Here is a 57,671-nt window from a genome sequence, read left to right as displayed (position 1 = left end):
CGCCGCGCCGGGCCGAGAGCCCCCGCCGCTCGCCGAGGAGCAGCTCATGAGCGCCCTCGCGTTGTCCGTGCTGCTGTCGTTCGTCTCCGCCGTGGCCTACGCGGGCGGGGCGATCGTGCAGGAGCGGGTCGCGGTGTCCTCCCCCGACGAGTCCTACGCGCCGCTGCGCAGGCCGGGTTGGTGGGCGGCCGTCGCGCTGAACGGCCTCGGTGGACTGCTGCACGTGATCGCGTTGGCCTACGGCCCGCTGAGCCTGGTGCAGCCGCTGGGCGCGCTGACGATCGTGTTCGCGCTGCCGATGGCCGCGCTCTTCGTGGGCCGCAGGGCCGGGGCGACGGCATGGCGGGGCGCGCTCATGTCCACGGTCGGTCTCGCGGGCCTGCTGGCGCTGGTCGGCGCGTCGGATGCGCAGTCCCTGGACGGCACCCAGCGTGTGGTGGTGGCCCTGGCCACGGGCGGCGCGGTGGTGACGCTGATGGTCGCGGCGCGTACCGCGCACCGGCACCCGGCGGTGCGCGGCATCCTCCTCGCGGTCGCGGCGGGTGCCGCGTTCGGCATGGCGTCGGTCTTCACGAAGACGGTCGCGGTCGACTGGACCGGCGGTGTATCCCTCGCCGACGTGCCGTCACTTGCGGTGATAGGCGTCCTCGCGACGGCCGGCATGCTGCTGTCGCAGGCCTCCTACCGGGGCGCCGGCCTCGCGGCGCCGCTCGCCACGCTGACCGTGGTGAACCCGGTGGTGGCGGCCGCGGTCGGCATCACGATGTTCGGCGAGACCTTCCGCCACGGCACGACGGGTACCGTGCTGGCGCTGGGCTGCGGTGTCGTCGCCGCCGGTGGCCTGATCCTGCTGACCACGGAGCGCATCGCGAACACGCGGTCCGAGCCGGTGGACGCCACGGCACCAGCCGGAACCGACGTGGCGCGGGTCGGTGTTCCGGCCGGTCCGGACCCCGTCGAGGAGCTGCTGGCCACGGCGCTGCCCGAGCAGCCCGGCGCCCCGGTGCACGACGAGGTGCGGGAGGTCCTCATACCGGCCCCCACGCGGGTGCCCCAGGAGGAGGCCTACGACGGACAGGGCCGGTCGTCCGACGACCCGCCGCACTCGTACGGCCCCTTCTACGGCGGCCCGTACGTGCCGATGCCGCTCCTCGACCGGCGGCCCCGCACCCGGGTCACCTCCTGAGCCGTCCCCCGGCTGTCCGTCGGCCGGGGGGCGGAGGGTCAGACCCGGACCCCGCCGGCCCTCAGATAGGCGACCGGATCGACATCGCTGCCGAAGCCGGGCCCCGTCCGCACCTCGAAGTGCAGGTGCGGACCCGTGCTGTTGCCGGTGGACCCGGAGCGGCCGATCCGCTGGCCTGCGCTCACGTTCTGTCCGGACTTCACGGAGATGGCCGACAGATGGGCGTACTGGGTGTAGCGGCCGTCACTGTGCCGGATGACCACCTGGTAGCCGAACGAGCCGCCCCAGCCCGAGCTGACGACCTCACCCGCGGCCACCGACTTCACGGTGGTACCGGTGGGCACGGGGAAGTCGAGGCCCGTGTGGTAGCCCTTCGACCAGGAGGAGCCCGCGGCGCGGTAGGGGGTGCCCGACGAGGCGTCCACGGGGGCGGCGAAGGAGACGGACGCCTTCTTCTCGGGCTTCTCGCGCTTCTCCGCCTTCTTGTCCTCGGTCTTCTCGGGCCTCTTGTCCTGCGTCTTCTCCGGGGCCTTCTCCGGCCTCTTGTCCTCGGTGGCCTTGCTGTGGCCGGAAGAGGCCCTCTGGTGCGAGGAGTTGCCTGCGGGCGCGTCGGCACGCAGGTTCAGCCGCTGGCCCGGAACGATCAGGTCCGGGTCGGTGCCGATGGTCTTGCGGTTGCCCGCGTACAGCTTCTGCCAGCCGCCGCGGACCTCGCGGGAGTCGGCGATCTCCGAGAGCGTGTCGCCGCGTACGACGGTGTACATCTCCGTGCTGCCCGCCCGGGACTGGGGCGTGGTCTGCGGGGTGACGTCGCGGATCGTGCGCTTCTGCTGCTTGGCGGTCGAGGTCGAGGCGCTCGCGGGGTTGATGTCCGGCGTGTCGCCGCCCCTGGTGAGGCCCGCGCGCGTCGAGCACACCGGCCAGGCTCCGGGCCCCTGGCCCCCCAGGACCTTCTCGGCGATGGCGATCTGCTGGTCCTTGGTGGCCAGGTCCGCGCGGGCCGCGTAGGCCGTGCCGCCGTACGCCTCCCAGGTCGACTGGCTGAACTGAAGCCCACCGTAGTAGCCGTTGCCGGTGTTGATGCTCCAGTTGTTGGTGGACTCGCAGGCCGCGACCTTGTTCCAGGTGCTCACGTCGGCGGCGTCCGCGACGCCGGTGCCGATGAGGGGGATCGCCATGCCCGCGCCACCGGCTGTGACGGTGAGCGAGGCCCGGTTGATCCTGTTCGGCTGATACCGGCGGTGCCGACCGCGTACGGCCATCGAGATGCCCCCTCACATATGCCAGAGGCCGCAAAAGTAAGGGCTGGGAACAGGCCATGACAAGACGGCAATCAGCCGCCATGTCGCGCCAACTGGCGGGTAAGTGACACGGGTTCGGAGGGCCGTTGAGGAAGGTGGGGCCTTCCCTGCGTAATCATGCGCGTCAGGCCGCGCAGTGCGATCGGCGCCACAGCACGTCAGGATGGCAAAAGGGACGGTCCGGCAGGCGATACTGACGGGCACGAACGGCACACCGATATCAGGACCTACCAGCACCACCGATACCAGGATCCATTAGGAGCCAACGGAATGAGCACAACAGCCCAGATCGGCGTCACGGGTCTCGCGGTCATGGGGAGCAACCTCGCCCGCAACTTCGCGCGCAACGGTTACACGGTCGCCGTGCACAACCGCACCGCGTCGCGCACCCAGGCGCTGGTGAAGGAACACGGGCACGAGGGCGACTTCATCGCGGCCGAGACCGCCAAGGACTTCGTGGCGGCGCTGGAGCGTCCGCGACGCCTGGTCGTGATGGTGAAGGCGGGCGGCCCGACCGACGCGGTGATCGAGGAGTTCGCCCCGCTCCTGGAACCCGGCGACATGATCATCGACGGGGGCAACGCCCACTTCGCCGACACCCGCCGCCGCGAGGCCGCGCTGCGCGAACAGGGCATCCACTTCGTGGGCGCGGGCATCTCCGGCGGCGAGGAGGGCGCGCTGAACGGGCCGAGCATCATGCCGGGCGGCCCGGCCGAGTCGTACGACTCGCTCGGTCCGATGCTGGAGAAGATCTCCGCGAAGGCGGCGGACGGGGCGCCCTGTGTGACGCACGTGGGCCCGGACGGCGCCGGTCACTTCGTGAAGATGGTGCACAACGGCATCGAGTACGCGGACATGCAGCTGATCGGCGAGGCGTACCAGCTGCTGCGCGACGTGGCGGGCTACACCCCCGCGCAGATCGCTGAGATCTTCCGCACCTGGAACACCGGCCGTCTGGACTCGTACCTGATCGAGATCACGGCCGAGGTACTGGCCCACGTGGACGCGGCGACGGGCAAGCCGTTCGTGGACGTCGTCCAGGACCAGGCCGAGCAGAAGGGCACGGGCCGCTGGACCGTGCAGATCGCGCTGGACCTGGGCGTGCCGGTGTCCGGGATCGCGGAGGCGGTGTTCGCGCGCTCGCTCTCGGGCCACACCACGCTGCGCGAGGCCTCCCGCGGACTCGCCGGTCCGAAGCCGGCGGCGCTGAGCGCGGCCGAGGCGGCCGCCTTCGCGGACCGGGTGGAGCAGGCGCTGTACGCGTCGAAGATCGTGTCGTACACGCAGGGCTTCCACGAGATCACCGCGGCCACCGAGGAGTACGACTGGAACATCGACCTCGGCAAGGTCGCCTCCATCTGGCGCGGCGGCTGCATCATCCGCGCGGCCTTCCTGGACCGTATCCGTGCCGCGTACGACACCCGGCCGGATCTGCCGAGTCTGCTGTCGGACCAGACGTTCGCACAGGAGATCGCGGCCGCGCAGGACGACTGGCGTGAGGTGCTCGTCGCGGCGACCCGGCAGGGCGTGCCGACGCCGGGCTTCGCGGCGGCGCTCGCGTACTACGACGCGCTGCGCGCTGAGCGGCTGCCCGCCGCGCTGACCCAGGGGCAGCGGGACTTCTTCGGGGCGCACACGTATCGCAGGACGGACCGGGCGGGGTCGTTCCACACGCTGTGGAGCGGCGACCGGTCAGAGGTCGAGGCGTAGGCGCTCCGCTGAGGTCGCCGTTCGAAGAGCGCGGGTCGTAAGGGCGCGGGTCATGAGGACGATGACAGTGCCCCGTGCCCGTTCGAGGGCTTGAGATGGCCCGGCGTGGTGTGTGCCTCGCCGGGCCATCAGGCTGTTCAGGGGATGATCGTTCGGCTGGGTCGTCGCGATCCCCGCATGCGGTCGGGCAAGCGGTTCAGGAAAGCGGTGGACCCGGTTCGGGCTCCGGTACCGGCTCCGGGCCCGGGGGCTTCGGGATGGGCGACGGGGAAGGCTCCGGGGAGGGGCGCGGTTCCGGGTTGGGGTCGGGCGGGCTGGGCTTGGGCCCCGGTTCCGGGAACGGCTCTGGATGGTCGGGCCCCGGTCCGGGAGTCGGCCCAGGCCTCGCCGGGTCGGGGTACGGGTGCGTCATGGCGTCCTCCAGCCATGCGATGCGTCGGCTCTGGACTCACCTCTCGGGTACCCGACTGGTGGACGGACAGTCACCGCGCCGGCCCGCCGGTACGGCGGTCCGGGCGGGGCTCCCTTCGTACGGCGCGGGCGCGGCACGCTCGGTTCAGACGGTGACGGCCTGCGGGCTGCGCTCCTGGTCGGAGCCCGGAACCGGTTCGGACGGGTCCGCACCCAGGGCCACGATGCGATTGCCGCGGTCCACGTGCACGACCCGGGGCTTCAGGGTCCGTGCCTCGGCATCGGAGACCTGCGCGTAGCTGATGATGATCACCAGGTCTCCGGGGTGGACGAGGTGGGCCGCGGCCCCGTTGATACCGACGACTCCCGAGCCGCGCTCACCCTCGATGACATACGTCTCCAGGCGGGCGCCGTTGGTGATGTCGACGATGTGCACGAGCTCGCCCGGGAGGAGATCGGCGGCGTCGAGGAGATCGGCGTCGATCGTCACGGATCCCACGTAGTGCAGGTCGGCCTGTGTGACGGTGGCTCGGTGGATCTTGGACTTGAACATGGTACGCAACATCGGTGCACTCCCACAGGTAGGCTCCCTGCCTGCGTTTTTGCAGGTCAAGGGCTGTTTCCACACCGTACAGCGAGTCGCATGTCCGGGCAGCCTTCCCTAGGTTTTTCAGGACTCATGCTGACCAAATGCCAACTTCTCTGACGGTGTGTCAGGCATGGGGAAGGCTGCTCGGGGTCATCCTCGCTCCCCCCGGGCTGCCCCTCACGAACGCCCGCGATCAGCGTACGCAACGACCACCGAAGGCTCTCGTGACGATCGCCACAGCATGCCTCGACTGCCCGACCGTCAGGCCGAACAAGATCCGTGGTCTGATCCGGCGGCGCGCCGGCCAGCCGAGCATCGCCGGTTAGCCAAACCGGCGAGCCCTCTGGTCATTGTTTCGCTCTGTTCGCCGCGTAAAGCCTCAGGAGAGAACATGGCTGACCGGGACACAGGGTTGGCGAACGAGCGCACCGCTCTCGCGTGGCAGCGTACGGCGCCCTCGCCCACCTGGGGCGAGCCTGGGCACGGCGATGCAGCTCAGCCTATGGGTCTTACGGTCCTGGAGGTCACGGAGGGGGTCTTGCTCCCCCTGACCTGCCGACCCGAGAAGGAAGGAAACGCCCCGGTCAGGGCGCGAGCCGTCCACCGAAACCGGCATTCTGCTCCAATCAGATTAAAGTAGCGAGTTATGGGATTCTTTCGCTCTTCAGCGGACCGAGGAGCCAGCGGTCCCAGCCGCAGCGTCTTCACCGTCGCGCGGTGCCTGCCCTTCGTGGTCTTGGCGGCTGTGGTCACGATCGAGTTCTCACCGGCGCACGTGGTCTACACCGGCGCTCTGCTGTCCCCGACGCCGGCGCTGGCCGCGGTGACCATGGGACCGCGCGGCACGGCCACCGTGGCCGCGCTCGCCTTCCTGGTGAGTTCGGCCACCGCGACCAAGAACCAAGCCTGGGGCACTCAGCAGGTCTACACCAATCTGGCGGCGCTGCTGGTGGTGACGACGGCGAGCATGGTGAGCAGCGCCGTGCGGGTCCGCAGGACACGTGAGCTGACGCAGGTGCGGCGGATCGCCGAGGTGTCCCAGAACGTGGTATTGCGGCCGCTGCCCACCCGGATGGGCATGGTGAAGGCCGCCAGCTTCTACCTGGCGGCGGAGCGGGGAGCACAGATCGGCGGCGACCTTTACGAGGCCACGACCACCCGGTTCGGGGTGCGCCTGATCGTCGGGGACGTCCGGGGCAAGGGGCTGGCGGCCGTGCGGTCGGCCGCCGCGGTGCTGGGCGCCTTCCGCGAGGCCGTGCACTACGAGCACGACCTGGCGGAGGTCATGCACCGCTGCGCGGCCGCACTGCAGCGGGAGTCCGCGCTGATGGACCCGACCGACCCGCGGAACTGGGAGGAGCCGGACGAGCAGTTCGTCACCGTGCTGCTGGCGCAGGTGCCGGACGACAAGACGATCCAGCTGATCAACCGCGGCCATCCACCGCCGCTGATCGTCCGCCACGGCGCCGTACGGACCCTTTCCCCCGCCCGTCCGCTGCCCCCGCTCGGCCTGGAGGAGTTCCTCACCGGCCCGCCCATCTCCACGGAGACCTTTCCGTTCGCCACGGGTGAGCGGCTGCTGCTGCACACCGACGGCGTGCTGGAGGCGCGCAATCGCTCCCATGAGTTCTTCCCGCTGCTGGAGACCCTGGAGATACTGGACGGAGCCACCCCGGCGGAGTATCTGGACCGGCTGCGCCTGGCGCTGATCCGGCACACCGACGGACATCTGGCCGACGACGCGGCGATGATCCTGATCGAGCGGGTCGCCGCGGCCCCCGACGTCATGCAGCCCGGGACGCCTTAGAGGGCGTTTGAAGTAGGCAGATTGCCCTTGATGCCCTTAGGGCCTTTCTGATGGATCTCCGTGGAGCGGTCAGACTGTCGGTCCTCTTCCCCGAGCCCTCGGCATGCCTTCGGCTCTTCGGTGAAGGGACAGCCTTGGAAGCAGCCGCCCCGACGTCGCCGCCGACTCGGAGAAGAGCCTGGGAGTGACACCCTGACACGTGGAGATCACAAACGGTCCGCCTGGGGTGGGCCGAGCGACGAGCCCCGGAGACCCTCGTTCGACCACGCTGCCGCACGCCGACTGCGCGAGGCACTCGGTATGACCCATTCCGATGTCGGGTACGGCATGTGGGCCGCGTACGGCGTACAGGTGGCGGCTGCGACCCTCGCCGCCCGGGAGAACGGTGACGATTTACCCACCGAGCTCCAACTGCAGGCGCTCGCGGGAGCGTTGTGGTGTGCGCCGGGAGATCTGCTGGATGCACCGGCCACGCTCCGCGAGTACCGCGCCGCCCGCGGGATGGCACCCATGGACCTCGCCTTGCGGATCGGCATGTCCCCCGAAGCGTACGAGCAGATGGAGCTCTCCGGGCGGTGGACGGGAACCGAGCGCCAGACGGCGGAACTCGTCAAAGCGCTGGCGCTACCGCTGCCCACGTACGTCGAGGTGACCGGCCGCAGCGAAAAGCTGACCGAACTGCTGCGGCTGGCCGTCGAAACGCGCTGGCAGATGTACGTGCGCCCGGTCACCGGGCTCGTGCCGATGCCGCGCCCGCACATCGAGCGGCTGCTCAAGCAGTTGCAGGCGGACTACCATGCGCGGCTGCCCGCACCCCACAGCGGGGCGTCGACGGGAGGTTCGATCGGACCTGACGCGAAGGCGTTCCTGAATGACATCGTGGACCACTTCTGGCGCAGGGCGGACAGATCCTGCTAGTGCCGCGTCAGCCAAGGTTTGCCCGTCAAGGAGCGGCGTCCGGTGCGTGCTCTCGGCGTGCCGGCCGGAAGCCCTCGTACTGGATGTACTTGGGCTTTCGGCCGGTGCGGCGAGAGTGCGTGCCGGCCGTCGCGACGGGGCGAACCTTGGCTGACGCGGCACTAGAAGCAAGGCACCCGCGGTGAGGTCCGTCAGGGTTTCCTCTGCGACGGCGCTCGCGACCACGGCCGCCCGTGCCAACGGCGTGGTTCCGACGCCGCCGAACCGTCAGCAGCCGCATCAAGGAGTACCGCAGGCTCCGTCGGCCACATTAGGCGAGGATGCTACAAATGAGGACATGAGCAGATATGCTCACATCACTTGGCGCGGCCGCCGTGCGCGGTCCTGCGTGTCTGAAGCTCCCTCTCGCTCGTCCTGGACACGGCTGGGGCTGCTCTTGCGGGTGCCCAGCGTCGCCGGGCAGGTTTTCATTCTGCAACTTCTGCTGGTGTTGGTACTGGTCGTCGGCGCAACGACGGCCCTCGTGCTCCAGGCCCGGAGCCAAGCCGCCACGGAGGCCGGCGGTCGGTCCCTGGCCGTGGCAGAGACGTTCGCGCACTCGCCTGGCCTGCCCCAGGCCATGAGCAGCGACAACCCGACCGCGCTGCTGCAGCCCCGCGCGGAAGCCGCGAGGAAAGGCTCAGGCGTCGACAGCATCGTGGTGTTCGACACGCATGGCATCCGCCTCACCCACCCCGATACGGCACTGATCGGCAAGCGGATCGTCGGCCCCGCCCCGCTGGTGCGGGAGGAACTCGCCGGCAGGACCATCACCCGCACCTTCCGCGCAAGCCAGGGAACCTCCGTGGTTTCGGCGGTTCCCGTCACACGAGCCGACGGCACCCTGATCGGCGGGGTGTCGGTCGGTATCAAGGTCACGAGCGTGAACAGTGCGGTGAACCACCGACTACTTCTGCTGCTCGGTCCCGCCACCGGGGCGCTGGCCTTGTCCGCGTGCGGGACCGCGCTGGTCAGTCGGCGGCTGCGGCGGCAGACCCACGGCCTGGGCCCTGCGGAGATGACACGGATGTACGAACACCACGACGCGGTGTTGCACTCGGTTCGTGAAGGCGTACTCATCGTCGATGGAGACGGGCGGCTACTGCTGGCCAACGACGAGGCGCGCCGGCTCCTGGATCTGCCGCAGAACGCGGAGCAGCGCCGGATCACCGACCTCGGCCTGCCCCGGGGCGCCGCCGAACTGCTTGCTCCGGGGCGCACGGCCACCGACGAGCTCCATGTGGCCGGGGACCGGCTGCTGGCCGTCAACGCGCGACCTGTCGAGCCCGGCGAAGGCCCGGCGGGCAGCGTAGTCACCCTGCGCGACTCCACGGAGTTGCGCGCGCTCGCCGGCCGGGCCAGGGTGGCGCGCGAGCGCCTGCAACTGCTCTACGACGCAGGCATACGGATCGGCACCACGCTGGATGTGGTGCGCACCGCCGAGGAACTGGCCGAGATTGCGGTCCCCCGACTCGCCGACTTCGTCACCGTGGAGCTACTGGACCCGGTCCTGCACGGCGAGGAACCGGACGGCGCGAGTCCAGAAATGCGCCGCACCGCCATGCGCGGCGTCCGGGACGACCCGCCCCTCTATCCGGTGGGAGAACTGATCCGATACATCCCCACCAGCCCCGTGGCCGTCAGCGCGGCAGACGGGCACGCCGTCCTCGTGGCCGACCTGACCGCCTCCGAGGGCTGGCGCGCCCAGGATCCGGAACGTGCCCAGAAAATCCTGGACTACGGCATCCACTCCCTGATTTCGGTGCCGCTGCAGGCCCGCGGCGTCCTTCTGGGGATGGCCGACTTCTGGCGCCTGGACCATGCACCCTTCGAGCACGACGACCTGTCCTTTGCCGAAGAACTGGCCGCCCGGGCGGCGTTGGCGATCGACAACGCCCGCCGCTATACCCGCGAGCACACCATGGCTGCGACGCTGCAGCGCCGCCTGCTGCCCCGCGGCCTGCCTGAACAGTCCGCCCTGGATGTGGCCTACCGCTATCTGCCGGCGCAGGCCGGGGTGGGCGGCGACTGGTTCGACGTCATCCCGCTGCCCGGCGCCCGGGTGGCACTCGTGGTCGGTGATGTCGTCGGACACGGCCTGCACGCTGCGGCGACCATGGGCCAGCTGCGCACCGCGGTGCACAACTTCTCCGCCCTCGACCTGTCCCCCGACGAGCTGCTGAGCCACCTGGACGAGCTGGTCACCCACATCGACAACGACCAGGCGAGCGAGGGCAACGATGGCGGCATCACCGGTGCCACTTGCCTGTACGCCATCTACGACCCGGTGGCCGGGCGGGCCGTTCTGGCCCGATCCGGGCACCCGGGCCCCGCCCTCATCCACCCCGACGGCACCGTCGCCTTCCCCGAGGTGCCCGTCTCCCCGCCGCTGGGCCTGGGCGGCGGATTGCCGTTCGAGACCGCCGAGCTGGAGCTGCCCGCTGACTCCCGGCTGGTCCTCTACACCGATGGTCTCGTCGAGGGCCGCGACCACGACCTCGACGCCGGCCTGGACCTGCTGCGCGGCGCCCTGACAGGCCCCCCGGGACGGGCCCCGGAGGAGATCTGCACCACCATGCTGGAGACGCTGCAACCCGAGCACCCCCGCGACGACATCGCCCTGCTGGTGGCCCGCACCCGGCTGCTGAACCCGGACCAGGTGGCAGACTGGGACGTGCCCTCCGACCGGGCGGCCGTCTCCCGCGTCCGTGCCGAGGTCACCCGCCGACTGGAAGCCTGGGGCCTGGACAAGGTCACCTTCACCACCGAACTGATCGTCAGCGAGCTGGTCACCAACGCCATCCGGTACGGCACCCCGCACATCCGGCTCCGCCTGCTGTACGACCGCAACAGCCTGATCTGCGAGGTCGCCGACGGCTCCAGCACCTCCCCGCACCTGCGCCGGGCGGCCGCCACGGACGAGGGCGGTCGCGGGCTGTTCCTGGTCGCCCAGTTCGCCCAGCGCTGGGGTACCCGATACAGCGCCCGCGGCAAAGTCATCTGGAGCGAACAAACCCTCACCAACACCGCAGCCGAACCCGGCGCCGGCCTCGGGGACAACCCGTTGGACCTATGGGCCGACACAGAACTGTGACGGCGATCCGGCCGAGGAGTTCGCCGCACACCTCCCGCAGTCCCGTGGACGAGACGGGCTGGGATTCCGTTGGCCATTCGATGTTCCGCACGGACCTCCGGCGCGCCGTCAGGGCCTGTTGGAAAGTGCTGGTCACAGCCACTCATTGAGGACTGCGACCAGCACGGTCGCCTCGCAGTGGTATGGGGACTCCTGCCAGATGTGGGCCACCACCCTGCTCCTGCCCTCACCCTCCACGGGTCCTGACCGACGGCCTCTCCGTCATAGACACCGTCACGGGCCCCGGGGACCGGCTCACGTGCCGGCAAGCCACACGAGGACGTCCGCTACGGCTTCGCGCCCGACCCGTCGACCAGTACCGGAACGGGCCGGGCGTCGGAGAGACGGGTGCGCAGCCGGGCGGCGTCCTGGGCGGGAGGCAGGCCGTAGGCGCGGCGGTATTCGCGGTTGAACTGGGTGGCACTGACGTATCCGACGGCCTGGGCCACCTGGGCCGCCGTGATGTCCCCCGCGAACAGCCGACGTCGCGCTTCCTGCAGCCGCAGGTGTTTCTGGAACTTCAGCGGGCTCATGCCCGTGGCCGCCTTGAAGTGCCGGTGCAGCGTGGCCGGGCTCATGCGGGCCACCTCGGCGATCTCGTCGATGCCGAGCGGTTCGGTGTAGTGGTCGCGGATCCAGCGGGCCGCGGTACGGATCCGGGAGGCGGCGGAGTCGGCCAGGGACCAGTGCCGCAGGACGGGACCCAGCGGGCTGCGCAGCAGCCGGTAGAGGATCTCGCCCTCGATGCGCCCGGCGAGGGGTCCTATGTCCTCCGGCGTGTCGAGGAGGAGGATCCACCGGGTGACCGCATCGACGAGCTCCGGCGCCATCGGTGCGGTGACCGCTGCCGTGACGGCCGGTGGTGATGGCGGGCCTGCTTCCGCCAGCTCCATCTGCACGGCGGCGAGTGCCTGGCTGTCGAGCCGCATCACCGCGGCGCGGTAGGGAACCTTCTCGAAGGCCGCGGTCACCGGCACATCGAGGGTGATCATCGCCATCTCGCCGCAGGGCGTGATCCAGCTGTGCTCGCCCGCCGCGGTGCGCTTGGCGCCGTCGGCGATGAAGCAGATCATCGGCTCGTACATGACCTCCATCGGTTCGAGGAGTTCGTCGAGCGCGACCAGTGACAGCCTGGGTACGGCGGTCTCCGACCACATCCCCTGGCAGTGCCGCTCAATGGCCCGGGCGAGACGGTTCAGCATGAGGCGCGCCCTTCGCTTGAGTTTCGCTTGAGAGGATCAGGCAATCCTATGCGACCGGTGCCCCATGACGGCCCCGCGCCGTGTTCCTAGCGTGGAAGGCATGACACAGCACGACATCAAACTCCCCCACCGCAGGCTCGGCACCCAGGGCCTGGAGGTCGGCGCCGTCGGCCTGGGCACGATGGGCATGACGATGGCCTACGGCGCCTCGGACGAACAGTCCGGCATCACCACCATCCACCGCGCCTACGAACTCGGCGTCACCCTCTTCGACACCGCCGAGCTGTACGGCATGGGCACCGGCAGCAACGAACAGCTCCTCGGCCGGGCGGTGAAGGACTTCCGCGACGACATCGTCCTCGCCACCAAGTTCGGTTTCGACCTGAGCGACCCGAAGAGGATCGGCGCCGCCCTCGACAGCCGTCCGGAACACATCCGGGAGGTGGCCGAGAACAGCCTGCGCCACCTCGGCACCGACCACATCGACGTGCTCTACCAGCACCGCGTCGACCCCGACGTGCCCATCGAGGACGTAGCCGGAACGGTCGGTGAGCTGATCGCCGAAGGCAAGGTGCGCTACTTCGGGCTGAGCGAGGCCGGCCCCGAGGTCATCCGGCGTGCCCACGCCGTGCACCCGGTGTCCGTGCTGCAGACGGAGTACTCCGTGTTCGAACGGGCCGTGGAGGCCGAGGTGCTGCCGGTGGTGCGCGAGCTGGGCATCGGCTTCGTGCCCTACTCGCCGCTGGGCCGCGGCTTCCTCACCGGTGCGGTGAAGCCGGCGGCGGAGTATCCCGCGGACGACATGCGCAGCTTCGACGACCGCTGGCAGCCCGGCAACTACGAGAAGAACCTGGCCGCCGTCCGTGAGTTGACGGCTCTCGCGGAGGCCAAGGGCATCGCGGTCACCCAGCTGGCCCTGGCCTGGCTGCTGGCCCAGGGCGACGACATCGTGCCCATCCCCGGCACCCGCAGCCCTCGCCGTCTGGAGGAGAACGCCGCCGCCGCGCACGTCACCCTCTCCGCCGAGGACCTCACCCGCATCCAGGAGATCCTCCCGGACGGCGCGGCGGGCGCCCGCTACCCCGAGTACGCGATGCCGACCTGGTAGTCGCCCCGGCCACACGTTGAAGCGGTGTGCACCCGCCCGGGTGTGCACCCGCCCGGGTCCGGTAGACCTTGCGGGCAAGCCCCGCCGGAGGCGTGGCGTCGTCGCGTAGCGACCGCCCCAACAGTCCTCCTCGGATTCATCAACACCCGGGTACGTGAGCCGGCCGGCACCGACCATCTCGACTGGATCCCCGCCGCCCATGTCGGCACGCACATCGCCGAGCTGGTCATCACATCTCCATCAACGACGGCGGCGCGGCACGGTCATCGACCTGGCGGCTCTCAACTCGATCGAGCGGCTCGATCCGGACGGCAACCTGGTCCGCATCGGACCGGGCAAGCCGCTGGGGCGACGTGGCCGCGGCGCTGTATCCCTGGGAGCTGTCCATCAGCTCGGGCGATTCGGGAAACGTGGGAGTCGGCGGCCTGGCGGCGACCGCCGGTATCGGTCTGATGGGCCGCGCTCACGGCCTGACGATCGACCATCTCGTCACGGCCGGGACCGTCACCGCCGACGGCGTGTTCCACACCGTGGACGCGGAACGCGATCCCGGCCTGTTCTGGGCCGTGCGCCGCGCCGGCGCCAACGTCGGCATCGTCACCTCGATCGATGGACTTCTCCGCCGCGCCGGCACCGGTTGTCGCGCACACCGCCATTCAGTTCCGTGTCGACCGGATCGCGCCGTTTCTGCGCGCCTGGGGCGAGACCGTCGAGTCCGCTCCCCGCGAGATCAGCGCGTGCCTGTATCTGTCGGGCGGAGGGTTCGCCCTCGCCACCGTGGTCTTCGCCGCCGACGACACGGACGCGGCCGAGCGGGCGCTCGTCCCCTCCTGCGGGTCGGCCCCGTCCTCGGCCGGCGGGCCACGTCGGTGCCCTACGCGGCCGTGGTGACGCGGACCGCTCACCGAGGCATTCCCTCAACGACGCTGAGCCGCCTGCGCGAGATCAAGCGGGAAGTGGACCCGGACAACGTCTTCGACCAGAACTTCCCTGTCGCATGAACAGCAGGCACCGTCGCATGAACAGCGGGCACCGTCTCGCGCACCCGCCGTCCCTGCAGAACGGGCCGAGGCTCAGGTGACGGTGACGGCCCCGGTGATGACGGCGAAGGCGATGTAGGCGAGGGAGACGGGGATGCCCCAGCGCAGGGCGTGTTTCTGGAAGTCGCCCAGCTCGGCCTTGACGAGTCCGAGGAGGACCCACAGGGGCGCGCTGGTGGGGCCCATCATGTGGAGGATCTGGCCGATGGCGCCGGCTCGGGCGATCTGGTTGGCGTCGATGCCGTAGTGGGCGGCGGATTCGGCGAGCACCGGGATGACGCCGAACCAGTAGCCGTCGTTGGACATGAAGAAGCCGAGCGGCAGGGCAAGAATGGCCGTGAACAGCGGGATGAGGTTGCCCATGGAGTCGGGGACGACGGCGAGGGCGGCGTCGGCCATGGCCTTGATCATGCCGGAGTCGGTCATGATGCCGGTGAACACACCTGCCGCCAGGACGAGGATCATCACGGGGACGGCGTTGGCGGCCTGGCGCTTGATGAGGTCCTGCTGGTCGCCGATGCTGCGGATGTTGACGAGCAGGGCGATCACGAACGCGACCATGAACAGCACCAGAAGGTCGGCGACCTCCAGGATGAGCAGCACCATCAGCAGCAGGGTGAGGGCGGCGTTGAACCACATGCGCCAGTCCGGCTTCACCGGTTCGAAGGCTTCGCCCGAGGCGATCTCAAGCTTGTAGGCGGCGAGCGCCTCGGGGTCGATCTTGTGACGTTCGCGCAGGCCGAGCCAGTAGGCCACGGCGATGATGGCCAGGCTGGTGAGGGCCATGGGGCCGATCATGTGGACGAAGTAGTCGGTCGCGTTCAGGTGCAGGACGCTGATGCCGCGAGTGGCGGCGCCGCCCCAGGGTGTGGTGCCGGAGATGGTGCCCAGCGACATCGCGGCGATCGTGGCGACGATGAGGGGATTCATGCCCAGGCGCCGGTAGATGGGCAGGAACGCCGAGCAGATGATCATGTAGCTGGTGGTGCCGTCACCGTCGAGGGCGACGAGCAGAGCCAGGACCGCGGTGCCGACGGTGATGCGGACCGGGTCGCCCTTGGAGGCGCGGACGATGGCCTGACAGACGGGCTCGAAGAGTTTGACCTCCATCATCAGGCCGAAGTAGAGGACGGCGAACAGCAGCAGCGCGGCGGTGGGCGCGACGGTGTCCAGACCGTTCATGATCATGTCGCCGAGTTTGGCGCCCTTGCCGGCGATGAGGGCGGCGGCGATCGGGGTGAGCATGATGGCGGTGAAGGCGGAGAGGTGGTTCCGCATCACGAGCAGCATGAAGCTGCCCAGAGTGGCGAAGCCGAGGACGGCGAGCATCGTTGCTCCTTGAGGCAGGGCTGAAGGGCCGCTGGCAGGCAGCGGTGAGGTTCTGCGCGGGTCAGCGCATGCGGGGGCGATGACAGGGCCCGGCGCGGTGGACGGTGAAGAGGTGCGCCTGGCAGGGCAGGGGCTTCCCGTGCGGCTCGCACGATGCCAGGAGACTCGTCACCGACGTCGGCCAACCGGTTTACCGGATTGCCGGTAGGTAACTAGAATCCAGCCAACACGTCAATACCGAAGTGAGGAATTCGATGGCCGAACTCGCCAAGATCGCGGTCGAGCCACGGGAGCCGCTGGCCTCCGAGGTCTCCCGCCGCCTGATCGACTATCTGATGTCCGGCGAGGTGCAGCCCGGCGACCGCATCCCCTCCGAGCGGCAGCTGACCGAGATGCTCGGAGTGAACCGGCCCACCGTGCGCGAGGCGATCAAGTCGCTGGGCTTCCTCGGCCTGCTGGAGATCCGCCAGTCCAGCGGGACGTACTTCCGCGGCGCCGACTCCGACGTGCTCTACCGCCTGTTCGAACTGGGCCTGGTGTTCGGCGGCCGGGTCGCCCGGGACATGGTGCAGGCCCGCGCGGAGCTTGAGGTCACCATCGCCGGACTGGCCGCACAGGCCCGCGACGAGGCGGGTATCGAACTGCTGCGCGCCCGGCTGACCGCCATGCGGGAGTGCCCGGACGAGGACTTCCCCGAGGCGGACACGGCCTTCCACGCGGCACTGGGAGAGCTGGCCGGCAACACGGTCCTGCGGGACATGCTCAAGGGCATGCGGGCGACGATCCAGCGCGGCTGGGTACAGCGCACAGGCGCTGTCCGGTCTCGTGAGGTGGCCTACGCCGACCACGTGCCCATCTTCGAAGCGGTCGAGAAGGGGGACGCGGAGGCCGCCCGCGCGGCGATGACCCGGCACATGGACGGTGCGTCCCGGCGACTGATGGAGGCCCTCGAACAGCGCCAGGCGTAGCCGGCGCGACGGGCGCAGCCGACCCCCGGGCCGCCCGGCACGCACCGGCGACCCTCACACACCCCATGAGGTAAACCGGTTGACCGGTTGATGTGATGCTTCTACAGTGGCGGCGCGGCAACGCAACGAAAGGTTGCCGCAACCCCTCCCGTGCTTGCTCCGTGTCTTTGGCGTTCTTGGCGCGCTCGACGTTCTTGGCGCTCTGGCGCTCTGGCGTTCTTGGCGCTCCCGCGCCGACCGGAGCCGGCCCGACGCAGGGACCCCTCCCGGTCCCCGCCTATCGGAAGAGGAAAGAAGCCCGGTGATCGAAGCCCACCCCCTGGTCGCCATGATCCATGCCGTGCCGACCGGAGCCCGCGTCGCCCAGGAGGCGTTCGCGCGAGAGTTCCCGCAGGCCACGGTGTGGAACGTGCTGGACGACCGTCTCCTGGACGACGCCCGCGATGCCGGCGGTCTCACCGACGTACTGCGTCGGCGCATGCTCCGCCTGATCGGTCACGTGATGGACGGCGGTGCCCACGGCCTGCTGCTGACCTGCTCTTCCTACGGGGATGTGGTGGACACGGCCCGCACTCTGTGGGGCGTGCCCGTCCTGAAGTCCGACGAAGCCCTGTTCAGGGCCGCCCTGGCCGGCCCGTTCGAGCGCATTGCCGTCGTCGCCTCCACCGGGCCCGCCGTTCCGGCGGCCGTGGCCCAGCTCGAAGCACTCGTCCCGGCGGTCAGACCCGACCGGCCGGTCGACATCGTGACCGCACTGAGCGAGGCCGCGGCCGACGCGGGTACACCGGAAGCGACCGCCCGCCACCTGGCCGACGCCCTGACAACCGTCGGTGCCGCCGACGCCGACGCGGTGCTGCTGGCGCAGTACTCCCTGGCCCCGGCGCGAGACGCGCTGGCCGAACTGCTGGACGTCCCCGTGCTGGACGGTGCCGGTGCTGCCGCCCGTGAACTGCGCGGGCTGCTCCTCCCCGACGCGGGGCAGACGGTCCCCGTACCGGCGGTCGCGCCATGACCGCGCCGGTGCCCTGGCCGCTGGCCTACACCGTCTCCAGTGGCGACTGCCGCACGCCCATGCCGCTCGGCTTCGACGCACCGTTCGCCGAAGCCGTCCGTGGACTGGCCGAACTCGGCTACGACGGTGTCGAAGTCCAGGTCCGTGAGACCACCGCGCGCGACGCCGACGCCATGCTCCGGACCGCCGAGAGCAGCGGGATGGAGATCCTCGGGGTCGGTACCGGTCCGGTCGCCGCGCAGGACCATCTGACGCTGACCGACCCGTCACCGGACGTACGGCGCCACGCATTCGACCGGCTTCGGGGCGCGGCACGCCTCGCCGGGGCTCTGGGTGTTCCGCTCACCCTCGGCCAGAGCCGCGGCACCTTCCTGCCGGGGCTGGAGGATGTGCAGCGAGCCTGGGCCGAACGCGCCGTGCGGCAGCTGGCGGAGGAAGTGGTCTCCGTCGGCAGCCGCCTGTTGATCGAGCCGCAGTCACGCGGCAACACATCCCTGTGGCACACCCCCGGCCAAGCCCTCGCCGTCATGACCGCGCTCGGCGTACCGGCCGGACTGGTGCTGGACACCCACCACCTGGAAGCCGAAGGCGTCGATTCCGTCCAGGCCGTCACGGACCACACCCTGCTGACCGGCTGTCTCCAGCTCGCGGCGCCCGGCACCAGGGGCCCACTGGTCGTCGGCGACCACCGGCTGCCCGATCTGCTGCAGGCCCTGCGCAGGGGCGGCTTCACCGGGTGGCTGACGCTGGAACACACCCAGGACGGCGACAGCTTCAGGGCAGCCGCCCGGTCCTGGACCGCCCTGGCCGATGCCGCCGCCACCCTGGCACAGCGCTCGTCGGCCCCCTGACCACCCCACACGCGGACCACCCCACACGCGACCGACTGTTCTCCAGAACCGATTGTTCTCCAGAGAGGAACCCGCACCATGAGCACCACCACGTACCGCCTCGGCGTCCTGGAGGGCGACGGCATCGGCCCCGAGATCGTCCCTTCCTCCGTCGAGATCGCCACCGCCGCTGCCCGGGCCGCCGGTGTCTCCGTCGACTGGGTGTCCCTGCCGCTGGGCGCCACCGCGATCGACTCGCACGGCACCCCGGTTCCCGAGGAGACCAAGGAGGCCCTGGCCGGCCTTGACGGCTGGTACCTCGGCCCACACGACTCCGTCAGCTACCCCGAGCCGCACAAGTCCGCCCTCAACCCCTCGGGCACCCTGCGCAAGCACTTCAAGCTGTTCGCCAACATCCGCCCCGCCAAGAGCTTTCCCGGGGCGAAGGCCGTCTGCGACAGCGCCGACCTGGTCATCGTGCGCGAGAACACCGAGGGCTTCTACGCCGACCGCAACACCTTCGCCGGTACGGGCGAGTTCATGCCCACCCCCAATACGGCGATCATGATGGGCATCATCACCCGCGAGGCCACCGAACGCGTGGCCCGCGTCGCCTTCGACCTGGCTCGCTCGCGCCGCAAGAAGCTCACCATCGTCCACAAGGCCAACGTCCTCAAGCTCACCACCGGCCTGTTCCGCACCGTGTGCCAGGAAGTCGCCCAGGACTACCCGGACGTCACGCTGGACGACTTCCACATCGACGCCATGACCGTCCACCTGGTGCGCCGCGCCCAGGACTTCGACGTCATCGTCACCGAGAACATGTTCGGCGACATCCTCTCCGACCTCGCGGGCGAGATCTCCGGCTCGCTGGGCACCGCGCCCTCGATCAACGCCTCCGCCACCACCGCGATGGCCCAGGCGTCCCACGGTTCCGCCCCCGACATCGCCGGGCAGAACATCGCCAACCCGGTCGCCATGATCCTCTCCGGCGCGATGCTGTTCGAGTGGCTCGGGGCCAAGCACGGCGACGAGGCGCTGGCCGCCACCGCGAAGATCATCGAGACGGGTGTGGCCGACGCCATCGCCGGCGGCACCTCCACCCGCGACCTCGGAGGCAGCGCCTCCACCACCGAGTTCACCGCCGCCGTCATCGAGGCCATCACCGCCGCCGGCCAGAACTGACCCACCGGCTCCGGGGCGGGCCCTCCCCCGCGGCACTCCGAGCTTCGCCCAAGTACGGCACCCCCGTGAGCCGGGGGACCCCGCCCCCGCCCGCCCCGGACCCCGTCCTCCACCCGCACGCCCGAGGAGAGACCACGACCATGACCCTGCGCATCGGCTGCATAGCCGACGACTTCACCGGCGGCACCGATGTCGCCGCCGCCTTCCGGCGCGCCGGCCTGCGCACCGCCCTGGTCTTCGGCACCCCGGACGCCGACACCGCGCTGCCCGCCGAGTGCGACGCCGCCGTCGTCGCCCTCAAGTCCCGCTCCACCCCGGCCGACGAGGCCGTCGCCGACTCCGTCACCGCCCAGCGCTGGCTGTGGGCGAAGGGCGCGGCACAGATCTACTTCAAGTACTGCTCCACCTTCGACTCCACTCCCCAGGGCAACATCGGCCCGGTCACCGACGCCCTCGTGCACGCCGCCGGAGGGGCCGCCACCCTGCACTGCCCGGCCTCCCCGCCCAACGGCCGCACCGTGTACCAGGGCCACCTGTTCGTCCATGACCAACTGCTGTCGGACTCACCCCTGCGTCACCATCCCCTCAACCCCATGACGGACTCCGCCCTGGTGCGCCTGCTGTCCGCGCAGACCCCTCACCGGGTCGCCCTGATCGACTGGCCGACCGTGCGCCGCGGCGTCCATGCCGTCCGCGACGCCTTCACCGCGCACCAGCAGGCCGGTGCCCGGCACATCATCGCTGACGCCCTCACCGACGACGATCTGGCCGTCCTGGGCGCCGCCGCCCTCGAACTCCCCGTCGTGGCGGGGGCCGCCGGGCTGGCAGAAGGGCTCGGCCACGCCTACCCCACCGCGGGCCCCGCCGCCGACGTCCCCTTGCCGCGGCAGGGCCGCGCCGCTGTGCTGGCGGGCAGTTGCTCCGCCCGCACCCTGGAACAGATCGCCCACTTCTACGCCGCCGGCCTGCCCTCCCTCCACCTCGACGTGCTGGCCGCGGCAGCCGGCCGCGACGTCACCGGCGAGGCCCTCACCTGGTACGACGCCCAGGACCCCGGCCTGCCCGTCCTGATCCACGCCTCCGCCGCACCGGAAGAACTCGCCGCCGTCCAGGCCCAGCTGGGCGTCGCCGAAGCCGCCGCCCGGGTCGAGGAACTCCTCGGCACCCTCGCCTCCCACCTCGTCGAACGCGGAGTACGACGCCTTCTGGTCGCGGGCGGGGAAACCTCCGGCGCCGTCACCACCGCCCTGGGCATCCGCGCGGTACTGGTCGGCGACGAAGCCGATCCCGGAGTGCCGTGGACCCACGCCACACCCGCGGCGGGCGATCTGGCCCTCATGCTCAAGTCCGGCAACTTCGGCGCCCCTGACCTGTTCACCCGCGCCCTCAGCACCACTGGCACGGACATGGGCAAGGACACCGACAAGGAGCAGGCGTGACCGCCTACAACACCGCCTACAACGACGAGAAGGCCGCCCGCGCGCTGCTCGTGCGCACCGCCCGCTCCCTGTTCACCCGCGGCCTGACCCACGGTTCCACCGGCAACCTGTCCGTCCGTCTCGCGGACGGGAGCCTTCTGCTCACTCCCACCGGGTCCAGCCTCGGCACCGTCGAAGAAGCCGACCTGTCCCGCACCGACCTCACCGGCCGGCACCTGGACGGGCCCCGGCCGACCAAGGAGGCGTTCCTGCACGCCGCCTTCTACCGCTCCCGGCCCTCCGCCCACGCGGTGGTTCACCTGCACTCCACCCACGCCACCGCTGTCTCCTGCCTGGACGGCGTCGATACCGCCAACGCCCTGCCCCCGCTGACCGCGTACTACGCCATGCGCGTGGGCACCCTGCCCCTGCTGCCCTACCACGCCCCCGGCGACAGCAGCCTGGAACCGCTCGCCGAGCGGACCGCCCGCACCCATCACGCGATCCTCCTCGCCAACCACGGCCCCGTCGTCGCCGATGCCACCCTGGAGAAGGCCTCCGACGCGATCGAGGAACTCGAGGAAACCGCCAAACTGCACCTTCTCCTGCGGGGACACACCACTCGTCCCCTCACCCCCGAGCAGGCTGCCGCGCTCGCGACCGGTCCATCCTGACGACGGCCGGATCCGGCCCGAACGCGGCAGCCCTCCAGCGAAAGGCACCCTCCCGTGACCGCATCAGTCAGCCCTGTCCCCACCGCCGACCTCGTCGACCTGCACGGCACCGAACTGCGCGTCTGCGACCTGCAGTTCCGCCAGTTCGGCGCACACCGCGGCTTCGCCGGGCCGGTCCGCACCGTCTCCTGCCACGAGGACAACGGCCTGCTCCGCGACCTGCTGCGCACCCCCGGAAACGGCAGCGTCCTCGTGGTGGACGGACAGGGCTCCCTGCGCACCGCCCTGGTCGGCGACCTCATCGCCACGGCCGCTCAGGACAACGGCTGGGCCGGCCTCGTCCTGCACGGGGCCGTGCGCGACAGCGCCGCCCTCGCCGGCCTCCGGCTCGGCATCAAGGCCCTCGGCACCATCCCCCGCAAGAGCGCCAAGAACGCCACCGGCGCCCTCGACGTCCCCGTCACCTTCGGCGGCATCACCTTCAGCACGGGTGACCTGCTCCACGCCGACGACGACGGCATCGCGCTCCTCCCGCCGCACACCCAGCTCGCCTGATCACTGAGTACGCCCGCTGACACGACACCCCCAGCGCAGACCTACCGCTCCCCCACCGGTACCCGCCACACCACCCTGCCGCCCCCACCGGCAGGGCTGGTCAGCTCCAGCCGGCCCCCCAGTTGCGCGGCCCGTTCGGCCATGTTGTGCAGGCCGCTGCGCCGGCCGTCGGGCGGGATGCCCACACCGTTGTCGGAGACCGTCAGCCGCAGCTCCCGGCCGTCGGTCTCCAGCACGACCTCGGTCCGGTCGGCGTGGGCGTGGCGGGCGACGTTGGTCAGCGCCTCGGAGAGCACCGCGACCACGTGGTCGGCGGTCTCCTTCGGGACCTGGGTGTCCAGCAGGCCTTCCATCCGGAGGCTGGGCGCGAAACCCAGTACGGGTGCGGCCTCGCCGACCACACGCACCACGCGCGCCCGCAGACCCGGTCCGGCGGCGCCCTCGCGCGCCCGCAGACCGAAGATCGTCGACCTGATGATCTTGATGGTCTCGTCCAGGTCGTCCACCGCTCGCGCGACGCGCCCCGACGCCTCCGAGTGTTCGATGAGACGGCCCGCGCTCTGCAGCGTCATGCCGGCGGCGAACAGCCGCTGGATCGCCAGGTCGTGGAGGTCCCGGGCGATTCGGTCACGGTCCTGGAGTACGGCGATCTCCTCGGCGTCCTTGCGGTGTTCGGCCAGCTCCATCGCCACCGCGGCCTGCGCGGCGAAGCCCTGCAGCGGCTCGGTCTCCTTCTCGGTGAACTCCGTCTGGCCCGCCTCGCGGACGAGCAGGACGATCCCTCGTACGCCGTCGCCCGTGCCGATGGGGACGGCCACGGCCGGGCCGAGGCCGGTGAAGCGCTGCGCCCCGGACGAGGCGCGTTCGTCCCGGGCGATGTCGGAGCTGATGACGGGGGCGGCCCCGGCGAAGGCCCGGCCCAACAGGCCGTCGTCCACGGGCAGGACGAGCCCTCGATGTGCCGTGGCCCCCTCCCCGATGGCCAGTTCCACCGTGAGCGCGTCGGTGTTCTCCATCGGCACCACGACCACGGCGAGTTCGGCGGCGGTGATCTCCCTGGCGCGCTCGGCGATCAGCCGCAGCACCTCGCCGCTGCCGCTGCCGGACAACAGACGGTGAGTGATCTCCGCGCTCGCCCGCAGCCAGCGCTCGCGCAGCCGGGACTCCTCGTACAGCCGGGCGTTGTCGATCGCCACACCGGCCGCCACGGCCAGGGTCGACAGCACCGACTCGTCCTCCTCGTCGAACTGCGCCCCGCCGCGCTTCTCGGTCAGGTACAGGTTGCCGAAGACCTGGTCACGCACGCGGATGGGCACACCGAGGAAGGTGTCCATCGGCGGGTGGTGGGGCGGGAAGCCGTACGAGGAGGAGTGCTCGGAGAGTTTCACGAGCCGCAGCGGCTCCGGATGCCGGATCAGCTCCCCCAGGATGCCGTGGCCCTCCGGGAAGTGGCCGATCCTGGCGATCTGCTCCTGGTCGACACCGACCGTGTGGAAGGCCGACAGCCGTCTGCCGTCCGGTCCGATCACGCCCAGGGCGGCGTACTCGGCGTCCACCAGCACGGCCGCGGCCTCCACGATGCTGTGCAGCGCCTGTTCCAGGTCCAGCTCCCGGCCGACCGAGAGGACCGCCTCCAGCAGGCTGTGCACCCGGTCCCGGGTGCCGCGGGCCGCGTCGAGGCGGGCCTGCAACTCCTCCAGCAGCTCGTCCAGCTTCAGCTGGGGCAGCCGCACGCGGGCCTCACGGGACTCCTCAGAGCCTCCCACCGGTGATCCTCCAGGACCTTCGAACACCGACGACGACCGGCCGCCGCGGTCAAGTGCCACGGTAACGGTCCAGCGCGGGGGACGATACGCGAGCACGTGCGGCAGCCGGGGGTTCCGAGAGCGGGGCGACGCTTCAGTGCCGTTCGTGCCGCAGGCGGTCCTGGGCCTGGGTGGCGATGACGGCTGCCTGGATGCGCCGCTCCACGCCGAGTTTGGCCAGCAGCCGGGAGATGTGGTTCTTGACGGTCTTCTCGGCGAGGTAGAGGCGCCCGCCGATCTGGCGGTTGGTCAGACCCTCACCGATCAGGGCGAGGATCTCCCGCTCGCGCGCCGTCAGACCGGGCAGGCCGTCGGGTTCCGGTTCCTTGCTCTGTTCGCCGCGCAACCGCGCCATCAGCCTGGTGGTGGCGCTGGGGTCCAGCAGGGACTGGCCGGCGGCCACCGTGCGCACGGCGGACACCAGGTCCGAGCCCCGGATCTGTTTCAGGACGTACCCGGAGGCCCCCGCCATGATCGAGTCCAGCAGGGCCTCCTCGTCGTCGAACGAGGTCAGCATCAGACAGGCCAGGTCGGGCATGCGGGAACGCAGCTCCCGGCACACGGTGACACCGTCGCCGTCGGGCAGGCGCACGTCGAGCACCGCCACGTCGGGACGCAGCGCGGGAACACGCACCAGGGCCTGCTCGACGGTGGCGGCCTCGCCGATCACGGTGATGTCCGGCTCGTCGTTCAGCAGGTCGTGCACCCCGCGCCGTACCACCTCGTGGTCGTCCAGCAGGAAGACCCGGATCGGGTGGTCGCCGCCGGACCGCTCGCCGTCCGCCATCGGATGCTCCTTGTCGTGCGCGGTGTCGATCTTTCTCGATCCTTGTCGCTCGGGGGCCGGACGGCCAGGGCCGTTCGGCCCCTCCTTGCCCGCACCGGCCCATGTACCTCGGCGCGGTCGGGCGGGACGCTGGAGGTGCTCGGGGCGGAGCTGTCCGTGCCCGTGAAGGAGGAAAGCGCCGTGAAGACCCACACCATCGGCGAAGTGATGACCAGCGAGGTCGTCCAGGCGCAGCGCGAGACACCGTTCAAGGACGTGGTGCGGCTGCTGGACCGTCACCGGATCAGCGGTCTGCCGGTCGTCGATCACGACGACAAGGTGGTGGGGGTGATCTCCGGGACCGAGCTCGTGCGCGGACAGGTGGCCCGGGCCGACACGGGCCGGGGCACGGGGGGCAAGGGCGACGCGGGCCGGGGCGGCCGGCTCCGGCTGCCGCGCCTGCGGCGGTCGGGGCAGGCCACCGCCGCACGGGCGCGCGCCACCACCGCGGCGCAACTGATGTCGGCGCCCGCGATCACCGTGCATCCGGAGCAGCTCGTCCCGGACGCCGCGCGGATGATGGAGCATCACGGCATCGAGCTGCTTCCCGTCGTGGACGAGGAGGACCGCCTCATCGGCATCGCCACCCGCCGTGACCTGCTGCGCGTCTTCCTCCGCACCGACGAGGAGATCCGGCGGCAGGTGACCGAAGACGTCATGGCCTGGCCCCCGAACCTGCCGCCCCCGCCCGTCGTCGTCCACGTCCGGGACGGCATGGTCACGTTGGAAGGGCGCCTGGAGCGCCGTAGCGACATCCCTGTCGCGGTCCGGTCGACGTGGCGGATCGAAGGCGTCGTCGGCGTGGTCAACAGCCTGACCTACCGCATCGACGACGTTCACCCGCCCGAGAAGCACCACTCGCACAGGATCGGCCACTACTGGCTGCCCGAGCGGTGACGGCCCGCCGTTCACCCGACGCACGGTCCACGGGGCCGCCCGGGCACGGGCCAGGGCCGAACGGCCCTGGTGCGAGGAGTATCGGTGCCGTTCCAATGGCCTGAGGCGCACGGCGCCGGGCCGTGCGACGGCGCCGGCGTTCCGGCCGGTGACACCAGACCGTGAGCGACGAACCCCCGCGGAAGCCCGCCATGACCATCGACAACGCCCCGCCCGTCGCCGCCGGGCCGCGCCAGAGCATCGAGCTCGGCAGCGACGAGGCCCTGCGGCTGCTGGGCAGCGTGTCCCTGGGCAGGGTCGTCTTCACCCTGCACGCGCTGCCGACCATCCGCCCGGTCAACCACGTCCTCGACAGCGGCGACATCGTCATCCGCACCCACGAGGGCGCCGCCCTGACCTCGTACGCACGGGGGACCGACGGCCCGGGTGTGGTCGTGGCGTACGAGGCAGACGCCATCGACCCGGACACCCACCTCGGCTGGAGCGTCGTCGTCACCGGCTACGCCCATCTGGTGACCGACCCTCAGGAGCTGGCCCGCTACCAGGACCTGCTCCACCCCTGGGTGATGCAGACCATGGACTACGCCGTCCGCATCCGCCCCGACCTCATCACCGGCATCCGGCTGACCGCGACCGATCGGCCCGCCGACGCTTCCCGGTAGGCCGCCGGCGCTTCCCGGTAGCGGTCAGGCCGCCCGGACGGCGACGACATCGTGCTGCGGCTCGCCGAGCACCACCTTGAGTGCACCGGTGTCGGCGGCGCGGGCGAAGACGTCGTACGCCTCCTCCATCTGGTCGAGCGGGAAGGTGTGGGTGACCAGCGCCGAGGTGGGCAGCCGGCCGGCGGCCGCCATCCGCAGCAGGGTGGGCGTGGAGTAGGTGTCGACCAGGCCCGTGGTGATGGTCACGTTCTTGATCCACAGGTCTTCGAGGTGCAGGGTCGCGGGCCTGCCGTGTACACCGACGTTGGCCACGTGTCCGCCGGGCCGCACCATACGTGTGCACAGCTCGAAGGTCTCCGGCGCGCCGACGGCCTCGATGACCACGTCAGCGCCCAGCCCGTCGGTGAGGTCGGCGACCAGCTGCTCCGGGGCCTCGCGGGCGTCGGCCACGGCGTCGGCGCCGAGCCGCTTGGCCGCTTCCAGCCGGCCGGGGTCCAGATCCACGGCGATGATGCGTTCCGGCGCGTACAGCTGGCCCGTGGCGATGGCCGCGAGCCCGATGGGGCCGACCCCGACGACGGCGACGGTGTCTCCGGGGTGCACCCGCCCGTTGAGCACGCCCACCTCGTAGCCGGTGGGGAAGATGTCCGCCAGCAGCACGGCGTCCTTGCTGTCCACCGCACCGGGCAGTGCGTGAACGGACAGGTCCGCATAGGGGACGCGGACGTACTCGGCCTGTGTCCCGTCGATCGCGTGGCCGAGGATCCAGCCGCCGCCACCGCGGCACTGGCCGTACGTCCGCTCCCAGCAGAAGCGGCAGCGACCGCAGGCGGTGATGCAGGAGACCAGGACCCGGTCCCCCGGTTGGACGGTGTGCACATCGCGGCCCGTCTCGACGATCTCGCCGACCGCCTCGTGCCCCAGCACCGTGCCGGGGCGGACCTCGGGCACGTCGCCCTTGAGGATGTGCAGGTCCGTCCCGCAGATGGTGACGACGTCGACGCGCACGATCGCGTCGGTGGCCTCCTTGATGGCGGGATCCGGAACGTCCTGCCAGGCGGACTGCCCCGGACCGTGGAAGACGAAGCCCTTCATGACCCTTCCCACCTTCCTCGGTCGGCGCGATGAGTGGGGCTCCCCCCCCTCCATAGTGCCCAGGTCCCGGGCTGTCCGCCTGGGGCCGGTCGGTCCCGGGCGCCCGGGCAGAGGGGACCGACCGGCCCTTCCGCGTTCCCCGCCGCGCTGGATTTCCTGTCCCCATGGCCGAAGACCACACCGGGCACGCGCCGTGCCACAGGGAGCGCACCGTCGGCGGTACGACCGTCGTGGAGTTGCACGGCGAGATCGACATCCTCACTGCGCCGGCCGTCACGGCACGCCTCGACGCCCTGACCGCGAGGCCGCACCCCGACCTGGTGCTCGACCTGCGCCCCGTGACCTTCATCGACTGCACGGGAGTGGGTCTCCTGTGCCGGACCCGGAACCGCACCGTGGCCCAGGACGGCCAACTGCGGCTGGTCTCCGACAGCTCCTGCTTCCGGCGCATCCTGCACGGCACGCTCCTGAGCGGTGTCTTCGAGGTGTACGGCCATCTGTCCGACGCCCTGGGCGGACGGACCGAAAGGGCCGCCCTCCCCACCTGACGTACAGGTGTTCAGACTGACGTGCAGGTGTTCAGGCATGCGGTACGACCGCCACCGGGCAGGCGGCATGGTGCAGTACCGCCTGCGTGACGGGCCCGATGCGCATGCCGAGTCGACCGTCCCGAGTCCGGCGTCCCACGACCACGAGCGAGGCTCCCGACGACGCGCGGACCAGTGCGGTGGCCGCCCGGCCTTCACAGACGATCTCGGTGACGGGGACCCCGGGGAACTTCTCGCGCCATGGGCGCAGCAGATCCGTACGCGGGCCGGCTCCCTCGGCGGAGGGAACGCCGAAGGCGCGGACCACGCGCAGTCCGGCAGCACGGAGCCGGGCGGCCTCGAAGGCGAACTCGATCAGCTCGTCGCGGGGGCGCCGGGTGTCCAGGCCGAGGACGACATCGCGGTACGGGGTCTCGGGTATCTCCTCGGGCGAGACACCGTCGGACACCGGGAGGTGTTCGTCGGCGGACGTCGCGCCCGCGCGGACGAGCACCACGGGGTGCGGTGACCCGGCGACGACCCGCTGGGACACGGAGCCGACCGCGACCCCCGCGACACCGCTGAGCCCGCTGAGCCCGCTGGATCCGAGCACCAGCAGCTCCGCCTCCGCGGCCGCGGTGAGCAGGGCGTCGACCGCCGAGCCGGGCACCAGCCCGGCGACGATCCGCAGCCCGGAATGTGCGGCACGGACGCTGCCGACCGCCCGGTCGAGGGTCTGCTCGGCCCAGTCGCGCTCGCTGGTGCCCGCAGGTACGGAGGGGGCCGGGCGGGGGTGCCACGTCCACGCGTGCACGAGCCTCAGCGCGGCCCCCCGGCGCAGGGCCTCCCGGGCCGCCCAGTGCGCGGCGGCCAGGCTGTCGGCGGAACCGTCGACTCCCGCGGTGACCTGCCGAAGCATGCGGTGTGCCTCCTCCGTCCGGCCTCGTTCGCTCCTCTGATACGAGCATCGCTCCTCTGGTACGAACATCGTGCCTTTGGTACGAGCATCGTGAAGGAACGGGTTTCCCGCTGGGGCCGTTCAGACCCTTCCCCGGGACCTTGTGGCCCGGCTCCGGCCCCGCACGAGAGCACCGTGCGCCCGGACGGTTGCTCCGTGGTACCGGGCGGCCCCGTCATGGGGCCGGGTGGCCCTTGGGCCCGGCACCGGGCAGGGCAGACGCTGGACGTATCAGGTTCGTCCGCCCTTACTGGAGGCACGCCATGAACCCTCCCGCAACCCCAGGCATGCTGCAGGCGCTGCCGGCCGACCACCGGCACCGGCTGATGCGCATCGCCCGGGAGGTGTCGTTCCCCATGGAAGTCCGCCTCTTCGAGGAAGGGGGGCGGGCCGACCGGTTCTGGATCATTCGTACGGGCACCGTCGCCCTCGACATGCGGGTGCCCGGTCGTCGCGCGGTGGTCATCGAGAACCTCGGGCACAACGAACTCGTCGGCTGGTCCTGGCTGTTCGGGCCGCACACCTGGCACCTGGGCGCCGAGGCGACCAGCCCGGTGCGCGCCCACGAGTTCGACGCCACCGCGGTGCGCCTGATGTGCGAGGAGGACCCCGCGCTCGGCGCGAGCGTCGCCCGGTGGGTGGGCGACATCCTCGCCCACCGCCTGCGCTCCGCGCGCACCCGGCTCCTGGACCTGTACGCCCCCTACGGCAGCGGAAGCCTCATGTGACCACCCGGCGAGCCGAAACGACAGGCACACGAGGAGGCGTGATGCACGACACCCCGCACATCGTCAGCGATGTGATGACCCACACCGTCGCCGCCATCGGCCGTGAGGCCACCTTCAAGGAGATCGTGCAGATGATGCGGGACTGGAGGGTCAGTGCCCTGCCCGTCCTGGAGGGCGAGGGCCGCGTCGTCGGGGTCGTCTCCGAGGCCGACCTGCTGCCCAAGGAGGAGTTCCGCGACAGCGACCTCGACCTCCCCCGGTACCGGCCCCGCCCGGCCGGGCAGACCCCGGCCGGGCGGCTGCGGCGCCCGGCCGACCTGGAGAAGGCCGGTGCGGTGACCGCCGGGGAGCTGATGACCTCGCCCGCCCTCACCGTCCACGCGGACGCGACGCTCGCCCAGGCCGCACGGACCATGGCGCACGCCGGGGTCAAACGGCTTCCCGTGGTCGACGACGTGGGCATGCTGCAGGGCGTGGTCAGTCGCGGCGACCTGCTCAAGGTGTTCCTGCGCGACGGCGAGGAGATCGCCGAGGAGGTCCGCCGGGAGGTGGTGGCCTACCTGTTCCCCGCGCCGGCGTCGGCCGTTCGCGTCACGGTGGAGGACGGCGTCGTCAGGCTCAGCGGACGGGTGCGTGACCCGTCCCTCGTCCCGGTGGCCGCACGTCTGGTCCGGGCCGTCGAGGGCGTCGTGGACGTGGAGTTCGACTTCTCGGAGCACGACACCTCCGCCCGTTGGGGCTGAGCGGGCCGGTGCCCGCCTCAGGCCTGCGGGGACGGGACGAGGGTGTTGTCGCCGGTGCGGCCGGCGAAGTAGTCCTCGACGTTGCGGGCGGTGGTCTCGACGATCTGCTCGACGGCGTCCCGGGTGAAGTACCCCTGGTGGGAGGTGACCAGCACGTTGTTGAAGGTCATCAGCCGTGCGAGGCGTTCGTCGGTCATCACCTCCAGGGACTTGTCGAGGAAGAACAGTCCCGCCTCCTCCTCGTACACGTCCAGGCCGACGCCTCCGAGACGCCCCGCGCGCAGCGTCTCCAGCAGGGCGTCGGTGTCGACCAGGCCGCCGCGGCTGGTGTTGATCAGGATGGCGTCGTCCTTCATCAGCGCCAGGGCTTCGGCGTCGACCAGGTGGTGGGTGTTCGACAGGAGCGGGACGTGCAGGCTGACCAGGTCCGCCTCGGCGAGCAGCCACTCGTGTTCGACGTACTCCATACCGAGGGCCAGGCAGTCGGCGTTCTCGGTGATGTCCCAGCCCAGCAGCCGCATGCCGAAGCCATGGGCGATCCGGGCGAACGCGGTCCCGATCTTGCCGGTGCCGACCACCCCCGCGGTCCGGCCGTACAGGTCGCGGCCCATCAGTCCGTCGAGCCGGAAGTCGAACTCGCGGGTCCGCCCGGCGGCCCGGGCGATCCGGCGGTCGACGGCGAGCGCCAGGGCCCATGCGAACTCGGCGACCGAGTGCGGCGAGTAGGACGCCACCCGGGCCACCGTCAGCCCCAGCGCCTCGGCCGACGTCAGGTCGATGTTGTTGAAGCCGGTGGCCCGCTGGGCGAGCATCCGCGTGCCGCCTCCGGCCAGGGTGCGCAGGACGTCCGCGTCCAGCGTGTCGTTGGCACCGCACAGCACGACCTCGTGCCCGACGGCGGTCGGTGCGGTGTCCCGGTTCAGGAACAGCCCCAGGCAGCGCAGCTCATGACGGCCCCGGAACGCCCGGTCGAACGCCGCCCGCAACAGTGGTTCCTCGTCCTTGAGGACGCCGTACGCGACGATCTCCACGCGCGCTCTCCTCCCTCGGGGCGGGTGATCACCTCTCCACCGTAGGACGACACGGACAAGGCGACAGCGGCGACGGGGCCCACCATTAGGCCCTCTGGGGCACACCACGACCAGGGCTGGAACAGTCTCGGTGGCAATGACGCGCCAGGCCTACCGGGGGCGGTCCGGACATCCTGCGGCCGTGGGCGCCGAGTGTCGGTGCGCCTGCCGGAGGCTCCTCCTCGTGTCTGGTGCGGCGCGGGTCCCTCCTGGGAGGAACGAACTCGGCGCCACCGGACGGCCATCGCTCTCAGTGAAGGCTGACGCGCTGACCGCTGCCGCGGGACCCACGGCAGGGCGTGTTCAGGCAAATTCTGCGCGTTCTGCGTGTTCTGCGCGCCCTGCCACGGTGGGTGTCAGCCGACGGCCCGGACCGCCGCGCCTCGGTGGTCGGCCGGGTCCACCCACCTGCTCAGGAGTTCGCGCCGGCGCCGCGGCACCTCGGCGGCGTCAACGGGTCCGGCCGCCCCGGAGAGCCATCGCCACCGTTCCCGCGCTCCTGAGCACCGGCACCGCCTCCAGTACCAGTACGGCGAGGTCGTCGTCGATCGGCTCGGTGCTGAAGTCATGAGCGGCTCGGCGGACCCGTTCCGCCACGGCCTTCGCGCCGAGACCCACGCATCCCCGCAGCACGTCCGCCAAGCCGTCGTCGTCGTCCAACTGCCGTGTGCCTCTGCGGCGTTCGGTCACACCGTCGGTGACACACAGCAGTGTCTCGCCCGGCGCCAAGGTGAAGGAGTTGGCGTGGAACTCCGCGTCCTCCTCGATGCCGAGCAGCATCTGCGGGTCCGCGGCCGGTGTCACCGAGCCGTCCGTCGCCAGCCGCAACGGCGGCGGATGCCCCGCGCTGGCTATCGTGCATCGTGCGCCGCCGGCGACCGGATCGGGTTCCAACTCCCCGTACAGCAGGCTCAGGAAGCGGGAGCCCTCCCGCTCGCCGCGGAACGTCATGGCCTCTGCGGCCTCCTCCGCCATGGCGAGGTTCAGCCGGTTGAGCAGGGACTCGACGCCGTGGCCCTCACGTGCCAGCAGCCGTACGAGGTGCCGGGCCAGGCCGGTGACGGACATCGCCTCCACGTCGTGGCCGCACACGTCGCCGAGCAGGAAGCACCACCGGCGGTCTCCTATCGGGAACAGGTCGTAGAAGTCCCCGCCGACGGTCTGGCCCTCGCCCCAGGGCTCGTAGACGATTGCTGTGTCGACGCCCGGAATGGCGGCGAGGGACGTGGGGAGCTGCCTGCGCTGGAGCGTCCGGCTGATGCTCTCCTGTCGCGTGTAGTGGCGGGCGGTGACCACCGCCTGAGCCATGCGCCGGGCCACGTCCTCCGCGAGCCGTACGACGGCGTCGGTCAGCTGGGGCAGTCCCGCCTGGCCGATCAGGAGTGTGCCGTGGCACCGGCCGCCCGCGACAAGCGGGAACGCCAGTGCCGAGCCGCCCGTGTTCCCGGCGTCTCCACACTCGGGCCAGGGCCATGAAACACCCGTTGTGCTCAGCCTGGCGGCTGGACGGTCCTTCTCCAGTTCCAGACGGAGTGGGCGGATCCGCTGCTCGTCCACGTGCCAGACATGGGAGAGCCGCATCTCGGCAGTGTCCGTGGCCAGCCATACGCCGCACCAGTCGGCGAGCCTGGGGACCAGGAGCTGTCCGGCGAGCGCTGCGACCATGTCCTCGTCCAACTGTCCAGCGAGGAGCTCTCCGGCCTCGGCGAGGAACGACTGCCCTTCGCGCTCGGCCCACTCGGTACTGCGGCCCGGCCGGTCGCGCGGCAGGACGGGCTCGGGAGCAGGGGGTCCGCGGCGGACGGCCTCGGTGGGAGAGCCGACGGAGCCCTCCGTGGTGGCGAGCGGGGTCGCCATCGCGCACTCCAGACGGAACCACACGGTCTTCCCGGTGCGCCGGTAGGTCGCACCCCAGGACTCAGCCAGGGAGCACATCAGCTGCCGGCCGAAGCCGCGCAGGTGGCTCCGTACACCCTTTCCGCCATCGGGGCGGCCGGAGGGGCCGCGTTCCAGCACCTCGACCACGACACCCACAGACCAGGCCTCAGCCTGCGCGGAATCGGCCGGAGAACCAGGGCCGGCCTCAAGGCGGCAGGCCACCTCGACCTCGAACCCGGCGTGCCCGACAGCGCTGGTGACCAGCTCACTGACGAGGAGCACGGCGTCATCGACGGACCGGTCACTGATCGTCGGCGCCCCGGGGAAGCGCAGTGCGGTCCGATCGGCGAGCACGGCACGCAGGAACTTGCGCGCCGCCGAGGCCGCGAGCTCGTTGGCGGGTACATGCATCCGCGCTGCAGCTCCACGCGGTTCAAGGGACGAGCCCACTGGCCACCCCCTGCCAAGCCCGCTGCCGACACATACAGATTGAATGTAGCCTAAATGGGAAGTAACTGTACTTTTATCCCGAGAAATGTATTGCCATGAAATCTGCCACTCAGCCCGAACTCGCTTCTCCTGGGCCCGAGCTGCGGGAGCGGGGGCCCGCTGCCAGGCCTGAGGCCGCAGGCCGGCCTGCCCTCTCCCCGGACGGCGAGTGGGTGCGCGTGGCCGAATTGCGTCCGCTGCTCGCAGCCATGAATTCCCTTTGTGACGGCGACTTCACCGTACGCATGGGCAATCTGCCCGAAGGAGTCCTCGCCGAGATGGCGGGGGTGTTCAACCAGATCATCACGCGGAATGCGCACCTTGCTTCGGAGCTCGACCGGGTGCGCCGTGAGGTGGTCCGGCAGGGGCGACTGGACGAGCGACTCGCGGCGAGTCCCGGGCAGGGAGGGTGGACGACGAGCGTGGAAGCGGCCAACACGCTGCTGGAAGCACTGGCCGTCCCGATCGTGAATGCCACACGCGTGCTGGATGCCGTCGCGGACGGTGATCTGACGCAGCGCGCCGAGTTGCACGACGGCAGGCGCCAGCTCCGCGGCGATCTACGGCGCCTGGGGCGCGGGGTGAACCGCATGGTGGAGCAGCTGTCGCTGTTCACCGGCGAGCTGACCCGCGTCGCCCGGGAGGTCGGCACCGAGGGCCGTCTCGGCGGGCGCGCCACGGTGCAGGGGCTGGCCGGCGACTGGCGCTACGTGACCGAGGCCGTCAACACGATGGCCTCCCGGCTGACCGCGCAGGTGCGCGACATCGCGGTGGTGACCACGGCGGTTGCACGCGGCGATCTGACCCAGCAGGTCACGGTCGAGGCGACCGGCGAGCTGCTGGAGCTGAAGCTCACCGTGAACACGATGGTCGACCAGCTGCGTGCGTTCGCCGACGAGGTCACCCGGGTGTCCCGCGAGGTCGGCACGGAAGGGCAACTGGGCGGCCGGGCGCAGGTACCGGGCGTCTCCGGGGTGTGGAAGGACCTAACCGACAACGTCAACTTCATGGCGTCCAACCTGACCTCGCAGGTCCGCAACATCGCCCAGGTGACCACAGCGGTCGCCACCGGCGACCTGAGCCAGAAGATCACGGTGGACGCCCGGGGCGAGATCCTTCAGCTCAAGAGCACCGTGAACACGATGGTCGACCAGTTGTCGGCGTTCGCGGGCGAGGTCACCCGCGTCGCCCGCGAGGTCGGTACCGAGGGGCAGCTCGGCGGCCGGGCGCAGGTCCGCGGGGTCTCCGGGGTGTGGAAGGACCTCACGGAGAACGTCAACTTCATGGCCGACAACCTCACCTCACAGGTCCGCAACATCGCCCAGGTCGCCACGGCCGTCGCCCAGGGCGACCTCGGAAAGACGATCACGGTGGAGGCGAAGGGCGAGATCCTGGAGCTGAAGTCGACGATCAACACGATGGTCGACCAGCTGTCGGCGTTCGCCGACGAGGTCACCCGGGTCGCGCGCGAGGTCGGCACCGAGGGCAACCTGGGCGGACAGGCGCAGGTCCGCGGGGTCTCGGGCGTGTGGAAGGAGCTGACGGACAACGTCAACTTCATGGCGTCCAACCTGACCTCGCAGGTCCGCAACATCGCCCAGGTGACCACGTCGGTCGCCAACGGCGACCTCTCGAAGAAGATCACGGTCGATGCGCGCGGCGAGATCCTGCAGCTGAAGGAGACCGTGAACACGATGGTCGAGCAACTGCGCGCGTTCGCCGACGAGGTCACCCGGGTCGCGCGCGAGGTCGGCACGGAGGGATCGCTGGGCGGCCGGGCCCAGGTCCGCGGGGTCTCCGGAGTGTGGAAGGACCTCACGGACAACGTCAACTTCATGGCCGACAACCTCACCTCACAGGTCCGCAACATCGCCCAGGTCGCCACGGCCGTCGCCCAGGGCGACCTGTCGAAGAAGATCGACGTGGACGCGCGCGGCGAGATCCTGGAGCTGAAGACGACCATCAACACGATGGTCGACACGCTCTCCTCGTTCGCGTCCGAGGTCACCCGCGTCGCCCGGGAGGTCGGGAGTGAGGGGCAGCTGGGCGGTCAGGCCCGTGTCGAGGGCGTCTACGGAACGTGGAAGCGGCTGACCACCAACGTCAACGAACTGGCCCTGAACCTCACCACCCAGGTCCGGGCGATCGCGGAGGTGGCCAGCGCGGTCACCCAGGGCGACATGTCCCGCGCCATCACGGTCGAGGCACAGGGTGAGGTCGCCGAGCTGAAGAACAACATCAATCTCATGGTCTCCAACCTTCGCGAGACCACCCGTGCCAAGGACTGGCTGGAGTCCAACCTCACCCGTATGGCCGCGCTCATGCAGGGCCACCGCGACCTGGTGGAGGTCGCCGACCTGATCCTGCGCGAGCTGACCCCGTTGGTGAACGCACAGTTCGGTGCGTTCTTCCTGGCCGAGACAGGGGCACCTCCCGGCGAGGGTCTCCAGTTCATCGCCGGGTACGGCACCGACCAGGCCGGCGGGGGCAGCCCACTCCCCGGCACCGGCACCCCGGGCCGCGGGCTGATCGCACAGGCCGCGCAGGAGAAGCAGCGCATCCTCATCATGGACGCCCCGCCCGACTACATCACCATCAACTCGGGGCTCGGCACGGCCCGTCCGGCCAGCATCGTCATCCGGCCCGTCCTCTTCGAGGACCAGGTGCTCGGAGTGATCGAGCTGGCTTCGCTGAGCAAGTTCAGCGATGTGCACCTGGCGTTCATCGACCAGTTCGCCAACACCATCGGGGTCTCGATCAACACGATCATCGCCAACTCGCGTACGGAGTCGCTGCTGTCGGAGTCCCAGCGGCTCACCTCCGAGTTGCGTGAACGGTCGGACGAACTCCAGCGCTCCAACGCCGAGCTGGAGGAGAAGGCCGCCCTGCTCGCGACCGCCTCGCAGTACAAGTCGGAGTTCCTCGCGAACATGTCGCACGAGCTGCGCACACCGCTCAACTCGCTGCTGATCCTGGCCCGGCTGCTCGCCGACAACCCCGACGAACACCTGACCGAACAGGAAGTACAGTTCGCGACCACCATCCACCGCTCGGGTTCGGATCTGCTCCAGCTGATCAGCGACATCCTCGACCTGTCGAAGATCGAGGCCGGGCGGATGGACGTGCGTCCGAAGATGCTCCCGCTGATCAAACTGCTCGACTACGTCCACGCGACCTTCCGGCCGCTCACCATCGATCGCGGTCTGGGCTTCGAGATCGCGGTCGAGAAGGACGTACCGGCCGAGCTGTACTCCGACGAGCAGCGCCTCCAGCAGGTGCTGCGCAACCTGCTGTCCAACGCGGTGAAGTTCACCCACTCCGGCAGCGTGGAGCTGCGCGTCAACCGGGTGCCGGGGAAGCGGTTCGCTGAGGAGACACTCAAGAACGCGGAAGCCGTCATCGCGTTCTCCGTGAAGGACACCGGGATCGGTATCGCCCCCGAAAAGCTTCCGATGATCTTCGAAGCGTTCCAGCAGTCCGAGGGCACCACCAACCGCAAGTACGGCGGCACCGGCCTCGGCCTGTCCATCAGCCGGGAGATCGCCGGGATGCTCGGCGGCAAGATCGTCGCCGAGAGCGAGCCGGGGGTGGGCTCCCGGTTCACCCTCTACATTCCCTCGCACCACCCCGGCGTCACCGCTGCGTCTGCGCAGGGCCGGGCGGACCTGCGGAGCGTCGGCGTCGCGCCCGCGCTTCCCGCAGAGACCCGGGTGCCGGCGGCGGCCGCCACCGAGGAGGCGTCACCTGAGCGTGTGCTCGACAACGCGGGGAACCTCAGCGCCGACGCCCTGGCTCCGGACCCCCTCGCCAACGACCCGTTGGGCCGGGGAACCACCGGGACCGCCAACGGCCGAGAGGACACATGGCCGGAGACGACGCGGCTCAAGGAATGGCTCAGCGGGCGCCCCGGCCGGGTCCTGGCGGGCCGCCGCATCCTCATCGTCGACGACGACATCCGCAATGTCTTCGCCCTCACGCATGCACTGGGCCGTGTCGGTATCACCGTGAGGTACGCGGAAAACGGCCGGGAGGGCCTCGAGGTCCTGGAGCGGTCCCCTGACGTGTCCCTGGTCCTGATGGACATCATGATGCCCGAGATGGACGGATACGAGACCATCCGCACCATCCGGGGCACCCCCCGTCTCGCTCACCTGCCGATCATCGCCCTCACCGCCAAGGCGATGCCCGGAGACCGTGACAAGGCGATCGACAGCGGAGCCACCGACTACGTGCCCAAGCCGGTGAACGTCGACCGGCTGCTGTCGGTCATGTGTGATCTGCTCGACCCGCAGAGCGACTCCGCGGCTCCGGCTCAGGACCCCGGCGTCGCCGATGAACTGCCGGGCGCGGACGACAGTGCCGACGATCCACCCGGGGACACGCCGTGAGCGCCCACCTGGCCGACCAGTGCAGCATCCTCATCGTCGACGACATGGAGGAGAACCTCATCGCGTTCGAGGCCGTACTCGGCCCGCTGCACCAGCACGTGGTCCGCGCGCACTCGGGCGAGCAAGCGCTGAAGGCGATGCTGCGCCAGGAGTTCGCGGTCGTCCTCCTGGACGTCCGGATGCCCGGCATGGACGGCTTCGAGACCGCCGCCAACATCAAGCGCCTCGACCAGACCAAGGACGTGCCCATCATTCTGGTGACCGGGACCGAGGGCGATGCGGACTACGCCTACAGGGGATACGCGATCGGCGCCGCCGACTTCATCGCCAAACCCGTCGACCCGTGGGTGCTGCGCACCAAGGTCAACGTCTTTCTCGATCTGCACCGCAAGAACCGCCAGCTGGCGATGCGCGCGATGGAGGGAGACGCGGACCGGCTCACGGAGATCACCGAGCAGCTAGCCCAGATCGAGCTGCTTCTGCGCAACAGACAGGAAACCGACACGGCCGGGCTCGCCGACCGCATCGCGGAGGTGGAGCACGCTGTGGGGACCCTCCTGCCAGATGGCACCGGCACTGAGTAGAAGCACTCGGCCGGGGCTGAGCGTCCGCCTCGGCGCCTCGCTGTTCGTCGCCTCGTCGGCGCCGCCGTGCGGGGGAGGCTCGTCGGGACGGAGGTGCGAGTCGTCCAGTCAGCGGGTGAGCCTGTCGATGACCGCCACCACGCCGTCGATCTGACGTGTCATGGAAACGGCGATCTCCGCCTCACTCTCGCGCTCCATGTGGCCGTCCAGGGCGATCACGAACTCGACCACGAAGACATCGATACTCCGGGGCGCCAGGCGCAGCGCACGGACGAGCACCTCCTCGATCACCTCCTGGCGGATGTCCCCGTCCGGCCGCAGGAAGACCTGGAGCAGATCGCACCGGGTGACGATGCCGACGAGCCGGTCTTCGTCGTCGAGGACGGGCAGCCGCTCCACGCGCCGCTGCGCCATGGTGCGTGCGGCCTCGACGATGGTGTCGTCGGCCCACACGCTGACGGGCGGCGCGGTCATCAGCCGGCCTGCGGTGCGGGCATCCGCCTTCGCCGCCTGCCCGCGGGCGCAGCGTGGCCCCCTGGCGAACCGGAAGCGACGCTTTCGGCTCGACCGGGCCGGGAGTGTCCGTCTGCCGGACCACCAGGTCCGATTCGGAGATGATGCCGATGACCTTCTCGTCCTCGTCGACCACCGGCAGTCCGCTGATCCGGTGGTCGGCCAGCAGCCGGGGCCTCTCCAAGCGGTGCGGAGAACCGCCCCGTGGGCTGTCCGGGGCCGACCCGGGGGCCAGTCGGCCAGCCCTGAGTGCCCTGTTCACGCGAGGTCAGGGACGCGCTGCCACGGTGCGCGGGCCGGCACCTGTCAGTACGGTGCTGTTCTGGCGTTCGACCTTGGAGGCGGCATGGCCGGCAAGGACGCGGCGAAAGTGCCGCGCGAGGTGTACGAGCGGGAACTGCGGCGCCTGCAGACGGAGTTGGCCAAGCTGCAGGGGTGGGTACGGGCGGAGGGCGCCCGGCTCGTCGTCGTCTTCGAGGGACGGGACGCGGCGGGCAAGGGCGGCACCATCAAGCGGGTCTCCGAGTACCTCAACCCGCGGGTGGCCCGGACCGTGGCCCTGCCGAAACCGACCGAGCGCGAACGCACCCAGTGGTACTTCCAGCGGTACGTCGAGCAACTGCCCGCCGGCGGAGAGATCGTGCTGTTCGACCGCAGCTGGTACAACCGCGCCGGGGTCGAGCACGTGATGGGCTTCTGCACCAAGGAGGAGCACCAGTTGTTCCTGCGCCAGTGCCCGATCTTCGAGCGGATGCTGGTGGAGGACGGGATCCTGCTGCGGAAGTACTGGTTCTCCGTGAGCGACGACGTGCAGGAGGAGCGGTTCCGGCGGCGGCTGGAGGATCCGACGAAGCGCTGGAAGCTCTCGGCCATGGACCTGGAGTCGATCAGCCGCTGGGAGGCGTACTCCCGTGCCAAGGACGAGATGATGGTGCACACCGACATCGCGGAGGCACCGTGGTACGTCGTCGAGAGCGACGACAAGCGGCGGGCCCGGCTGAACATGATCGCGCACCTGCTGAGCACCGTGCCCTACCACGAGGTGCCGCCGACGGTGCTCGACCTGCCGCCGCGCCCGCCGTCGACCGGCTACGAGCGGACGCCGCGCGATCTGCAGACGTACGTCCCCGATCACGCGGCGACACTCTGATCCGGTCGGCGATCCGGTCGACCCGGTCGGCCCGGTCATCGTGGGCGGCCCGGTCATCGTGGGCGGAACGGTCATCGTGGGCGGAACGGTCATCGTGGGCGGAACGGCCGAGCCGGAGGTCCCTGTCTACGCCGCCGTCTCGTCGGCAGGAGCGATCCCTGTCACGCCCGCCGCGGCCTCCATCGCGTGCTTCTCGAACTGTGTGCGGTACAACTCCGCGTAGCGTCCGTCCGTGGCCAGGAGTTCGTCGTGCGTCCCGCGCTCCACGATCAGGCCGGCCTCGATCACCAGGATCAGGTCGGCGGCCCGTACCGTCGACAGGCGGTGGGCGATGACCACGGCCGTCCGGCCCTCCAGGGCTTCGGTGAGGGCTTCCTGGACGGCCGCTTCGGAGGTGTTGTCCAGGTGGGCGGTCGCCTCGTCGAGGATGACGACACGCTGGCGGGCGAGCAGCAGGCGGGCGATGGTCATGCGCTGGCGTTCGCCTCCGGAGAGCCGGTAGCCGCGTTCACCGACCACCGTGTCCAGGCCGTCGGGCAGGGAGCGCACGAGGTCGTCGAGGCGGGCGCGGCGGAGGACGTCCCACACGTCCTCATCCGTGGCGTCGGGCCGGGCGAGCAGCAGGTTGGCGCGTACCGAGTCGTGGAACAGATGGCCGTCCTGGGTGACCATGCCGAGGGTCTGGCGCAGCGATGCGGCGGTCAGGTCGCGGACGTCCACGCCGCCGATACGGACGGTGCCGCCGTCGGTGTCGTACAGCCGGGGCAGGAGCCCCGCGATGGTCGACTTGCCCGCGCCGGACGAGCCGACGAGTGCGACGGTCCGGCCGGGTTCGGCGCGGAAGGAGACGCCGTGCAGGACCTCCGCGCCGCCGCGGGTGTCGAGGGAGGCGACCTCCTCCAGCGAGGCGAGGGAGACCTTGTCCGCGGACGGGTAGCCGAAGCGGACGTTCTCGAACTCCACGGCCACCGGACCGTCCGGCACCGCCCGCGCATCCGGCTTCTCCTCGATGAGCGGCTTCAGATCCAGCACTTCGAAGACGCGCTCGAAGCTCACCAGGGCGCTCATGATCTCCACGCGCGCCCCGGCGAGCGCGGTGAGCGGCGCGTAGAGGCGGGTCAGCAGGAGGGCGAGGGAGACCACTGCGCCCGCTTCCAGGCTGCCGCGCAGGGCGAGCCAGCCGCCGAGGCCGTACACCAGCGCGAGTGCCAGGGCCGACACCAGAGTGAGGGCCGTGATGAACGCCGACTGGGCCATCGCGGTCCGGACCCCGATGTCCCGCACCCGCCGGGCCCGCGCCGCGAACTCCGCCGACTCGTCGCCGGGGCGCCCGAAGAGCTTGACGAGGGTGGCGCCGGGTGCCGAGAAGCGCTCGGTCATCCGGGTGCCCATGGCCGCGTTGAGGTTCGCCGCCTCCCGCTGGAGCCCGGCCATGCGACGGCCCATGCGACGGGCGGGCACCACGAACACCGGCAGCAGGACCAGGGAGAGCAGCGTGACCTGCCAGGACAGGGTGAGCATCACGGCGAGGGTGAGCAGGAGCGTCACGAGGTTGCTCACCACTCCGGACAGGGTGTTGCTGAACGCCCGCTGCGCACCGATGACATCGTTGTTGAGACGACTGACGAGCGCGCCCGTACGGGTGCGTGTGAAGAACGCGACGGGCATGCGCTGCACATGATCGAACACAGCCGTCCGCAGATCGAGGATGAGGCTTTCGCCGAGGTTCGCCGACAACCAGCGGCCGAGCAGGCCGAAGGCCGCCTCGGCGAGCGCGATCAGGGCGATGAGCACGGCCAGACGTACGACGACGCCCTCGTCGTGGCCGGACACGATGGCGTCCACGACGCGCCCCGCGAGCACCGGTGTGGCGACGGCGAGAAACGCTGTCACCACGCTCAGCAGGACGAACTGGGCGATGCGGTTGCGGTGCGGGCGGGCGAAGGCTGCGATGCGGCGCAGCGTCGCGCGGGCGACGGGTCTGCGCTCCTGCGCGTTCATGACGCTGTGCAGTTGGGTCCAGGCGGTGGTCTCCATGCTCATGGACCAGAGGTTAGAACCTCAAGCATTCTTGAGGTCAACCAGGTTGCGTCTGCCGTCTCCCCTTGTCCGGAGCGTCAGCCGCCGTCCCCGCGCCCGCAACCGCCCGTTGGTGCGCGGCGGGAAACCTCTGCGAACGTGACAGCGGTACGACTCCCCCAGGGCCGTTCCGGACTTTCCGGCCGTGCCTCGCGTATCCCTATCCGCCAGATCCTGTGCCTGGTCCCGCTCGCGCTCGTTCTGGTGGTCGCGGTGCGCCACCACGAAGTGCTCCTGGCGGGATTCGGGCACCTGGCGAAGGCCCAGTGGCCATGGCTCGTGGCGGCCGTAGGCGTGACCTGCCTCACCTGGGTCGCGGCGGCGGTCACCCGGCAGGGAGCGCTCGTCGAACGGCTGCCCGTGCGCCGCCTGCTCGCGACACAGTTCGCGGCGGGCGCGGCCAACCACCTGCTGCCCACCGGTCTGGGCGCGTCGGCCGTCAACCTGCGCTTCATGACGGTGTGCGGGGTGCCCCTCGCCCGCTCCTCCGCCGCGCTGGCGCTGTACCTGCTGGCCGAGTCGATCGCCCGCGTGGGTCTGCTGCTCGCCCTGCTGGTCGCGTTCCCCGGCGCACTCCGGCTCGGCGCCCTGCTCCCCGACACGGCGGCCGGACCCCTGATGCTGGCGGCCGGAGCGGTGCTGTGCGTGGCGGCGGTGGTCCTGGCCGCCGTACGGCGGGTGCGTACGGCCGTACTGTCCTTCCTGCGTACGGCGCTCACCGAGGCCCGTTCGGTGCACACCCGCCCGGCCCGTGTGCTCGCCCTCTGGGGCGGCTCGCTCTCGTTTCCCCTGCTCCAGGCGGCCGGACTGACCACCGTGGGGCTGGCGTTGGGCCTCGACGTGCCCGTGGCCCACATGGTCGTCGCGTATCTCGCCGCCACGGTCGCGGTCGCGCTGATCCCGACGCCGGGCGGCATCGGCTCGGTGGAGGCGGCGCTGGTGATCGCGCTGGTGGCGGCCGGTGGCCCGGTGGCCGTGGCGACCGCGGTGGTGCTGGCGTTCCGGATCATCACGGTGTGGCTGCCGCTACTGCCGGGGGCGCTGACGTTGGGGGCGCTGGTCCGGCTGAAGGTGATCTGAGCAGCCGCATGTACGACGTCAGTGGCCAGTTCATACAGGCATGGTGACGGGTGGCCACCCGCATGCGGCAGGATGAGCGGTCTTGCCCGGCGTCGTACTCACGTCCGGGCGCGATCGTGCAGACCGCAATTCGAGCAGGTGGCAAGGTGACGACACATCACATCCGGCCCGCGGGCCGTTCGCCGCGTCCTTCGGGAGGCGACCGATGAACCGGGAACTCACGCTCGACGATCTCGTGATGGCCGGCGTGGCCCTGGGCGCGGGCCTCTTGCTGGCGTTCCTGCTGCGCATGCTGCTGCGCTGGCTGGGCAAGCACGCGACACGCACGCGCTGGAGCGGTGACGACGTCATCGTCGACGCGCTGCGGACGCTGGTGCCCTGGGCCGCGATCGTCGGAGGCGTGGCGGCCGGGGCGGCACTGCTGCCGCTGACCCGCACGGTCGGACACAACGTCAACCAGGCCCTGACCGTGCTGCTGATCTTCGTGGTGACGATCACCTCGGGTCGCCTGATCGCCGGGCTGGTGCGGACGGTCACCCAGTCCCGTACCGGCGTCGCGGGATCGGCCACGATCTTCGTCAACATCACGCGGGTCGTGGTCCTCGCGATCGGCTTCCTCGTGATTCTCCAGACGCTGGGCATTCCCATAGCCCCGCTGGTCACCGCGCTGGGTGTCGGCGGTCTCGCGGTGGCGCTGGCGCTGCAGGACACCCTCGCCAACCTGTTCGCGGGTATCCACATCCTGGCCTCGAAGACGGTGCAGCCCGGTGACTACATCCGGCTGAGCAGCGGCGAGGAGGGCTATGTCACCGACATCAACTGGCGCCAGACGACGATCAGGGAGCTCTCCAACAACCTGGTCATCATCCCCAACGGCCAGCTGGCCGGGACGAACATGACCAACTTCAACCGGCCCGAGCAGCAGATGACGCTCCTCGTCCAGGTGGGTGTCGGGTACGACAGCGACCTGGAGCACGTGGAGCGGGTGACCGAGGAGGTCGTGGCCGAGGTGATGGCGGAGATCACGGGGGCCGTGCCCGAACACGAGCCCGCGGTCCGCTTCCACACCTTCGGGGACTCGCGCATCGGCATGACGGTCATCCTGGGCGTGGGTGAGTTCAGCGACCAGTACCGGATCAAGCACGAGTTCATCAAGCGACTGCACAAGCGGTACCAGACGGAGGGCATCCGCATCCCGTCACCGCGGCGCACGGTCATGTTCCCGCAGGGCGCGGCGGGAATCCCCCACCAGCGGGAGGCGATGACGGCCGAGGTGACCGAGGTGGCGCCGTAGGGGTACGTCCGGGGGTTGTTCGCCCCCGCCGCCCCTACCCGTCCCATCCCTTCCCTGGGGGCTGCCGCCCCCAGACCCCCGCTGTCGGCCTGAACGGCCTCGCCCTCAAACGCCGGACGGGCTGGGGGTGTCTGGCCTCGGCCGGAAACCCCAGCCGGAGGCTTTCAGCCCCGGCCGGCAAAAGCCCGGCCCCACCCTGCGCATTCCAGCCCGCCTGCGCATTCCAGCGCCGCCCGCACATTCAGCCCCTCCGGCGTTTGAGGAGCGGGGGTCCGGGGGCCGGCCCCCGAAGCAGGGTCCGGGGCGCAGCCCCGAAGGCGAGGCCGGGGGCGGGGCAACGCCCCGAAGGCCGGGGACACGAGGGCGGAGCCCCCTCGGGCGGGGTTCCAAGGGGACGCAGCCCCCTGGTCGGGGTCGAAGGGGCGGAGCCCCTGGGGGATGGGACGGGTAGGGGCGGCGGGGGCAAAACCTCCCGGCCGGTGCCCGCACCCCAGGGCCACCCGCCCCACCACCGACACCCACACCCCACAGCCCCCGCCCGTCCGCCCACACGTACCCAACCGATACCGCGACCCCTGTCGAGCCCCGGTCGGTCACGAGATATCTTGATGTCGAGCAATGTTGCAGACGTGGAGCGGAGCACCCGGTGACTGACTCGACCATCATCTACACCCACACTGACGAGGCGCCCGCCCTGGCGACCCATTCCTTCCTGCCGGTGATCCAGGCGTACGCCGCACAGGCCGGGGTCACCGTCGAGACCCGTGACATCTCGCTGGCCGGACGCATCATCGCCGGATTCCCGGAGTACCTGGAGGAGGGCCAGCGCATCCCGGACGCCCTCGCGGAGCTGGGCGAACTCGCCAAGACCCCTGAGGCGAACATCATCAAGCTGCCGAACATCTCGGCCTCGATCCCGCAGCTGAAGGCCGCGGTCGCCGAGCTGCAGGGCCAGGGCTACGCGCTGCCGGACTACCCGGACGACCCGAAGACCGACGAGGAGCGCGAGATCCGCGCACGCTACGACAAGGTCAAGGGCTCCGCCGTGAACCCGGTCCTGCGCGAGGGCAACTCCGACCGCCGTGCCCCGGCCTCGGTGAAGAACTACGCCAAGACCCACCCGCACCGCATGGGCGCCTGGTCCGCCGAGTCCAAGACCGACGTCGCCACCATGGGCGTCGACGACTTCCGCTCCACGGAGAAGTCCGTGGTGATCTCCGAGGCCGGCACCCTCCGCATCGAGCTCAAGGGCGACGACGGCTCCACCACGGTCCTGCGCGAGTCCGTACCCGTGCTGGCCGGCGAGGTCGTCGACGCCTCCGTGATGCGCGTCGCCTCGCTGCGCGAGTTCCTGACCGCGCAGGTCGCCCGGGCGAAGGCCGACGGCGTGCTGTTCTCCGTGCACCTCAAGGCCACGATGATGAAGGTCTCCGACCCGATCGTCTTCGGTCACGTGGTGCGCGCCTTCTTCCCGAAGACGTTCGCGAAGTACGGTGGGGCGCTCGCCGCGGCCGGCCTGACTCCCAACGACGGCCTCGGCGGCATCTTCAAGGGCCTGGAGTCCCTCCCCGAGGGCGCCGAGATCAAGGCCTCCTTCGACGCCGAGCTCGCCGAGGGCCCGGAGCTCGCGATGGTCGACTCGGACAAGGGCATCACCAACCTGCACGTCCCGTCCGACGTCATCGTCGACGCGTCCATGCCGGCCATGATCCGCACCTCCGGCCACATGTGGGGCCCGGACGGACAGGAGCACGACACCCTCGCGGTCCTGCCGGACAGCAGCTACGCCGGTGTCTACCAGGCCGTGATCGACGACTGCCGTGAGAACGGCGCCTACGACCCGTCCACCATGGGCTCGGTGCCGAACGTCGGCCTGATGGCGCAGAAGGCCGAGGAGTACGGCAGCCACGACAAGACCTTCGAGATCCCCGTCACGGGTACGGTCCGTCTGGTCGACCAGTCCGGCAACGCCGTCATCGAGCAGACCGTCTCCGCCGGTGACATCTTCCGCGCCTGCCAGACCAAGGACGCCCCGATCAAGGACTGGGTGAAGCTGGCCGTCACCCGCGCCCGCGCCACCGGCGACCCGGCGGTGTTCTGGCTGGACAAGACCCGCGCCCACGACGCCAACCTGATCGCCAAGGTCAACCAGTACCTGGCGGAGCACGACACCGAGGGCCTGGAGATCAAGATCCTCTCCCCGGTCGAGGCGACCCAGCTGTCCGTGGAGCGCATCCGCCGCGGCGAGAACACCATCTCCGTCACGGGCAACGTGCTGCGCGACTACCTGACCGACCTGTTCCCGATCCTGGAGCTGGGCACCAGCGCCAAGATGCTGTCGGTCGTCCCGCTGATGGCGGGCGGCGGCCTCTTCGAGACGGGCGCCGGCGGCTCCGCCCCGAAGCACGTCCAGCAGCTGGTCAAGGAGAACTACCTGCGCTGGGACTCGCTGGGTGAGTTCTTCGCCCTGGTGCCGTCCTTCGAGCAGTACGCCAAGCTCACCGGCAACGGCCGCGCCCAGGTCCTCGCCGACACCCTCGACCGCGCCACGGCGACCTTCCTCAACGAGGACAAGTCCCCGACCCGTCGCGTCGGTGGCATCGACAACCGCGGCAGCCACTTCTACCTGTCCCTGTACTGGGCCCAGGAGCTGGCCAGGCAGACCGAGGACGCGGACCTGGCCAAGGCCTTCGCCCCGTTCGCCGAGTCGCTCTTCGCGAACGAGCAGAAGATCGTCGACGAGCTGATCGCCGCCCAGGGCCGGCCGGCCGACATCGGCGGCTACTACCAGCCCGACCCGGCCAAGGCCTCCGCCATCATGCGCCCGTCGGCCACCTGGAACGAGACGCTGACCTCGCTCGCCTGACCCACCACCGGCACCACCAGCATCACCAGCGGACCGAGGGGCCGCACCCCCGCCGCCCCGACCGGAAGCATTTCCGGCCGGGGCGGCGTCTGCGTTGGGTGACCGGCTTACGGCAAGCCGAGGAATCGGAACACCAACTCGACCCCGACATAACTCAATCAAATTCAGCAACGTTATTGGACACAACACGTACCGGCAACCACAAGAAACGACGCCATAACACCCCGGTCGCGGCTCACCAGTATCCTGGTCGGGCACAGTTCCGGCACTCCTCGGGCATTCCGGACCCGCACGGCACGGCCGAGGATGTTGCCAATGAGAGACGGGGGATTTTCTGTTGACGGACGTATTCCGAACTTCAAAGGTTTCCAAATTATCTCACGGTCACCCGAGGAAACCTGTGGGACTCGGGGAACTCGACCGTAAAGTCGGTCGAGGAGCGGCGGCCACCGTATCCACGAGCACCGTCCGGGTGATCGTGTACGACCCCAACTTCCTGACCCTGGCAGGACTCGCCTCACTCTTCCGCAACGAGCCGAGCATCCAGTTGGTGGGGCAGTTCTTCGACCGGCAGGAATGTGTGAGGACCGTCCAGACCTGCGCGGCGGACGTCATCACCGTGTGCATCGACCACCTCTCGGCACCGGAGACCTCGGCACTCGTCGGCGATCTGATCGCGGCCGCAGCGGACGTCTCTCCGTATGTGGTGGCGATGTCCATGGCCGACACGGGCGCCTCCGCATACGAGGCGCTGCGGGCCGGTGCTCGGGGCGTGATCCTCAAGAACTGCCCCACACGCCGTCTGGTGAACGAGATCATGACCGTCGCGGACGGGGGAACCGCACTGCCGGAGAGCATGATGCAGGCCTTGCTCGACAGCAGCGCACCGAGCGATGCGGCATGGTTCTCCGCCAGGACGGAAGGGCAGACGGGGCTGACCTCCCGTCAGCGGGAGGTACTGGCGCTGGTGGCCCGCGGGTTGTCCAACTCCGAGATCGCCGGTTCTCTGGGCGTGAGCAGGTCCACGGTGAAGAGTCACGTCTCCGCCATGCTGCGCGTCCTGGACCTGCGGGACCGGACACAACTCATCGTCTACGCGCACCGTGTCCTGACGCCGATCTGACATCGACTGACATCGACTGACGGCGCGCGGGGCGGCCTGGCCGAGGGCCGACGGGATCACACCGTCGGCCCGTGCCATCCGCCCCTCACCCGTGTCGTGGCCGCTTATGATTCCCGGACCACGACCCGGAGACGGCCGAAGGACACCGATGAATGTCGCGTTGACCGTGCTCGCCCCGGCACTCGGCCTCCTGTTCCTGTCGACCGGCGGCGTCAAGGTGCTGGGAATCCGGCAGTCGTTGGAGGTCCGCGACCAGCTGGGCCTCGTGCCCGCCCTGTGGCCCGTCATCGGTGGTCTGGAACTGGCCGGTGGCAGCGGCCTGATGCTCGGGCTGCTGGCCCCGCCGCTCGGGCTGGCGTCGTCGATCGGCCTTCTGGCGTTGATGATCGGCGCGCTCACCACTCGGCTGAGGGCTCGTGCGCCGTTCCCCACACTGCTCGTCGACGCGGCGGTACTGGTCTCCGTCGCGTCGACGGCAGCGCTGTTCGTGGCGGCCTGACGAGGGACTCGTCGTCGCTCAGACCGTGGTCGTCTCGGACGCCGTGGCGGCCCGGCCCCGTGCCGCCGGGACTTCGGCACTCTCCCTGATCCCGTACGTGGCGTAGAAGCGGCGCAACGGGCGCGGCGCCCACCAGTTGGCGTCACCGAGAATCCTCATCGTGGCCGGCACCAGGACCATCCGGACGAGTGTGGCGTCCACGAAGATGGCGACGGTCATTCCGATGCCGATGAGTTTGAGGAAGCTCACGCCTCCGGTGGTGAACGTCGCGACCACCACGATCAGCAGGAGCGCGGCGGCCGTGATGATCCCGCCGGTGCGCTGCATTCCGACCATGACGGACCTGGTGTTGTCACCGCTCACGTCCCACTCCTCCCGCACCCGGGAGAGCAGGAACACCTCGTAGTCGGTGGCCAGCCCGAAGAGCAGCACCAGGATCAGGACGAGATTGCTGGCTTCGACGGGCCGCGCGGTGAATCCCAGGATTCCCGCCAGGTGGCCGTCCTGGAAGCTCCACACCACCGCGCCGAATGCCGCACCGATCGACACCAGATTCATCAGGACGGCCTTGATGGGCATCAGGACCGATCCGAAGGCGAAGAAGAGCATCACCAGCGTCACGCCGACGACCGTCAGCGCCAGCCAGGGGAGCCCGTCGGCGATGGCGTCCATCTGGTCGTTGACCTGGGCGGCCAGGCCGGACACGTGCAGTGTGGCGCCCTCGGGTGGTGCGAGTCCGTCAAGTTCCCGGGCCAGTGCGCGGGTTCCTGGCCCCTGTTCCCCGTCCGCTGCCTTCACCTGGAGCAGGGTCGCTCCGCCCTCGGTGGCGATCGGGGTCACCGAGGCCACATGGTCCATGCGCTTGACTGCACCACCGACGGTTTCCGCCGCGGTACGCCCGCCTCCGTCGACCATCAGCAGGAGCGTCCCGTCGGCGCCGCCGGGGAACTCCGACTTCAGCGTCTCCGCGACCACACGGCTCTCCGTGCCCGCGGGCAGGACCCGCTCGTCCACGGTCTCGAAGGTGGCGTGGAGGAACGGGGTGGCCGCGACGATCAGGACGGCCAGGACTCCGACCAGCCAGGCGGCGGGCCTGCGCATCACGGCGGAGCCCACCCTCGCCCACATGCCGAGGCCATCGTCTCCGCTCGTGCCACCGCTCGCATCCCCGTTCGTGTCCTCGCTCGTGTCCCGGCGGCGGGGTCCGCGGCGGCCGCGGATGCTCAGGGCGTCGATGCGCCTGCCGAGGACGACCAGGACGGCCGGCAGCACCACCAGCGCGCTGACGATCGCCACCCCGATCGCGGCGCCGCCGCCCAGGGCGATGCCGTGCAGGAACGGCAACGGCACGATCAGCAGTCCGGCGAGGGCCAGGAGCACCGTCGCACCGGACACGACCACGGTCCGTCCCGCCGTGGCCATGGTGCGTACGACGGCTGTCCGTTCGTCGGCCCCGGCCGCGAGCTCTTCGCGGAATCTGCTGACGATGAACAGCGAGTAGTCGATGGCCAGGCCCAGCCCGATGATGGTGATCACATTGATGGCGAAGACCGAGATGTCGGTGACGTAGGTCAGCAGCCTGGTGATGGTGAAACCGCCGAGAACCGCGAGCACGCCCACGACGAGCGGCATGGAGGCCGCGACGACACCCCCGAAGATGATCAGCATGAGCACCGTGAGGATCGGCGTCGCGATGATCTCCGCGGTGAGGATTCCCTCTTCGGTCTTCTTGTTGAAGTCCGCGAGCGCCGCCTCCCGGCCGCCGACGAGCGTCGTCGTTCCGGGGACGGGGAGCAGTTCCCTGACCATCTCGAACTGGTCGGCACGTGTCTCCTCGTCCGTGCCGACCAGGCTGATCACCGCGAAGGTGGAGTGTTCGTCCCGGGAGACGAATGCCGGAGAACGGGTGCCGAAGTAGGATCGTACGTCGGCGACCTCGCCGCGCTCCGCGATGGCGGAGAGCTTGTCCCGCACGGGGTCGGTGAAGGACGCGTCGTCGATCGTGGACCGGTCGGACGTGTAGACCACCACGACGTCGGCGTTCTGCCTGCCGAATTCCTTCTCGATACGCCGGTCCGCCTCGGCGCTCGGACCGTGCTCCGGGTAGAACCCGCCGTCGCTCAGCGAATCGACGACGCGTGTGCCCCAGACTCCTCCGACAGCGAGGACCCCGACGGCCAACGCGATGACCAGCCAGCGCGCTCGGACGACCAGGCCGCCCAGCCGTGCGAACATCAGACCGCACCTTTCACATGAGGACTACGGCGGTGGGGACGGGAAACGCGGTCCGTCAAGGCCGGCTCAGCAGCGCGTCGAGCTGTCGGTCCTCTCCGGCCAGGCTCTGCTGGACATCCCCGATCTCCGTCGCGTACTCGGCGATCCGCTCGGAGAGGAAGGCGGCGTCGAGCACCTCGAACTGCCGCTTCGCGTCCCCCGCTTGCTGAACACGGTCATGGAGCTGCCGGCCGGCCCAGAACGCGGTGTACCGGTCGAGTTCGGTACCGGTGCGGTGCGCGGTGTACTCCGTCATGGCGGACAACAGTCCCCAGCAGGCCAGCTCGCCCGTGATGCTGGCGAGAATGTGCTTGTCACGGAGAGCGGCCCGCAGTCCCCGGTCCGCTGCGGGCAGTCCGGCCACCAGACGGTCGTAGGTCTTTCCGAGCAGTTCCATGGTCCCCACGGCACGGTATCGGCCGGAAACGAGCTCGATGAGATTCCGTGGTTCCTTGGAGATGACGGATCCCATGTACACGGTGAGTGTCTCCGTGGCGCCCTCGAAGATGCGCAGCAGCCTGATGTCCCGGAAAAGCTGTCCGATGACATTCGTGTCGAGGTATCCGCGCCCGCCGAGAAGTTGCACGGACCAGTCCGCGACCCGGAACGCCAGCTCGGTGGCCAGGATCTTGCAGGCCGAATAGAGCTCCGGCGAGACCTCACAACCCGAGTCGAGGTCATGGGCGACCTGTTGGACGAGGATCTCGACCGCGCGGGTCGCCGCCACGCACTCGCTGAGGATCTGCTGGACACGGCCGTTGTGGAGCAGCGTGCCCGTGGCCACGTGCCTGCGCGCGGCAAACCGGCCGGTGAGCTGCAGACAGCGCTTCATGACACCGACGCACGCACCGCCCAGCATGCCGCGCCCGCCGTAGAACGCGCTCTGGGCCACGGCCATCCCCTGGCCTTCGGCGCCGAGCAGCGCCTCGGACGGCAGCCGCAGGTTCGTGATGTCGATGCGGTTCTGCGGGAACGCCTTCATGCCGAGGGTGACGGCTTCCGGACCGGGCACGAACCCGTCGCTGTGTCCCTCCACGAGGAACGCCGACAGTCCCGTGGGCCGCCCCTGCTGGTCCGTGGTCTTCGCCAGCAGGTTCACATGGCCGGCCCAGGCGCCCAGGCTGATCCAGCACTTCCGCCCGTTCACCACGTAGCCGCCGGGCACCGCGGTGGCCGTCGTCGTGATGCCCTGCACATTCGATCCGGCGCCGGGTTCGCTGACCGCGAGGGTCGCCAGGCTCCTGCCCCGGGCGATCTCCGGCAGGACCATCGCCTTGGTCCTGTCGTCACCGAACACGCGGATCGGCGTCACTCCGATCGCGTTGTGCACGCCCGCGATGAGCGCGAGATTGGTGTCCATGACCGCCGCCTGGGCTATCACGCGGTAGGCGTCGGCATGGGAGAGTTCCAGGCCTCCATACTTCTGAGCGACCTGGAGTCCGAACAGTCCGGCCTTTCCCAGATCGAGAATCGCGGCCGGTGTCACACTGCGCCGGTCGTCCATCAGCGCCGAATTGACGCGTCCCTCCGCGTATTGACGCAGAAATGACATCAGCCGTTCCGCACGTGCGGCGCTGCCCGTGTCCGCGACGGCGGGCAGCGAATCATGCTCTCCTTTCAGAGGAGACGGGGGCAACACCTGTTCGACGGTCATTCGTTCTCCACCGGTAGTTTCTCCTGAAGCGACTTCGCAGCTTTACGGAAAAGCTACCGGCGCGGGCAAAGGGGAATCTTCCGCCGCCGGACGGAAATTCACGTAGTCCAGGCCACCGGGGAGTCGTTCGCGCGACCTCGTCCCAGAGGACAATGCGTGAGAGCGGACGGGACTCCGGGCCATGGTCGGCCACAGGGATACCCCGTCTCGTCCCCGCGAACGACGAAGAGGCTGTTCCTGATTACTCAGAAACAGCCTCTGCCGTGCATGTTCTTAAGTCGGGACGACAGGATTTGAACCTGCGACCCCTTGACCCCCAGTCAAGTGCGCTACCAAGCTGCGCCACGTCCCGATGCGCCACCGCGGGATTCCCGCGCGATCACGTACGACGAGCGTACCTCACATGAACAGGAACTCTCGCCTCCGTCCCCGCACGGGGGCACCCCCCACCAGTTGTCCGCGCCCTGGCGCTTCCGGCCGGTGAGGGGTGCCGTGTCCGACCCGGCTGTCAGGCGTTGGGGTCGAACGAGATGCCCGACGGCTTGGCCGCCGCGAGGTGGGAGTTGAAGCTGCCGTCCTTCAGGCCGAAGTTGGCGCTGCCGAAGTTGTACGCGCTCAACTTGTCGCGCAGCCCGGCGGGGTAACCGTTCCAGCCGACCAACGGCGGGTACTGCCAGGTGCCCTTGTGGTTCTCCGGCGGTTCGTCGTTCGAGTTCGCGGGGCGGAAGGCGTGCGTGCTGATGCCGTCCTTGTGGTAAACGATCTTCGGGTGGTTGCCGTCCCAGCGGATCTGGTCGCGGGTGTAGATGTTGAAGCTGCCGTGGGCCGACGTGGCGACGTACTGGGCCTGGTTGTTCTGCACCCACACCACGACGTGCTCCCAGTCGTGGCGGTGGCCGCCGAGGCTGCTGCCGGCCACGGCCTGGTCCTTCTCGAAGTACAGGCCGTACATGACGGCGCACCAGCCGTTGTTGCACTTGTAGCGGGAGTAGCCGTTGGTGTTGTCGAGGTCCGAGGCGTCGCGGCACTGGCCGTTGAGGGCGCCCGTCGGGTTGAGGCCTCCGTTGACGGTTCCGTCGGGCCCGATGGCGGGCGTGGAGTAGCAGCCGTCGGTGTCGTAGTCGTACGCCGGCTGCCATGTCTGCTCGGTGGTGTCCGCGTTGGCCGGCAGGGCCGGGGGCGGGGCTGCGAGCGCGCTGCCGGGGAAGGCGATCACCAGTGCAACAGCGCTGCCGGAAACGAGGGATGCTCTGCGGAGCCTCCGCGCACGCGTCTTCAATGCGTCCTCCTGGTCAATCCGTGGGGGTGGGGGCATTCAGGCAGGATTGACATGCCCAGAACAGTGTCAGGCAACCTCGTTGACGCATCGAAGATCTACGGGTGTCACGGCGATGAAGCGTCAACCAATAGGCCGGGAAGAGAAGTTGGAGGCAGTGCCCGGAGTTCGCCCGGTGAGGGAATGGGCTGCGGCCTGCCCCGCCGATGACAGCACCCGTGGAGAAGGGGCGGCCGCACCTGGTCCGGTGGCGTGCTCGCACTGGCGTGCCGACTCGGGCTCCCCCGTCGTGGTACCGCGGTTCGGGGCGGTGGCCGTGAAACCCTGAGCGGAGCACCGAGCACGCGAGGAGGACGTATGACGACCCTGGCCGATCCAGTCCCCGGCGGTCGCCCGAAAGACGTCGGGCGGGCCAGGGCCCAGGCCAAGGACCTGTCCACGAAGGGTGTGCACGGTGTCGTCCTCGCCTATGTCGACACCGCGGGCATCTGCCGGGTGAAGACGATCCCGGTGTCGCGGCTCGCCTCGGCGTCGGCCTGGGGCGTCGGGATGTCGCCGGTGTTCGACACGTTCCTCGCGGACGACTCGATCGTGTCCACGGACGTGCTCGGCTCCCCTGACGGCGATCTGCGCCTCTACCCCGACCTCGACCAGGTCGTGGCCCTGTCCGCGCAGCCCGGCTGGGCGTGGGCCCCGGTCGACCGGATCACTCAGGAGGGGGCGCGGCACCCGGCGTGCAGCCGTACCTTCCTGCGCCGGATCGTCGCGGACGCGGCCGTGCGTCACGGCATCGAGTTCAAGGCGGCTGTCGAGGTCGAGTGGGCCGTCGGGCAGGCCACGGCGCCCGGTGACACGTTCGTCCCCGGCGTCAGCGGCCCGGCCTACAGCGCCACCCGGCAGGTCGAACTCAGCGACTACACCCTGGAGTTGCTGACGGCGCTCGCGGCGCAGGGTGTGGAGGTCTACCAGATCCACCCCGAGTACGCGGCCGGTCAGTTCGAGATCTCGGTGGGTGCGCTGGACCCGGTGGCCGCCGCGGACCGCAGTGTGCTGGTGCGGCAGACCATCCGGGCGGTGTCGCGGCGCCACGGGCTCAGGGCGTCGTTCTCGCCGGCCGTCCTCGCCGAGGGGGTCGGCAACGGCGGGCACATCCACCTCTCCGCATGGCGCGGCGGGGTGAACCTGCATGCCGGGGGCGACCGGCGGTACGGCATGACGGCCGAGGCCGAGTCTTTCGTGGCCGGTCTGCTCACGCATCTCCCGGCGCTGACGGCCGTCACCGCCCCGTCCCCGGCCAGCCATCTGCGGCTCAGGCCCTCGCAGTGGGCGGGGGTGTTCGCCGCCTGGGGCCGCGAGACCCGTGAGACCGCGGTGCGCGTCATCACCGGTATGACGGGCCGCCAGAGCCAGGAGGCGAATCTGGAGGTCAAGCCCGTCGACCTGGCCGCCAATCCCTACCTCGCCCTCGGTTGTCTGATCGCCGCCGGGCTCGACGGCCTGGAGTCGGCCGCGCCCCTGCCCGAGGAGATCAGCGGGGACCCGGCGCGCCTGAGTACCGATGAAGCGGCGGCCCGGGGCGTGCACCGCCTGCCGACATCGTTGGAGGCTTCCGTCGAGGAGTTCCGCCGGGACGAGGTGCTGCGCGCCGCGCTGGAGCCGGTCCTCGCCGACGCCGTGATCGCCGTGCGTCAGGGGGAGACCGCGGCCGTGGCCGAACAGGACGACGAACTCGTGGCAGCCGCGTACCGGTGGAAGTACTGACCGGCGTGAGTCCCGTATCCCCGGCCACCGGACCGGTCCACGAGGCCCTCGCCGGGCTGCCTCTCGTGGACCACCACTGCCACGGTGTGGTCATCGCCGATCCGGACGCGGAGAGGTTCGAGTCGCTGATCACCGAGGGCGCCGCGTGGCCGGGCCGCGGAATCTCACCCTTCGACACCCCTGTCGGCGTGGCGATCCGCCGGCACTGCGCTCCGGTACTGGACCTGCCACGGCACGCGCCCGCCGCGGAGTACCTGGCACGCCGGGTCGAACTGGGCTGGCGCGAGGTGAACCGGAGGTTCGTCACGGCCGCCGGAACCGACGTGTTCTGCGTCGACACCGGGTACGCCCCGGACCGCGTCACGACACCGGCGGAACTCGTGGCGGCGGCCGGTGCCTCCGTCGCGTACGAGGTCGTACGGCTGGAGAGCGTCGCCGAGGGCCTGGCGGCGGAGGGTGTGGAGCCGGGCGAGTACGCCACCGCGTTCCGCGCGGCCGTACGGGACGCCGTCGAGCGGCGGGGCGCGGTGGCGGTGAAGTCGGTGGCCGCCTACCGCACGGGGTTCGACCTGGACCCGAACCGCCCGTCGGACGCGGACGTCACGGCGGCGGCCGCACGGTGGCTGGGCCCTGGGGGAACAGACGGCAGGCGCACAGATGACAGGAGAACGGACGGCAGAGGAACAGGCGGCAGAGGAACAGGCGGCAGGGGGCCCGACCCGCGCCCCCGGCTGGACGACCCGGTGCTCGTGCGCCACCTGCTGTGGACCGCCGTCGACCTGGGGCTGCCCCTCCAACTGCACGTCGGCTTCGGGGACAACGACATCCGGATGCACCGGGTGGACCCCACCCGTCTGACCGACTGGCTGCACCTGACCTCCGGCACCGTCCCGGTGCTGCTGCTGCACTGCTGGCCCTACCAGCGGCAGGCCGCCTACCTGGCGGCGGTCTTCGAGCGGGTGTACCTCGATGTCGGGCTCACCCTGCACCACGTCGGCCCGGCCCGCGCGCGTGCGGTGCTGGAGGAGGCACTGGAG

The 57,671-nt window shown here is 70.3% G+C and carries 45 protein-coding genes, 1 tRNA gene and 3 pseudogenes (1 of these 49 only partly in view); 31 read left to right on the top strand and 18 right to left on the bottom strand.

Going from position 1 to position 57,671, the window contains the following annotated elements; all coding sequences use genetic code 11:
* Positions 1–46: 46 nt before the first annotated feature.
* On the top strand, positions 47–1,186 hold the full coding sequence (locus tag E0500_RS25475; RefSeq protein ID WP_181587127.1) for a DMT family transporter: 1,140 nt from the start codon (positions 47–49) through the stop codon (positions 1,184–1,186).
* Positions 1,187–1,224: 38 nt separating this feature from the next.
* Here E0500_RS25475 and E0500_RS45515 read toward each other — a convergent pair.
* Together E0500_RS45515 and E0500_RS45510 are read right to left on the bottom strand one after the other, a co-directional pair.
* Positions 1,225–1,998: pseudogene (locus E0500_RS45515) on the bottom strand (peptidoglycan DD-metalloendopeptidase family protein); the annotation flags it as partial.
* A gap of 159 nt (positions 1,999–2,157) precedes the next feature.
* Positions 2,158–2,364 (bottom strand): annotated as a pseudogene (locus E0500_RS45510) (transglycosylase family protein); the annotation flags it as partial.
* A 393-nt stretch (positions 2,365–2,757) separates the two neighbouring features.
* On the opposite strand from E0500_RS45510, the gene gndA reads away from it, so the two are divergent.
* On the top strand, positions 2,758–4,197 hold the full coding sequence (gndA, locus tag E0500_RS25465; RefSeq protein WP_131570420.1) for an NADP-dependent phosphogluconate dehydrogenase: 1,440 nt from the start codon (positions 2,758–2,760) through the stop codon (positions 4,195–4,197).
* Positions 4,198–4,753: 556 nt separating this feature from the next.
* On the opposite strand, the gene panD is transcribed toward gndA, so the two are convergent.
* Positions 4,754–5,173: an aspartate 1-decarboxylase gene (gene panD, locus E0500_RS25460; RefSeq protein WP_131569283.1), complete on the bottom strand. Its 420-nt coding sequence runs from the start codon at positions 5,171–5,173 to the stop codon at positions 4,754–4,756.
* 154 nt (positions 5,174–5,327) lie between these two features.
* On the opposite strand from panD, the gene E0500_RS45505 reads away from it, so the two are divergent.
* The 4 genes from E0500_RS45505 (at position 5,328) to E0500_RS25440 (ending at position 11,055) form a co-directional block, all read left to right on the top strand.
* Positions 5,328–5,837 (top strand): DUF202 domain-containing protein, encoded by a 510-nt coding sequence (locus tag E0500_RS45505; RefSeq protein WP_131569285.1) that lies wholly within the window; start codon positions 5,328–5,330, stop codon positions 5,835–5,837.
* Between the two features lie 90 nt (positions 5,838–5,927).
* Positions 5,928–7,004, top strand: coding sequence for a PP2C family protein-serine/threonine phosphatase (locus E0500_RS25450; RefSeq protein ID WP_309505140.1), 1,077 nt, complete (start codon positions 5,928–5,930; stop codon positions 7,002–7,004).
* Between the two features lie 300 nt (positions 7,005–7,304).
* On the top strand, positions 7,305–7,922 hold the full coding sequence (locus tag E0500_RS25445; protein ID WP_258572930.1) for a helix-turn-helix transcriptional regulator: 618 nt from the start codon (positions 7,305–7,307) through the stop codon (positions 7,920–7,922).
* 487 nt (positions 7,923–8,409) lie between these two features.
* A complete protein-coding gene (locus E0500_RS25440; RefSeq protein ID WP_399119849.1) occupies positions 8,410–11,055 on the top strand; it encodes a SpoIIE family protein phosphatase in 2,646 nt (881 codons plus the stop codon).
* Positions 11,056–11,381: 326 nt separating this feature from the next.
* Here the strand turns inward: E0500_RS25440 and E0500_RS25435 are convergent, their stop codons facing one another.
* On the bottom strand, positions 11,382–12,296 hold the full coding sequence (locus E0500_RS25435; RefSeq protein ID WP_131569291.1) for an AraC family transcriptional regulator: 915 nt from the start codon (positions 12,294–12,296) through the stop codon (positions 11,382–11,384).
* Between the two features lie 100 nt (positions 12,297–12,396).
* Here E0500_RS25435 and E0500_RS25430 point away from each other — a divergent pair, with 100 nt between their 5' ends.
* A complete protein-coding gene (locus E0500_RS25430) occupies positions 12,397–13,404 on the top strand; it encodes an aldo/keto reductase (RefSeq protein WP_131569292.1) in 1,008 nt (335 codons plus the stop codon).
* A 229-nt stretch (positions 13,405–13,633) separates the two neighbouring features.
* Here the strand turns inward: E0500_RS25430 and E0500_RS44180 are convergent, their stop codons facing one another.
* Entirely contained in the window at positions 13,634–13,792 is a 159-nt protein-coding gene (locus E0500_RS44180; protein WP_258572929.1) for a hypothetical protein, read from the bottom strand.
* Positions 13,793–14,013: 221 nt separating this feature from the next.
* On the opposite strand from E0500_RS44180, the gene E0500_RS44175 reads away from it, so the two are divergent.
* On the top strand, positions 14,014–14,295 hold the full coding sequence (locus tag E0500_RS44175) for a hypothetical protein (protein ID WP_131569294.1): 282 nt from the start codon (positions 14,014–14,016) through the stop codon (positions 14,293–14,295).
* Positions 14,292–14,405 (top strand): BBE domain-containing protein, encoded by a 114-nt coding sequence (locus tag E0500_RS44170; RefSeq protein ID WP_258572928.1) that lies wholly within the window; start codon positions 14,292–14,294, stop codon positions 14,403–14,405. Before E0500_RS44175 ends, E0500_RS44170 begins: the two co-directional genes overlap by 4 nt.
* 72 nt (positions 14,406–14,477) lie before the next feature.
* Here E0500_RS44170 and E0500_RS25420 read toward each other — a convergent pair whose 3' ends face one another.
* The gene (locus E0500_RS25420; RefSeq protein WP_131569296.1) at positions 14,478–15,773 is read right to left on the bottom strand and encodes a CitMHS family transporter; all 1,296 of its coding nucleotides are present in this window, start codon (positions 15,771–15,773) and stop codon (positions 14,478–14,480) included.
* A 254-nt stretch (positions 15,774–16,027) separates the two neighbouring features.
* On the opposite strand from E0500_RS25420, the gene E0500_RS25415 reads away from it, so the two are divergent.
* From E0500_RS25415 to rraA, 7 genes are all read left to right on the top strand, one after another.
* Positions 16,028–16,741: a FadR/GntR family transcriptional regulator gene (locus E0500_RS25415; protein WP_165935165.1), complete on the top strand. Its 714-nt coding sequence runs from the start codon at positions 16,028–16,030 to the stop codon at positions 16,739–16,741.
* A gap of 301 nt (positions 16,742–17,042) precedes the next feature.
* Positions 17,043–17,753 (top strand): aspartate/glutamate racemase family protein, encoded by a 711-nt coding sequence (locus E0500_RS25410; RefSeq protein ID WP_131569300.1) that lies wholly within the window; start codon positions 17,043–17,045, stop codon positions 17,751–17,753.
* On the top strand, positions 17,750–18,604 hold the full coding sequence (locus E0500_RS25405; protein ID WP_258572927.1) for a sugar phosphate isomerase/epimerase: 855 nt from the start codon (positions 17,750–17,752) through the stop codon (positions 18,602–18,604). Before E0500_RS25410 ends, E0500_RS25405 begins: the two co-directional genes overlap by 4 nt.
* Before the next feature lie 78 nt (positions 18,605–18,682).
* The gene (locus tag E0500_RS25400) at positions 18,683–19,768 is read left to right on the top strand and encodes an isocitrate/isopropylmalate dehydrogenase family protein (protein ID WP_131569302.1); all 1,086 of its coding nucleotides are present in this window, start codon (positions 18,683–18,685) and stop codon (positions 19,766–19,768) included.
* A gap of 140 nt (positions 19,769–19,908) precedes the next feature.
* On the top strand, positions 19,909–21,207 hold the full coding sequence (otnK, locus tag E0500_RS25395; protein WP_131572284.1) for a 3-oxo-tetronate kinase: 1,299 nt from the start codon (positions 19,909–19,911) through the stop codon (positions 21,205–21,207).
* Positions 21,204–21,860, top strand: coding sequence for a 3-oxo-tetronate 4-phosphate decarboxylase (otnC, locus tag E0500_RS25390; protein ID WP_131572285.1), 657 nt, complete (start codon positions 21,204–21,206; stop codon positions 21,858–21,860). Before otnK ends, otnC begins: the two co-directional genes overlap by 4 nt.
* 54 nt (positions 21,861–21,914) lie before the next feature.
* Entirely contained in the window at positions 21,915–22,415 is a 501-nt protein-coding gene (gene rraA, locus E0500_RS25385) for a ribonuclease E activity regulator RraA (protein WP_131572286.1), read from the top strand.
* Between the two features lie 41 nt (positions 22,416–22,456).
* On the opposite strand, the gene E0500_RS25380 is transcribed toward rraA, so the two are convergent.
* Entirely contained in the window at positions 22,457–24,181 is a 1,725-nt protein-coding gene (locus tag E0500_RS25380; protein ID WP_181587126.1) for a GAF domain-containing protein, read from the bottom strand.
* Between the two features lie 133 nt (positions 24,182–24,314).
* Positions 24,315–25,007, bottom strand: a complete 693-nt coding sequence (locus E0500_RS25375; RefSeq protein ID WP_131567097.1) for a response regulator transcription factor — start codon at positions 25,005–25,007, stop codon at positions 24,315–24,317.
* Between the two features lie 180 nt (positions 25,008–25,187).
* Between E0500_RS25375 and E0500_RS25370 the strand changes: the two genes are divergently transcribed.
* Positions 25,188–25,943, top strand: coding sequence for a CBS domain-containing protein (locus E0500_RS25370; protein WP_309505138.1), 756 nt, complete (start codon positions 25,188–25,190; stop codon positions 25,941–25,943).
* Positions 25,944–26,134: 191 nt separating this feature from the next.
* Positions 26,135–26,605: a pyridoxamine 5'-phosphate oxidase family protein gene (locus E0500_RS25365; RefSeq protein ID WP_181587125.1), complete on the top strand. Its 471-nt coding sequence runs from the start codon at positions 26,135–26,137 to the stop codon at positions 26,603–26,605.
* A 24-nt stretch (positions 26,606–26,629) separates the two neighbouring features.
* Here E0500_RS25365 and E0500_RS25360 read toward each other — a convergent pair whose 3' ends face one another.
* On the bottom strand, positions 26,630–27,700 hold the full coding sequence (locus E0500_RS25360; protein ID WP_131567091.1) for a zinc-dependent alcohol dehydrogenase family protein: 1,071 nt from the start codon (positions 27,698–27,700) through the stop codon (positions 26,630–26,632).
* 164 nt (positions 27,701–27,864) lie between these two features.
* Between E0500_RS25360 and E0500_RS25355 the strand changes: the two genes are divergently transcribed.
* Positions 27,865–28,248 (top strand): STAS domain-containing protein, encoded by a 384-nt coding sequence (locus tag E0500_RS25355; protein ID WP_131567088.1) that lies wholly within the window; start codon positions 27,865–27,867, stop codon positions 28,246–28,248.
* Positions 28,249–28,279: 31 nt separating this feature from the next.
* On the opposite strand, the gene E0500_RS25350 is transcribed toward E0500_RS25355, so the two are convergent.
* Positions 28,280–29,146, bottom strand: coding sequence for a universal stress protein (locus E0500_RS25350; RefSeq protein WP_131567085.1), 867 nt, complete (start codon positions 29,144–29,146; stop codon positions 28,280–28,282).
* A 302-nt stretch (positions 29,147–29,448) separates the two neighbouring features.
* On the opposite strand from E0500_RS25350, the gene E0500_RS25345 reads away from it, so the two are divergent.
* Positions 29,449–29,913, top strand: coding sequence for a cyclic nucleotide-binding domain-containing protein (locus E0500_RS25345; RefSeq protein WP_131567083.1), 465 nt, complete (start codon positions 29,449–29,451; stop codon positions 29,911–29,913).
* Between the two features lie 41 nt (positions 29,914–29,954).
* Positions 29,955–30,656, top strand: a complete 702-nt coding sequence (locus E0500_RS25340) for a CBS domain-containing protein (RefSeq protein WP_131567080.1) — start codon at positions 29,955–29,957, stop codon at positions 30,654–30,656.
* Between the two features lie 17 nt (positions 30,657–30,673).
* On the opposite strand, the gene E0500_RS25335 is transcribed toward E0500_RS25340, so the two are convergent.
* Together E0500_RS25335 and E0500_RS25330 are read right to left on the bottom strand one after the other, a co-directional pair.
* Entirely contained in the window at positions 30,674–31,687 is a 1,014-nt protein-coding gene (locus tag E0500_RS25335) for a 2-hydroxyacid dehydrogenase (protein ID WP_131567076.1), read from the bottom strand.
* Between the two features lie 489 nt (positions 31,688–32,176).
* Positions 32,177–34,015 carry a SpoIIE family protein phosphatase gene (locus E0500_RS25330; protein ID WP_131567072.1) on the bottom strand — a complete coding sequence of 613 codons (1,839 nt, stop codon included), beginning with the start codon at positions 34,013–34,015 and terminating at the stop codon, positions 32,177–32,179.
* A gap of 287 nt (positions 34,016–34,302) precedes the next feature.
* On the opposite strand from E0500_RS25330, the gene E0500_RS25325 reads away from it, so the two are divergent.
* Both E0500_RS25325 and E0500_RS25320 read left to right on the top strand, forming a co-directional pair.
* The gene (locus E0500_RS25325) at positions 34,303–38,481 is read left to right on the top strand and encodes a HAMP domain-containing protein (protein WP_258572926.1); all 4,179 of its coding nucleotides are present in this window, start codon (positions 34,303–34,305) and stop codon (positions 38,479–38,481) included.
* A 44-nt stretch (positions 38,482–38,525) separates the two neighbouring features.
* The gene (locus E0500_RS25320) at positions 38,526–39,065 is read left to right on the top strand and encodes a response regulator (RefSeq protein ID WP_220141296.1); all 540 of its coding nucleotides are present in this window, start codon (positions 38,526–38,528) and stop codon (positions 39,063–39,065) included.
* A gap of 111 nt (positions 39,066–39,176) precedes the next feature.
* Here the strand turns inward: E0500_RS25320 and E0500_RS25315 are convergent.
* Positions 39,177–39,813, bottom strand: a pseudogene (locus E0500_RS25315) (CBS domain-containing protein); the annotation flags it as partial.
* Between the two features lie 111 nt (positions 39,814–39,924).
* Between E0500_RS25315 and ppk2 the strand changes: the two are divergent.
* Complete coding sequence (gene ppk2, locus E0500_RS25310; protein WP_131567064.1) at positions 39,925–40,728, top strand: polyphosphate kinase 2; 804 nt, start codon at positions 39,925–39,927, stop codon at positions 40,726–40,728.
* Between the two features lie 126 nt (positions 40,729–40,854).
* On the opposite strand, the gene E0500_RS25305 is transcribed toward ppk2, so the two are convergent.
* On the bottom strand, positions 40,855–42,765 hold the full coding sequence (locus tag E0500_RS25305) for an ABC transporter ATP-binding protein (protein WP_181587270.1): 1,911 nt from the start codon (positions 42,763–42,765) through the stop codon (positions 40,855–40,857).
* A 141-nt stretch (positions 42,766–42,906) separates the two neighbouring features.
* Between E0500_RS25305 and E0500_RS25300 the strand changes: the two genes are divergently transcribed.
* From E0500_RS25300 to E0500_RS25280, 5 genes are all read left to right on the top strand, one after another.
* A complete protein-coding gene (locus E0500_RS25300; RefSeq protein WP_131567058.1) occupies positions 42,907–43,887 on the top strand; it encodes a lysylphosphatidylglycerol synthase transmembrane domain-containing protein in 981 nt (326 codons plus the stop codon).
* A gap of 205 nt (positions 43,888–44,092) precedes the next feature.
* Complete coding sequence (locus E0500_RS25295; protein WP_131567055.1) at positions 44,093–45,181, top strand: mechanosensitive ion channel family protein; 1,089 nt, start codon at positions 44,093–44,095, stop codon at positions 45,179–45,181.
* Positions 45,182–45,827: 646 nt separating this feature from the next.
* Entirely contained in the window at positions 45,828–48,047 is a 2,220-nt protein-coding gene (locus E0500_RS25290) for an NADP-dependent isocitrate dehydrogenase (protein ID WP_131569655.1), read from the top strand.
* A 400-nt stretch (positions 48,048–48,447) separates the two neighbouring features.
* On the top strand, positions 48,448–49,170 hold the full coding sequence (locus tag E0500_RS45060; RefSeq protein ID WP_131569653.1) for a response regulator transcription factor: 723 nt from the start codon (positions 48,448–48,450) through the stop codon (positions 49,168–49,170).
* A 148-nt stretch (positions 49,171–49,318) separates the two neighbouring features.
* Positions 49,319–49,669, top strand: a complete 351-nt coding sequence (locus E0500_RS25280; RefSeq protein ID WP_131569651.1) for a DoxX family protein — start codon at positions 49,319–49,321, stop codon at positions 49,667–49,669.
* 18 nt (positions 49,670–49,687) lie between these two features.
* Here the strand turns inward: E0500_RS25280 and E0500_RS25275 are convergent, their stop codons facing one another.
* The 4 genes from E0500_RS25275 to E0500_RS25260 form a co-directional block, all read right to left on the bottom strand.
* Positions 49,688–51,904 carry an MMPL family transporter gene (locus tag E0500_RS25275; RefSeq protein ID WP_131569649.1) on the bottom strand — a complete coding sequence of 739 codons (2,217 nt, stop codon included), beginning with the start codon at positions 51,902–51,904 and terminating at the stop codon, positions 49,688–49,690.
* Positions 51,905–51,959: 55 nt separating this feature from the next.
* Positions 51,960–53,495 (bottom strand): acyl-CoA dehydrogenase family protein, encoded by a 1,536-nt coding sequence (locus E0500_RS25270; protein WP_181587124.1) that lies wholly within the window; start codon positions 53,493–53,495, stop codon positions 51,960–51,962.
* 380 nt (positions 53,496–53,875) lie between these two features.
* A tRNA-Pro gene (locus tag E0500_RS25265) sits at positions 53,876–53,949 on the bottom strand.
* Positions 53,950–54,105: 156 nt separating this feature from the next.
* Complete coding sequence (locus E0500_RS25260; protein WP_131569645.1) at positions 54,106–54,912, bottom strand: NPP1 family protein; 807 nt, start codon at positions 54,910–54,912, stop codon at positions 54,106–54,108.
* A 318-nt stretch (positions 54,913–55,230) separates the two neighbouring features.
* On the opposite strand from E0500_RS25260, the gene E0500_RS25255 reads away from it, so the two are divergent.
* Positions 55,231–56,634 carry a glutamine synthetase family protein gene (locus E0500_RS25255; protein WP_131569643.1) on the top strand — a complete coding sequence of 468 codons (1,404 nt, stop codon included), beginning with the start codon at positions 55,231–55,233 and terminating at the stop codon, positions 56,632–56,634.
* Positions 56,635–56,639: 5 nt separating this feature from the next.
* Positions 56,640–57,671 carry the 5' portion of an amidohydrolase family protein gene (locus E0500_RS25250; protein WP_131569641.1) on the top strand. It continues 222 nt past the right edge of the window, so only the first 1,032 of its 1,254 coding nucleotides appear in the window; the start codon lies at positions 56,640–56,642; its stop codon lies beyond the right edge, outside the window.

The sequence above is a fragment of the Streptomyces sp. KM273126 genome, assembly GCF_004337435.2.
GTDB classification, from domain to species: Bacteria; Actinomycetota; Actinomycetes; order Streptomycetales; family Streptomycetaceae; genus Streptomyces; species Streptomyces acidicola.
Note: the sequence above shows the minus strand (reverse complement) of the source record. Positions and strands in the feature narration are given on the sequence as shown.

Excerpts from the sequence above, each read along its gene's own strand:
- E0500_RS25475 (WP_181587127.1), top strand. The coding sequence starts at position 47 with ATGAGCGCCCTCGCGTTGTCCGTGCTGCTGTCGTTCGTCTCCGCCGTG.
- E0500_RS44175 (WP_131569294.1), top strand. The coding sequence starts at position 14,014 with ATGGACTTCTCCGCCGCGCCGGCACCGGTTGTCGCGCACACCGCCATT.
- E0500_RS25355 (WP_131567088.1), top strand. The coding sequence starts at position 27,865 with ATGGCCGAAGACCACACCGGGCACGCGCCGTGCCACAGGGAGCGCACC.
- E0500_RS25420 (WP_131569296.1), bottom strand. The coding sequence starts at position 15,773 with ATGCTCGCCGTCCTCGGCTTCGCCACTCTGGGCAGCTTCATGCTGCTC.
- panD (WP_131569283.1), bottom strand. The coding sequence starts at position 5,173 with ATGTTGCGTACCATGTTCAAGTCCAAGATCCACCGAGCCACCGTCACA.
- E0500_RS25435 (WP_131569291.1), bottom strand. The coding sequence starts at position 12,296 with ATGCTGAACCGTCTCGCCCGGGCCATTGAGCGGCACTGCCAGGGGATG.
- E0500_RS25345 (WP_131567083.1), top strand. The coding sequence starts at position 29,449 with ATGAACCCTCCCGCAACCCCAGGCATGCTGCAGGCGCTGCCGGCCGAC.
- E0500_RS25405 (WP_258572927.1), top strand. The coding sequence starts at position 17,750 with ATGACCGCGCCGGTGCCCTGGCCGCTGGCCTACACCGTCTCCAGTGGC.
- E0500_RS25430 (WP_131569292.1), top strand. The coding sequence starts at position 12,397 with ATGACACAGCACGACATCAAACTCCCCCACCGCAGGCTCGGCACCCAG.
- E0500_RS25295 (WP_131567055.1), top strand. The coding sequence starts at position 44,093 with ATGAACCGGGAACTCACGCTCGACGATCTCGTGATGGCCGGCGTGGCC.
- E0500_RS45505 (WP_131569285.1), top strand. The coding sequence starts at position 5,328 with ATGGGGAAGGCTGCTCGGGGTCATCCTCGCTCCCCCCGGGCTGCCCCT.
- E0500_RS25350 (WP_131567085.1), bottom strand. The coding sequence starts at position 29,146 with ATGCTTCGGCAGGTCACCGCGGGAGTCGACGGTTCCGCCGACAGCCTG.
- gndA (WP_131570420.1), top strand. The coding sequence starts at position 2,758 with ATGAGCACAACAGCCCAGATCGGCGTCACGGGTCTCGCGGTCATGGGG.
- E0500_RS25340 (WP_131567080.1), top strand. The coding sequence starts at position 29,955 with ATGCACGACACCCCGCACATCGTCAGCGATGTGATGACCCACACCGTC.
- ppk2 (WP_131567064.1), top strand. The coding sequence starts at position 39,925 with ATGGCCGGCAAGGACGCGGCGAAAGTGCCGCGCGAGGTGTACGAGCGG.
- E0500_RS25255 (WP_131569643.1), top strand. The coding sequence starts at position 55,231 with ATGACGACCCTGGCCGATCCAGTCCCCGGCGGTCGCCCGAAAGACGTC.
- E0500_RS25375 (WP_131567097.1), bottom strand. The coding sequence starts at position 25,007 with ATGGCGGACGGCGAGCGGTCCGGCGGCGACCACCCGATCCGGGTCTTC.
- E0500_RS25270 (WP_181587124.1), bottom strand. The coding sequence starts at position 53,495 with ATGTCATTTCTGCGTCAATACGCGGAGGGACGCGTCAATTCGGCGCTG.
- E0500_RS25415 (WP_165935165.1), top strand. The coding sequence starts at position 16,028 with ATGGCCGAACTCGCCAAGATCGCGGTCGAGCCACGGGAGCCGCTGGCC.
- E0500_RS25260 (WP_131569645.1), bottom strand. The coding sequence starts at position 54,912 with ATGCCCCCACCCCCACGGATTGACCAGGAGGACGCATTGAAGACGCGT.
- E0500_RS25365 (WP_181587125.1), top strand. The coding sequence starts at position 26,135 with ATGACCATCGACAACGCCCCGCCCGTCGCCGCCGGGCCGCGCCAGAGC.
- otnK (WP_131572284.1), top strand. The coding sequence starts at position 19,909 with ATGACCCTGCGCATCGGCTGCATAGCCGACGACTTCACCGGCGGCACC.
- E0500_RS44180 (WP_258572929.1), bottom strand. The coding sequence starts at position 13,792 with ATGGACAGCTCCCAGGGATACAGCGCCGCGGCCACGTCGCCCCAGCGG.
- E0500_RS25360 (WP_131567091.1), bottom strand. The coding sequence starts at position 27,700 with ATGAAGGGCTTCGTCTTCCACGGTCCGGGGCAGTCCGCCTGGCAGGAC.
- E0500_RS25325 (WP_258572926.1), top strand. The coding sequence starts at position 34,303 with ATGAATTCCCTTTGTGACGGCGACTTCACCGTACGCATGGGCAATCTG.
- E0500_RS25400 (WP_131569302.1), top strand. The coding sequence starts at position 18,683 with ATGAGCACCACCACGTACCGCCTCGGCGTCCTGGAGGGCGACGGCATC.
- E0500_RS25445 (WP_258572930.1), top strand. The coding sequence starts at position 7,305 with ATGACCCATTCCGATGTCGGGTACGGCATGTGGGCCGCGTACGGCGTA.
- E0500_RS25330 (WP_131567072.1), bottom strand. The coding sequence starts at position 34,015 with ATGCATGTACCCGCCAACGAGCTCGCGGCCTCGGCGGCGCGCAAGTTC.
- E0500_RS25275 (WP_131569649.1), bottom strand. The coding sequence starts at position 51,904 with ATGTTCGCACGGCTGGGCGGCCTGGTCGTCCGAGCGCGCTGGCTGGTC.
- E0500_RS25305 (WP_181587270.1), bottom strand. The coding sequence starts at position 42,765 with ATGGAGACCACCGCCTGGACCCAACTGCACAGCGTCATGAACGCGCAG.
- E0500_RS25280 (WP_131569651.1), top strand. The coding sequence starts at position 49,319 with ATGAATGTCGCGTTGACCGTGCTCGCCCCGGCACTCGGCCTCCTGTTC.
- E0500_RS25320 (WP_220141296.1), top strand. The coding sequence starts at position 38,526 with ATGGAGGAGAACCTCATCGCGTTCGAGGCCGTACTCGGCCCGCTGCAC.